This is a genomic window from Candidatus Laterigemmans baculatus (genome assembly GCF_010367455.1).
GTDB classification, from domain to species: domain Bacteria; phylum Planctomycetota; class Planctomycetia; order Pirellulales; family Pirellulaceae; genus Laterigemmans; species Laterigemmans baculatus.
Genome location: NZ_WRPR01000038.1, coordinates 1 through 57,671, shown reverse-complemented (window position 1 = coordinate 57,671; position 57,671 = coordinate 1). Strand labels below are relative to the sequence as shown.

47 protein-coding genes and 1 other RNA gene (1 of these 48 running past the window's edge) are annotated in these 57,671 nt (G+C 64.3%); 21 read left to right on the top strand and 27 right to left on the bottom strand.

Annotated features, from left to right (window positions below; translation table 11 throughout):
- The 6 genes from GNK13_RS08475 to GNK13_RS08450 all read right to left on the bottom strand — a co-directional run.
- Nucleotides 1-664, bottom strand: partial view of a DUF7133 domain-containing protein gene (locus GNK13_RS08475; RefSeq protein WP_390622503.1) — the 5' portion only. It extends 899 nt beyond the left edge of the window; only the first 664 of its 1,563 coding nucleotides appear in the window; it begins with the start codon at nt 662-664; its stop codon lies off the left edge, out of view.
- Entirely contained in the window at nt 658-3,162 is a 2,505-nt protein-coding gene (locus tag GNK13_RS08470) for a cytochrome c (protein ID WP_164102078.1), read from the bottom strand. Before GNK13_RS08470 ends, GNK13_RS08475 begins: the two co-directional genes overlap by 7 nt.
- Before the next feature lie 147 nt (nt 3,163-3,309).
- Nucleotides 3,310-4,830: a tripartite tricarboxylate transporter permease gene (locus GNK13_RS08465; RefSeq protein ID WP_164102077.1), complete on the bottom strand. Its 1,521-nt coding sequence runs from the start codon at nt 4,828-4,830 to the stop codon at nt 3,310-3,312.
- 1 nt (nt 4,831) lies between these two features.
- Complete coding sequence (locus tag GNK13_RS08460) at nt 4,832-6,160, bottom strand: tripartite tricarboxylate transporter substrate-binding protein (protein WP_164102076.1); 1,329 nt, start codon at nt 6,158-6,160, stop codon at nt 4,832-4,834.
- 4 nt (nt 6,161-6,164) lie between these two features.
- Nucleotides 6,165-6,845, bottom strand: coding sequence for a bifunctional 4-hydroxy-2-oxoglutarate aldolase/2-dehydro-3-deoxy-phosphogluconate aldolase (locus GNK13_RS08455; RefSeq protein ID WP_164102075.1), 681 nt, complete (start codon nt 6,843-6,845; stop codon nt 6,165-6,167).
- Nucleotides 6,842-7,942, bottom strand: a complete 1,101-nt coding sequence (locus tag GNK13_RS08450) for a 2-dehydro-3-deoxygalactonokinase (RefSeq protein ID WP_164102074.1) — start codon at nt 7,940-7,942, stop codon at nt 6,842-6,844. Before GNK13_RS08450 ends, GNK13_RS08455 begins: the two co-directional genes overlap by 4 nt.
- A 107-nt stretch (nt 7,943-8,049) precedes the next feature.
- Between GNK13_RS08450 and GNK13_RS08445 the strand changes: the two genes are divergently transcribed.
- On the top strand, nt 8,050-9,237 hold the full coding sequence (locus GNK13_RS08445) for a sialidase family protein (protein WP_164102073.1): 1,188 nt from the start codon (nt 8,050-8,052) through the stop codon (nt 9,235-9,237).
- 63 nt (nt 9,238-9,300) lie between these two features.
- On the opposite strand, the gene GNK13_RS08440 is transcribed toward GNK13_RS08445, so the two are convergent.
- The 8 genes from GNK13_RS08440 to GNK13_RS08405 all read right to left on the bottom strand — a co-directional run bounded on the left by GNK13_RS08440 (nt 9,301) and on the right by GNK13_RS08405 (nt 18,622).
- Nucleotides 9,301-10,530, bottom strand: coding sequence for a hypothetical protein (locus GNK13_RS08440; RefSeq protein ID WP_164102072.1), 1,230 nt, complete (start codon nt 10,528-10,530; stop codon nt 9,301-9,303).
- Between the two features lie 67 nt (nt 10,531-10,597).
- Nucleotides 10,598-11,278 (bottom strand): hypothetical protein, encoded by a 681-nt coding sequence (locus GNK13_RS08435; RefSeq protein ID WP_203545350.1) that lies wholly within the window; start codon nt 11,276-11,278, stop codon nt 10,598-10,600.
- 18 nt (nt 11,279-11,296) lie between these two features.
- The gene (locus GNK13_RS08430) at nt 11,297-12,262 is read right to left on the bottom strand and encodes a pilus assembly FimT family protein (RefSeq protein ID WP_164102070.1); all 966 of its coding nucleotides are present in this window, start codon (nt 12,260-12,262) and stop codon (nt 11,297-11,299) included.
- Entirely contained in the window at nt 12,259-12,759 is a 501-nt protein-coding gene (locus GNK13_RS08425; protein ID WP_164102069.1) for a GspH/FimT family pseudopilin, read from the bottom strand. The genes GNK13_RS08430 and GNK13_RS08425 overlap by 4 nt, the downstream gene beginning before the upstream one ends.
- Nucleotides 12,760-13,219: 460 nt before the next feature.
- Nucleotides 13,220-15,298 carry a transketolase gene (locus tag GNK13_RS08420; protein WP_164102068.1) on the bottom strand — a complete coding sequence of 693 codons (2,079 nt, stop codon included), beginning with the start codon at nt 15,296-15,298 and terminating at the stop codon, nt 13,220-13,222.
- Between the two features lie 91 nt (nt 15,299-15,389).
- The gene (locus GNK13_RS08415) at nt 15,390-16,490 is read right to left on the bottom strand and encodes a type III polyketide synthase (RefSeq protein ID WP_164102067.1); all 1,101 of its coding nucleotides are present in this window, start codon (nt 16,488-16,490) and stop codon (nt 15,390-15,392) included.
- A gap of 51 nt (nt 16,491-16,541) precedes the next feature.
- Nucleotides 16,542-17,894: an NAD(P)/FAD-dependent oxidoreductase gene (locus GNK13_RS08410; RefSeq protein ID WP_164102066.1), complete on the bottom strand. Its 1,353-nt coding sequence runs from the start codon at nt 17,892-17,894 to the stop codon at nt 16,542-16,544.
- Nucleotides 17,891-18,622: a methyltransferase domain-containing protein gene (locus tag GNK13_RS08405; protein WP_203545349.1), complete on the bottom strand. Its 732-nt coding sequence runs from the start codon at nt 18,620-18,622 to the stop codon at nt 17,891-17,893. Before GNK13_RS08405 ends, GNK13_RS08410 begins: the two co-directional genes overlap by 4 nt.
- A 332-nt stretch (nt 18,623-18,954) precedes the next feature.
- On the opposite strand from GNK13_RS08405, the gene GNK13_RS08400 reads away from it, so the two are divergent.
- Nucleotides 18,955-20,523: a hypothetical protein gene (locus GNK13_RS08400; protein ID WP_164102064.1), complete on the top strand. Its 1,569-nt coding sequence runs from the start codon at nt 18,955-18,957 to the stop codon at nt 20,521-20,523.
- Here GNK13_RS08400 and GNK13_RS08395 read toward each other — a convergent pair.
- The 3 genes from GNK13_RS08395 to GNK13_RS08385 all read right to left on the bottom strand — a co-directional run bounded on the left by GNK13_RS08395 (nt 20,513) and on the right by GNK13_RS08385 (nt 24,077).
- A complete protein-coding gene (locus tag GNK13_RS08395; protein ID WP_164102063.1) occupies nt 20,513-21,397 on the bottom strand; it encodes a hypothetical protein in 885 nt (294 codons plus the stop codon). The genes GNK13_RS08400 and GNK13_RS08395 overlap by 11 nt on opposite strands.
- A gap of 67 nt (nt 21,398-21,464) precedes the next feature.
- Nucleotides 21,465-23,357, bottom strand: a complete 1,893-nt coding sequence (locus GNK13_RS08390) for a DEAD/DEAH box helicase (protein WP_164102062.1) — start codon at nt 23,355-23,357, stop codon at nt 21,465-21,467.
- 195 nt (nt 23,358-23,552) lie between these two features.
- The gene (locus GNK13_RS08385) at nt 23,553-24,077 is read right to left on the bottom strand and encodes a hypothetical protein (RefSeq protein ID WP_164102061.1); all 525 of its coding nucleotides are present in this window, start codon (nt 24,075-24,077) and stop codon (nt 23,553-23,555) included.
- A 319-nt stretch (nt 24,078-24,396) separates the two neighbouring features.
- Between GNK13_RS08385 and GNK13_RS08380 the strand changes: the two genes are divergently transcribed.
- Entirely contained in the window at nt 24,397-24,852 is a 456-nt protein-coding gene (locus tag GNK13_RS08380) for a hypothetical protein (RefSeq protein ID WP_164102060.1), read from the top strand.
- Between the two features lie 157 nt (nt 24,853-25,009).
- On the opposite strand, the gene rnpB is transcribed toward GNK13_RS08380, so the two are convergent.
- An RNA gene (rnpB, locus tag GNK13_RS08375) (RNase P RNA component class A) lies at nt 25,010-25,437 on the bottom strand.
- A gap of 320 nt (nt 25,438-25,757) precedes the next feature.
- Between rnpB and GNK13_RS08370 the strand changes: the two genes are divergently transcribed.
- Nucleotides 25,758-27,233 carry a DUF1501 domain-containing protein gene (locus tag GNK13_RS08370; protein WP_164102059.1) on the top strand — a complete coding sequence of 492 codons (1,476 nt, stop codon included), beginning with the start codon at nt 25,758-25,760 and terminating at the stop codon, nt 27,231-27,233.
- Nucleotides 27,234-27,313: 80 nt separating this feature from the next.
- Nucleotides 27,314-28,546: a tetratricopeptide repeat protein gene (locus GNK13_RS08365; protein WP_235934965.1), complete on the top strand. Its 1,233-nt coding sequence runs from the start codon at nt 27,314-27,316 to the stop codon at nt 28,544-28,546.
- A 122-nt stretch (nt 28,547-28,668) separates the two neighbouring features.
- Here GNK13_RS08365 and GNK13_RS08360 read toward each other — a convergent pair whose 3' ends face one another.
- The gene (locus GNK13_RS08360) at nt 28,669-29,703 is read right to left on the bottom strand and encodes a ferrochelatase (protein ID WP_164102057.1); all 1,035 of its coding nucleotides are present in this window, start codon (nt 29,701-29,703) and stop codon (nt 28,669-28,671) included.
- Nucleotides 29,704-30,176: 473 nt separating this feature from the next.
- Here GNK13_RS08360 and GNK13_RS08355 point away from each other — a divergent pair, with 473 nt between their 5' ends.
- Together GNK13_RS08355 and GNK13_RS08350 are read left to right on the top strand one after the other, a co-directional pair.
- The gene (locus GNK13_RS08355) at nt 30,177-30,338 is read left to right on the top strand and encodes a hypothetical protein (RefSeq protein ID WP_164102056.1); all 162 of its coding nucleotides are present in this window, start codon (nt 30,177-30,179) and stop codon (nt 30,336-30,338) included.
- A 276-nt stretch (nt 30,339-30,614) separates the two neighbouring features.
- Nucleotides 30,615-31,472, top strand: coding sequence for a ParA family protein (locus GNK13_RS08350; RefSeq protein WP_164102055.1), 858 nt, complete (start codon nt 30,615-30,617; stop codon nt 31,470-31,472).
- 176 nt (nt 31,473-31,648) lie between these two features.
- Here the strand turns inward: GNK13_RS08350 and GNK13_RS08345 are convergent, their stop codons facing one another.
- Complete coding sequence (locus tag GNK13_RS08345) at nt 31,649-32,185, bottom strand: Uma2 family endonuclease (RefSeq protein ID WP_164102054.1); 537 nt, start codon at nt 32,183-32,185, stop codon at nt 31,649-31,651.
- Between the two features lie 384 nt (nt 32,186-32,569).
- Here GNK13_RS08345 and GNK13_RS08340 point away from each other — a divergent pair, with 384 nt between their 5' ends.
- The 4 genes from GNK13_RS08340 to GNK13_RS08325 all read left to right on the top strand — a co-directional run bounded on the left by GNK13_RS08340 (nt 32,570) and on the right by GNK13_RS08325 (nt 38,388).
- The gene (locus GNK13_RS08340) at nt 32,570-34,219 is read left to right on the top strand and encodes a hypothetical protein (RefSeq protein ID WP_164102053.1); all 1,650 of its coding nucleotides are present in this window, start codon (nt 32,570-32,572) and stop codon (nt 34,217-34,219) included.
- A 273-nt stretch (nt 34,220-34,492) separates the two neighbouring features.
- On the top strand, nt 34,493-35,044 hold the full coding sequence (locus tag GNK13_RS08335) for a hypothetical protein (protein WP_164102052.1): 552 nt from the start codon (nt 34,493-34,495) through the stop codon (nt 35,042-35,044).
- A gap of 296 nt (nt 35,045-35,340) precedes the next feature.
- Complete coding sequence (gene acs, locus GNK13_RS08330; protein ID WP_164102051.1) at nt 35,341-37,302, top strand: acetate--CoA ligase; 1,962 nt, start codon at nt 35,341-35,343, stop codon at nt 37,300-37,302.
- A 72-nt stretch (nt 37,303-37,374) separates the two neighbouring features.
- Nucleotides 37,375-38,388: a DUF3500 domain-containing protein gene (locus GNK13_RS08325; protein ID WP_164102050.1), complete on the top strand. Its 1,014-nt coding sequence runs from the start codon at nt 37,375-37,377 to the stop codon at nt 38,386-38,388.
- Nucleotides 38,389-38,571: 183 nt separating this feature from the next.
- Here the strand turns inward: GNK13_RS08325 and GNK13_RS08320 are convergent, their stop codons facing one another.
- Entirely contained in the window at nt 38,572-39,888 is a 1,317-nt protein-coding gene (locus GNK13_RS08320; protein WP_164102049.1) for a putative sugar nucleotidyl transferase, read from the bottom strand.
- A 304-nt stretch (nt 39,889-40,192) separates the two neighbouring features.
- Between GNK13_RS08320 and GNK13_RS08315 the strand changes: the two genes are divergently transcribed.
- Entirely contained in the window at nt 40,193-41,449 is a 1,257-nt protein-coding gene (locus tag GNK13_RS08315; RefSeq protein ID WP_164102048.1) for a hypothetical protein, read from the top strand.
- Here the strand turns inward: GNK13_RS08315 and GNK13_RS08310 are convergent.
- The 3 genes from GNK13_RS08310 to GNK13_RS08300 form a co-directional block, all read right to left on the bottom strand.
- On the bottom strand, nt 41,408-41,860 hold the full coding sequence (locus GNK13_RS08310; RefSeq protein ID WP_235934963.1) for a response regulator: 453 nt from the start codon (nt 41,858-41,860) through the stop codon (nt 41,408-41,410). The two genes, GNK13_RS08315 and GNK13_RS08310, sit on opposite strands and share 42 nt — an antisense overlap.
- A 12-nt stretch (nt 41,861-41,872) precedes the next feature.
- The gene (locus tag GNK13_RS08305; protein ID WP_164102047.1) at nt 41,873-42,352 is read right to left on the bottom strand and encodes a hypothetical protein; all 480 of its coding nucleotides are present in this window, start codon (nt 42,350-42,352) and stop codon (nt 41,873-41,875) included.
- Nucleotides 42,353-42,589: 237 nt separating this feature from the next.
- Nucleotides 42,590-43,501 carry a glycosyltransferase family 2 protein gene (locus GNK13_RS08300; RefSeq protein WP_235934961.1) on the bottom strand — a complete coding sequence of 304 codons (912 nt, stop codon included), beginning with the start codon at nt 43,499-43,501 and terminating at the stop codon, nt 42,590-42,592.
- 373 nt (nt 43,502-43,874) lie between these two features.
- On the opposite strand from GNK13_RS08300, the gene folK reads away from it, so the two are divergent.
- From folK to GNK13_RS08275, 5 genes are all read left to right on the top strand, one after another.
- On the top strand, nt 43,875-44,750 hold the full coding sequence (folK, locus tag GNK13_RS08295) for a 2-amino-4-hydroxy-6-hydroxymethyldihydropteridine diphosphokinase (RefSeq protein ID WP_164102046.1): 876 nt from the start codon (nt 43,875-43,877) through the stop codon (nt 44,748-44,750).
- A 27-nt stretch (nt 44,751-44,777) separates the two neighbouring features.
- Nucleotides 44,778-45,626, top strand: coding sequence for a pantoate--beta-alanine ligase (gene panC / locus GNK13_RS08290; protein ID WP_164102045.1), 849 nt, complete (start codon nt 44,778-44,780; stop codon nt 45,624-45,626).
- A 211-nt stretch (nt 45,627-45,837) separates the two neighbouring features.
- Complete coding sequence (locus GNK13_RS08285) at nt 45,838-47,169, top strand: prolipoprotein diacylglyceryl transferase family protein (RefSeq protein WP_164102044.1); 1,332 nt, start codon at nt 45,838-45,840, stop codon at nt 47,167-47,169.
- Nucleotides 47,170-47,442: 273 nt separating this feature from the next.
- Nucleotides 47,443-48,147 carry an RNA polymerase sigma factor gene (locus GNK13_RS08280; protein WP_203328991.1) on the top strand — a complete coding sequence of 235 codons (705 nt, stop codon included), beginning with the start codon at nt 47,443-47,445 and terminating at the stop codon, nt 48,145-48,147.
- Entirely contained in the window at nt 48,144-49,511 is a 1,368-nt protein-coding gene (locus GNK13_RS08275) for an anti-sigma factor (RefSeq protein ID WP_164102043.1), read from the top strand. Before GNK13_RS08280 ends, GNK13_RS08275 begins: the two co-directional genes overlap by 4 nt.
- Nucleotides 49,512-49,616: 105 nt before the next feature.
- On the opposite strand, the gene GNK13_RS08270 is transcribed toward GNK13_RS08275, so the two are convergent.
- The gene (locus tag GNK13_RS08270) at nt 49,617-50,528 is read right to left on the bottom strand and encodes a hypothetical protein (RefSeq protein ID WP_164102042.1); all 912 of its coding nucleotides are present in this window, start codon (nt 50,526-50,528) and stop codon (nt 49,617-49,619) included.
- Between the two features lie 479 nt (nt 50,529-51,007).
- On the opposite strand from GNK13_RS08270, the gene metF reads away from it, so the two are divergent.
- Entirely contained in the window at nt 51,008-51,880 is an 873-nt protein-coding gene (gene metF, locus GNK13_RS08265) for a methylenetetrahydrofolate reductase [NAD(P)H] (protein ID WP_164102041.1), read from the top strand.
- A 247-nt stretch (nt 51,881-52,127) separates the two neighbouring features.
- Here the strand turns inward: metF and GNK13_RS08260 are convergent, their stop codons facing one another.
- Nucleotides 52,128-53,711, bottom strand: a complete 1,584-nt coding sequence (locus GNK13_RS08260; RefSeq protein WP_164102040.1) for a sigma-70 family RNA polymerase sigma factor — start codon at nt 53,709-53,711, stop codon at nt 52,128-52,130.
- A gap of 546 nt (nt 53,712-54,257) precedes the next feature.
- Between GNK13_RS08260 and GNK13_RS08255 the strand changes: the two genes are divergently transcribed.
- On the top strand, nt 54,258-54,953 hold the full coding sequence (locus GNK13_RS08255; RefSeq protein ID WP_164102039.1) for a hypothetical protein: 696 nt from the start codon (nt 54,258-54,260) through the stop codon (nt 54,951-54,953).
- A 10-nt stretch (nt 54,954-54,963) separates the two neighbouring features.
- Here GNK13_RS08255 and GNK13_RS08250 read toward each other — a convergent pair whose 3' ends face one another.
- Nucleotides 54,964-55,800, bottom strand: coding sequence for a phytanoyl-CoA dioxygenase family protein (locus GNK13_RS08250; RefSeq protein WP_164102038.1), 837 nt, complete (start codon nt 55,798-55,800; stop codon nt 54,964-54,966).
- Between the two features lie 149 nt (nt 55,801-55,949).
- Between GNK13_RS08250 and GNK13_RS08245 the strand changes: the two genes are divergently transcribed.
- Nucleotides 55,950-56,453, top strand: a complete 504-nt coding sequence (locus tag GNK13_RS08245; RefSeq protein ID WP_164102037.1) for a HEAT repeat domain-containing protein — start codon at nt 55,950-55,952, stop codon at nt 56,451-56,453.
- A 72-nt stretch (nt 56,454-56,525) separates the two neighbouring features.
- Entirely contained in the window at nt 56,526-57,563 is a 1,038-nt protein-coding gene (locus GNK13_RS08240; protein ID WP_164102036.1) for an endonuclease/exonuclease/phosphatase family protein, read from the top strand.
- The last annotated feature ends 108 nt before the right edge of the window (nt 57,564-57,671 follow it).

Here is a 57,671-nt window from a genome sequence, read left to right as displayed (position 1 = left end):
GCATCCCGGCGGCGACCGGAACCAGCGTTCCTTCCGGCGTCACCTTCATGCCCCAGCCACGCCATCGGCCTTGGGAGACTCCGAGGGTGGGATCGGTGACGGTTCGCGTCAGCTGCTCTCCCTTTAGCCCGAGCCCGATGTTCAATGTCAGCCACAAGTTTCCTTCGCGATCCAGTTTTGGGCCGTAGGCGTACTCGTGATAGTGGCCGGTCACGCCCCAGCCCTTGGCAACCGTCCGATACTCGTCGGCGGTCCCATCGTGATCGCGATCGCGAATCCGCGTCAGCTCACTCCGCTGGACGGTGTAGAACGCATCGTCATGCCACAGCAGGCCGAGCGGCTCGTGCAATCCACTGGCGAACGGCTGATACTCCACGTTCTCGGGCGGGTCATCAAAAACACCTTTGAGAATCCAGATTTCTCCTTTGCGAATCGTCACCGCCACTCGGTCTTCGTCGAGCACCGCAATCCCGCTGACCTCCAACGCCAAATCATTCGGCGCCGGCTTCCAACTTGTATCTCTCGAATTTTGCAGCGTCTTGGAGGTTTGGATGGAAACGATCTCATAAAAATCCGCTTCCACCGGATCGCGTGCCAACCCCATGGAAGTCGTTACAAGCGACAGGGCGAAGGTCGCCACGAATGTTCCGATTCGACTTACCATTGATATTCCACCTCCAGACGCTCTCCGGCGCCGACACGGATTCGCCACTCACGCAGATCCCCGTGATCCTGCAGCTCGGGCGGCGTCGGGGTGCGTTGGACACCGCGACTCACCCTAACAGCCACTCCGCCCGGCTCGCTGCAACGCGTCTCGCTCGCCGTCAATGCACGGCCGGCGTGGACGCGAAACCAGAGTTGGCCGCTCGGCTCCTGTGCTTGAGCCTGCTTCGACACCTCCGCCTGTGTGTCTCGAGTCACCGCGCGGACTGCGACGACGCGTTTCAAGCCTTGGTCTGCGGTCGCCTCGATTCGGTCGTCAATTTCGAAGCTCGCGATCCGATAGCGGAACGTTGGCACGCCCGCGGCGTCGAACTCATAGCCGAGGAATTCGGGCGAGGCCGCATCGGGTTTTGGCCACGGCGCACCGGCATCGGGCAAGACGGCGAAGGGGAACCCGGGAGGCATCGAGACCAAATCCTCACCGAGCGGCTCCGCGGCGGGTGCGGACCGCACGAACCAAGTCCCATAAGCATCCAGGAAACGTCCCCGCCATGCCTCGGCAAGCCTTAGCGTTTCAGCGTCAAACGCATAGTGAACTTGCTCGGGGAATCCAACCGCGATCGCATGCGGCCCCGCCGTTTGCATGAAGGTGCGAATCAAGATTGGCCGACTCTCGGGAATTAGTTCAAACTGTTGCGAGCGGGCCTCTTCGATTTTGTCCGGCAGTCGGGCCGTTTTAAGATTTTTCAAATACATCCAGATCGCCGCGATCTGCGCATCCACATCCCCATCGAGGATGTCCGGATTCGTGCTCTTCCCTTCGTGAAAGAACGATGGCATTCGAGTGCGGTTTTTTAATGCCGCTGGGTTCCGCAGAAACGCGTGAAACCATTCAGGCTGGACGCGATCGGTCACGCCTAGCAGGTCGACTCCCACGGCGCCCATCAAACTCTCGCCTCGGAGCGGATGGCACTGGACGCACCCGGTGTCGAGCAGCCTCCTGCCCGCTTCCACGAGTCCCTCGGCGGCGGAGAGCTGGGGAACCTCCTGCGGCGGATCGGGGGCGTCGGCTTCGAGGAATGCCTGCGGCAAATGCTTGACGACCGCAGCGGGAAAGCGGGGCATGCGAGCCTGCATGTGGGGCCGCAGATCGCCTGAACCCGCAAACACTTTCGCCAACCAATCCCGCTTCAGCTTTCGCCCCACATGATCGAGCGGCGGCGGCAACCTCCCCTCGTCCCCCAGATCGGTATGGGCGACGGTTTCAAAGTAGCTTTGACGTTCCGGTCCGACACCGCCGAGCCCGTCCCGCTCGTGGCAGGCCAGGCAGTTCTGCTGTAGGAGAGTCAGTGGCAGCCGCTCGGCGTTCGTCTCAGATTCGCTTGCTTGGGAGGGTCCACTCGGCGTCACGCGGGGCGCATCTTGCAATGCGGACACCGCTGCGGCCATCGACTCAACCTGCAGGGCGTCGAGCGAAAACCGGGGCATTCCTGCGGTCGCTTCAGCCAGGCAGCTGCTTGCGGCGTCCGGCTGCAACGCTTCGAGCGGCCGCGCATGAGTCGCGGGCGGAGGATCGGCGGTGGCATGACAGTTGACGCAGGAGAGCGAGCCAAAGAGTTCGCGACCTTTCGCCACCAGAGCATCTTCGCTGGCCGCGGGCAGCTCGCCCGACGCGGGCAGCTCCCCCGACGCGGGGAGCGAATCTGCGAGAAGATAAGCCGCGATATCTGTCGCTTCGATCAGGTCCAGTTTGAGGTTCGGCATCCGTCCCCCAGCGCGGACCGATTCGGGATCGGCGAGAAACGCCATCAAGGACCGGTGGGTGTACTTTTCCGCGAGCTTGGGATGAGGCACCGACTGGACGGGGCGAACGGCTGCCGCGAGCCCCAGGTCCTCGATCTCTTCGGGATCGAGCGTCGCCAGCAGCTTGGCCATCGTCGAAGGCTGTCCGCCGCCTCCTCGGTAATCGGGATCGGGAGCATGGCAGGCGACACACCCGACTTGATGGTAGAGCTCCCGCCCTCGCTCGACGTTGCCTTTCATCCAGAACTCATGAGGCAAGGGTCGGGCACCGCTCGCCTTGAACTCGGGGTAAGCCCGTTGTTGGCTGGCGAGAAAAGCCGCCAAGGCATCGATCGCTTCGGCTCGCTCTGGACCATCGAGCGTCGCAAGCATGTCGGGCATCCGCGTCCCCGGCTTCACCCGCTGAGGGTTCGCCAAGAACTCTCGCACCCAAGCGGTCTGCAGCCGATTGCCCGCACCATCGAGCCGGGGACCGCCGCTGGGCTGGAGACTCGCCTCGGACGATCGATGGCAGGCGGTGCAGTTCAGTTCGGTCAGCAGCAGCCGGCCTGCCAGCACGGGCTCGATCTCCGCATGCCGGGCAAAGCGCTCGAAACCGGCAACGAACGCCGAGTCGGGCGTCTCCCCATGCAGCGGCCAGCCGACGACCAGGGCAGCGACCAGAGTCGCTCCCCCGACGATCCTCGGTAGGTTCATATCAGTCTCACGCGCGCAAGTGATCGAATCGTCAAAATGCCCTGAGCCGTCGGCGCTAGCCTCGGGCCCTGAGCCGTAGGCGCTAGCCTCGGGCCTCGCACGCACCTCCGGCTTTCCGCCCCAGCACCCGCGGCTAGCGCCGTCGGCTCAAGGTTTGGAAAACGAGTTTACACCAGGTCGATACCAGTGGGAGAAAATCCGCCAGCTCCAGAGGCCGAGGCAGAGCAGTGCGAGCACGACCGAGACCGGCCGGCTCACCAGCGCCAGCGGCGATCCATCGGCGGCGGTGACAGCCTGAATGAATCGCTCTTCGACGGCCCCTCCAAGCACGATACCGAGCACCACTGGACCGAGCGGGATCTGCCGGCGATCGAGAATCAATCCCAGCACACCGCAACCCAGCATCGTGTAGACGTCAAAATAACTGCCATTGATCGCGAACGCGCCGATCAGACAGAACAGCAAAATGATCGGCAGCAGCACTCGCTTGGGAATCCGCACGACGAGCCCACCGAGCCGAATCGCCAGCAGCCCAACGGGGATCAACATCAAGTTTGCCAGGATGAACATTAAATAGATGCTGTAGACGAGCGCTCCGTTGTTTTCATAGATCGTCGGACCGGGAGTGATATTTTTCATCAGCAGCACGCCGATCACCATCGCGGTCACCGAATCGCCGGGGATTCCGAATACCAGGGACGGAATCCAGGCTCCAGCCAGCGCCGCCGAATTGGCGGTCGCGGCGTCCGCCACGTCGGCGAGTTCCTGCTCCTCCAAGTCCTGGTCAGGACCTCTGCGGCTGGCGGCCAGCGAGACCCAGGCGGCGATGTCGGCTCCCGCTCCAGGCAGCGTCCCAATCGCCGCGCCGACGGCCCCCGAGCGGCCCACGCCGAGGAAGCGGCTTTTCAGCTTACGCCCCGCCACGGCCAAGGCTCCCCAGAGCGACGAGTCGCTGGCCGCCGGGGCTGCACCGGTCGCCGCTGCGGTTTCCCTGCCGCTCGAGAGAAGGTTTGCGAGAATCTCCGAGAGACCGAACAAGCCGATCATCGCTGGGATGAAATTGATTCCCTGATACAACTCGGGTTGACCGAAGGTGAATCGCGGCGAGGCATGCACAGCGCTCAGCCCCACGGTCGCCAACATCAGACCGACGAGAAGACCGAACAACGCTTTGAGGGCTGGGCCGCGTGTCACGACCACCGCCGAGCTGAGCCCCAGCAGATACAGCCAAAAATATTCCGCGACGCTGAACTCGGCCGCATATCCAGCCAAGCTGCGTCCTAGAAAAATTAGCACCACCGCTCCCAGCAATCCTCCCACCACGCTGTGGACCAAAGAAACGCAGAGCGCACTGCTGGCTCGGCCCCGCTGGGTCAGAGCGTACATTTGATCTGCGTAGGCGGCGCTGGCGGGCGTGCCGGGGATTCGCAACAGCGCAGTGGGCACATCGCCTGCAAAAATAGCGCAGGCCGTCATCGTGACGATCGCCGTGATCGACAACAGGTCGTCCATCCAAAATGTCATGGGGACGAATAACGCCACCGCCATCGTCGCCGTCAGACCGGGAACCGCGCCGATAAAAATCCCATACACCGCGCTCAGCAGACACACGATCCACACGCGGGGGTCGAGAAAAACTTGCTCGAGTGCGGTGAGTATCATTTCCATGTCACCACCCCAACCAACCCGCGGGCAAGGAGACCCGCATGAACCCCGCGAAAATCTGATAAACCACCGGTGGCACCAGCACGGACAGAAGAACCACACTCCGCAGCGGCGCCCCGAGCATGAGCAGATTGACGCCCAGCAGTACCGCGGCAATCAGGACGAAGCCGACTTGCTCGGCAACCAGCGCGTAGACGAGCACCGATCCGATCACCATTGCGACGCGGAAAATGCCCCTTGCGGTCGGCTGAGGCAGTTCGCTCGGACGCCTCCATCCGCCAGCGATTGCCAAGACGGCGAACACCACGGCCAACGCCCCCGCGACCAGGGTGGGAAACAGGTACGGACCAAACCGCTGCTGCTGAACCCCCTGAAATGCTTCGCTTTGAAGGACGACGCCATACTGATCGTCAGAATCGCGGAGCAGCGCCGCAAATCCCTCGGAATCGAGCGGCAAGGGAGCAAATCCCGATTGCTCGAGAAACTGCTGGTATTCCCGTCCCTGGACAATCTCGTTCAGCTCCGCGAGCAGCTTGTCGCGCCGTGCCGGCGGAACTCCGTTCGGCAGAGCCACGCCGCGCCAGCCGGTCAGCGTCCAATCGGAGCCTAACTCTCGCAGCGTCGGAACGTCCCCGTAGTCGGGCATCCGCTCCGAACCCATCACCGCTAAGCACCGGACCTTGCCAGCACTCAACAAGCTCTCCGCCTCGGGAATACTCGCACAGACCACATCGACGCCGCCGGCCAGCAATTCCTGCATCGCCGGTGCACTGCCACCGAGCGAGACCCAGATCACTTCGTCGGGCGCGATTCCCTCGGCATCCAGCCAGCCGGCGAACGCGACATGCCAAATGCTGCCGAACGCCGATCCCGAAGCTCGCATGCGTTGATCGCCGTCGCGAACGGCAGCGAGGACTTCCGCCGGCGTCTGATAGGGAGAATCGGCGGCAACGAATAGCGCGGCGGCGTCGCCATTGACACAAACCAAGGGATCAAAGTTGCGGTAGGTGATATTGGTCAAGCCGCGCCAATGGAGCAGATTCAACTCCGGCGTGATCACCGTAACCGTGTAACCATCGGGGCGCGCCTGGGCGCCGCGCGTGTGTCCGGTGACGCCGCCCCCTCCCGTGGCGTTGATCACGTTGACCGGAACTCCCAACCGCTGCTCCAGTTGGGCCGCCAGTTGCCGTGAGACGCGATCGGTCCCGCCCCCGGCAGCCCATGGACAGATCACTGTCAAGGGCCGCGCCGGATACGTCTGCTCGCGGTTGCAACCGGAACCGGCCGCAAGCAGCAGTACGGCGGTGAGCCAACGAAGCGACTTGCCGATCATGATGCTAGACCTTCATCGCCGGAGCGGCGTCCCCGAGCGTTGCGAGACTCTCTTCCCAGGCTTCGGCGAAACGACGCGCCTGCGCGGCGATCCAACTCCAGTCGGCCGCCATAACCCGCTGCTTGTCGAACAGCGGTCCGCCGATCCCAAAAGCGACAGCGCCAGCCCGGTGGTACTCGGCGAGATTCTCCACGCTGACGCCTCCGGTCGGCATCAGCGGAATCTGTGACAGCGGACCGCGAACGGCGCGGATGTAAGCGGGTCCAAGGATTTCCGCGGGAAAAACCTTCACCATCGTCGCTCCAGCTCGCCAGGCCGCGAGCGACTCGCTCGGCGTCATCGCCCCGGCGAACACCGGCAAGCCGGCGGAACGGCCAGCCGCGATGACTTCGGCATCGACCACGGGCGTGACGATGAACGTGGCTCCACTGCGAACGGCGAGTTCCACATCTTCCACGCTGCAGACGGTGCCCGCCCCGACGTTCGCCGCGTTGCCGAGCTCCGACTGCAGCCGCTCGATCTGTTCGGCCGCCTCGGCGGTGTTCAGCGTCACCTCGATCGTGGTCAATCCACCGTCGACCGCGGCGCGAGCCGCCTGGCTTGCTTGTGGTGCCGTGAAACCGCGGAGGATCCCGACCAGGGGAAGCCGCTGGAATCGATCCCAATCAAAACGATCTTGCATCATGCCCGGGTATCTTGAGGAGAAGCATTCGGTTGCAGATGGCGGAGGGCGACCATTTGCCCCAGCGCCGATAGCCGCTCCACGTCGCCCGGCGGAACCACCTCCACCCGCGAGAACCAGCCGAGCGAATCAAATGCGGCGCGATATCGCTCGCAAAGCGACGGCGAGGCACAGAGCACGATCCGCGCATTGCCCGGCCGCTGCTTAGCGAGCGAGCCAAGCTCACTGCCGATCAAAATCCCACTAAGAGTCGCCGCGCTCGCCGAGGGTGGGGTGCTGTGAAGCAGTTGCCGGACGCGGACCTGGAACAGTGCCGCGGTCAGGTCCAACTGGCGTGAGAGTTTCACGCCCTCGCGAAACGCAGCCCGATCGTCCTCCGAAATCGGCTCACACCCCTCGGCTCCACCCGACAATTCGGCGGCGGCTTTCAGCGGATGTCGAAGCGAGCTGGAGGAACCGAGCAGCTCGTACAGCTCGCCCGTCATATGCGTATGAAAATCGACGATTCGGCCAGCGGAGATCTCCACATGCTTGGAATGGGTCCCCGGCAGAATCACGAGGGTCTGATCGCGTCGCAGCAGGTCGGGGAGCAATATTCCCAAACCTAGCAGCTCGGTTTCTTCGCCCCGCATCACGTCACAGTCGCTGCGAACTCCCGAGCACAGATAGATCGGACGCGTCGCAGACGGCTCGCGCGAACCTTCATCGCTCGCGTCGAGCCGCCGCCAAACCAGATCGCGACCCTCGAGCGAGAACGGAAGCCGAGCATACGGCAGCTCGCACCACCCCAGCGACGAGCTGGCCATCCCGGAGATCAGCACCGGGGCATCGTTGATCCTCGCGTCGACGCCCGACCTGGCGTCGGCAGACGTTGCGAACTCATCCAGATGCTGCTGGAGCACGCGGGCGAACAGCTCGCCGCGGGTTTCGGCGGTCGACTGTGCGGCCAGTTTTGCTGCCCCTTGATCCGACGAGCGAGCGGCGACGATCCCACCGCTGCGGAGGTTGACCAGCCGCAACCGCAGCCGGCTGGTCCCCCAGTCGCAATTGAAAAAATAGTCGTTCATGAGCGCCGCCTTGGGATTCAGGGCGTTTGTCACCGCGCAACCTCCACCAGTGGCGGGTGTCCGAGTAATGTAACCGAGCGGTCTGCCTGTTACGATCGGAGCGTCGAATCTATCCGTTTCCACTCCGGAGTGCTTTCCATATGCGTCGCTTCGATCTGCCTTCCGCCGCTTGCGGATTCTTGCTGAACTGCTGCGTCCTACTCATCCCCGCCGCTGCTGCGGAATCGACCGACTCGATTGCACCCACGGCAGCGGCCGTGGCGCCGGAAGTCAATTTTGAGCCCGGTCCGGAATACGGCGACGACGTGCGGATGTTTCAGGGGATCTCGGGGCTCGAACGCTCTCCCGGCGGGCGATTGTGGGCGACCTGGTATGGCGGCGGCGTTACGGAAGATCGCCACAACTACGTCCTGCTCGTGAGCAGCGACGATAATGGAAAAACGTGGTCCGCTCCGACGCTGGTGATCGACCCGGATCGCGACGGTCCGGTGCGGGCGTTCGACCCCTGTCCCTGGATCGATCCGAGCGGCCGGCTCTGGTTGTTCTGGGCGCAGGCGACGAAAGGAGGCGGGGGTGATCCCTTCACGTTCGCGATCACGACCGAGAACCCCGACGACGCCGAGCCTCGCTGGTCCGCGCCGCGACGGATCCACGATGGCGTGATGATGTGCAAGCCAACCGCCACCAAGGACGGAAGCTGGCTGCTGCCGACCGCGATCTGGTACCGCGAAAACAGCTGCCGAGTGATCGCGTCGACCGATCAAGGCAAAACCTGGCGGCTGCGAGGCACGGCGAACATTCCCGATCCCAAAGACCGCAACTGCGACGAGCCGATGATTGTCGAGCGGAAGGATGGCTCGCTGTGGCAACTCGTCCGCACCCGCTACGGGATCGGCGAGAGCGTCTCGACCGACGATGGCAAAACCTGGTCGCCCGTCACACCTTCAGATATCGCTCATCCCGCGGCGCGGTTTTTTATCCGCCGGCTTCGCTCGGGCAACCTGCTGCTGGTCAAGCACGGTCCGCTCGACGAGCGCACCGGCCGCTCGCATTTGACTGCCTACCTTTCGGACGACGACGGCAAGTCATGGAAAGGAGGCTTATTGCTCGACGAACGGGCCGGCGTCTCCTATCCCGACGGAGCGGAATCGGAGGAAGGTGTGATTTTTCTGACCTATGATTTCGATCGCCGCGGAGAAAAGATCATCTACATGACGAGCTTCACCGAGGAAGATGTCCTGGCGAAAAAAGTCGTGACCGATGAAGCGCAAATGCGAGTCGTCATCAACCAAGCGACCGGCGAGAATCCAGCAGTGGCCGGCAAGTGAGAGCAAAGCCACAACACCCTCCCAGGGGGAGGGAGTTGTGCACACGGGCGCCGCCGAGCAATCTCAGTCGACAGGCACTTGCTGCCAACTTCTTCGCTGTATTTGATGGGGCAAAGTCGGACGGAATCCTGGCGGTGGGTCCTCGGAATGGACCGCGTTGTAATTGATGGTTACTTTCGCTTTTTTAGTCAAAGCACAATAACCATTGACGATTACCATCCCATCAAACTTCGCGGAATAGGCGACTCCGCTGTAGTTTTCATCATCGTCATCGCCAGTATTGGTGTATTTGGCGTCTTTATCAAAAATTAAATTCCCCGTGCAGTAGATAATTCCGGCGAGGATGGGCGGGTACGAGTCATCGCGGACGGCGTCGGTCGCGGCGCGGAAGGGGGTTCCGGAAGGATTGAAGTTGACGTTCTCAGCCGACTCACTCAAGTTCCCTTGAATCATCTGGCAGCGGATATCTCCTTGAACGAGCAGCGCTGGAAAATGGGGACGCGCCGGCTCCCAGTGCAACTGATCTTTCAACTCCACCCTGGATGCGTTCAGCACCACGATCGTGCCTACGATCCGGCTCTCTTTGATCTCGACACTTCCACCTCGTGCGTCGATGATATAGATTCCATGGGGATTGGTCGCCCCATTGGGATTGCTCGTTGGGCTGATCAACTGCTTTGCGATTTTCGTATCTCCCAACGGCGTCCCGTTCGCCAGATAGAAGCTGAAAACCTCATTTGGATCGGGGATTGCCCGGATTGCCGCTGGCGCCGTTGCCGACCCGCTGACAGTGCCGTTGATCGTCTGCGCTTCCACATCGGCGTAGACGGAACCGTTATAGATCGTTAGCGCAGCATTGGTGCACAGCGGGGCCCCGCGAACCGTCATCTCCGCATAATCCGATCCATCGCCGATCATGAGATTTCCGCGAGACAAGAAGCCGCACCCGAGCCACGTTTGATCGGGCCCGAGGGTTACCTGAAAAGCGGCCTGCGATTCTCCGCGGCGTCCGACACCCACTAACTGGCGTCCTCCACCTTGGATATCGCTGAGCCTCCAGGAGAACGTCCCGCCACTGATCACCGGTGGCGTGACGGGATAATCGGATCCCGCCACGTAGTCCGTCTTCCAATTCGGATTTTTGTTGAATTCAGTCAGCGCATGCTCAATCGCGCTCATCGCGAGGAGTCGTGCGTTGTAGCGATCGGAATGATGCGTCGCGGCGGCCAAATGCAGCCGAACGACATAGATGGCTGAGAAACCGATAATCGAAACGATCGAAGCGACCGCCAAGACGGAGACGTAAAGGGCACCGCGACGCCGCGAATCCGAACGTACAAGAGATCGCATACCCATCGAATTATGGTTCCCCGAGATCGTTCAGCAGGTGCCCGCCCGAATGCAATGCAACTCCCGCCCCCACCTGCAACTCGCTGGCGACGAAGCTCTGCACGGTGGTTTCGATGTCGGGCGATTGTTGCAACATGCCCCACGCCGAGCGGAGTGCGGTGAGCAGGGTCGTTCGTCCCTCTGGATCAGTCACGGTGACGGTGATCCTTTTAAGTCCTTCACTGGAGGACACTGTCTGGTCAGGCGCCGATCGTCTGACATAAACCACACTCACCTCGCGGATCCAGTTTTCGTATCCGACGAGCGGGGTCCCATCCTTGAGTTCAGGCGCGGAAGACCATCCATGGTAGTCGTTGATGTCGTCGTAGTTTGCTCGGACGGTGGTGGAGCCTCCACCGCCGATCAATCCGAGTAAACTTCCTTCATCTCCGTCGCCGCCCAAGAGCGGTGTGGTGTCGGGATCACTGTACGGCTGCTGCAGAATTTCCGCCATGAGCTGTTGGGCAAGGCTGTTGCGGTCGTGGATTCTCTGCGATGCTTGCCAACCGCGATAGACGCCCCCAACCGTGTTCACCGAAGCAACGAGCAAAATTCCAACCAGTAGCATTGACACGATGACTTCCACGAGACTCAGCCCCACGCGCCAGCTTTTGGAAGTCCCTACGGAGTCTCGGAACTGCGGCTTGTACATAGTGTCCGGAAATCTCGTTTAATTGGGTGAGTAGCTGGCAAAGATGGAACCTCGAGCCGGCACTCTCGAACCCGGCGATCCCCACGCTGGTAAGAATCCGGCCGCCGTGGAATCGCGGGATTGCAGATAGACATGAGAGAGAGAGTCCTCCTGAAACCGACATGCGACTTGGTTTGTGTCAGCGATCGATATAGCCAGGTAGTACGACCCAGGAAACAGGTCGACGGCGGGCGTAGGCAACTCATGCCAACCCGCCACGGAGACCTGTTGGACGGCGGTACTAGCGACGAGGCTGCGGGGCCTCCCAAACAAATCGACGTCATAGACGGCCATTCTTATGGCGGAGGTTCCGCGAGTAACGAGACAGGCAGAAATGCTGTTCAGCGTGCCACGCTTGAGCAGAGTGACTCGCATTCCAGCCGTTGATGGATAGCCCCAACCGAAGGACGCAAACTCCGTGTCATATCCGATTTGCGAATAGACTCCGCGATTTCCCCAGTTGTTCGGCGCAAGTGGTGCGAGGGATGCCCCGGGGAGCACGCGTTGCATATACGACAGCTGGAAATGCCGCACATCCTCGAGCACCGCGACTGGGAGGCTGCCATTTTCCGCGTAGTGCAGTTCTGCTTGAGGCAAGCCGGTCCAGGTGTAGCTCAGTGTCTCTTCGAGACCGTCGCCGTTCCGGTCGGGAACGCGAAACGAGACGGAGTCTGAGGTCCGCGAGAGAATCGATCTCGCCTGATGAAGATCGCTGAGCAAATCGTCCTGCGCCTCGGCGGCCCGAGAACGTGAGGCGGCGTTGTGGGTTCCGTCGAATGCACGGGTGGCGATCATCAGACACGACCCCAGCCCACCCATCAAGAATGTGGCTGCCGTCATACAGACCAACAATTCCACAAGCGTATGGCCGCCGCGCGACAATCTGGTCCGGCGCATCCGCGATGGTTGGATTGAGCGTCGAAGGGCCACATCCGCCGACTTCATGGCTGAACCTCCACGCTGCCGGTACGTCCCACGCGGATCGTCCGCTGCTGGCTGCCCACGCGAATAAACACGCTGCCGCTCGTGTCTAGACGCCCATAAATATCAAACGCGAGAACGGACGCGGTTCCCGTACTGCCGAATGCGACCGAGACGATATCGGCAGCAGGATCGGCCGCCGCGAGGGTGACCACGTAGGGAAGATTTGGCCGGTCAAGATGGCTCAAGCCCACGAGTTCGTAGCGGTCGGCGGCTGCGTCAAACTGGATCTCTTGGCTGGTTCCTCGAAGTCTGGCTTGCTGGCGCGCAAATCGGATATCCGCAGCAATGCGATTGGCCGTCGCGTCGGCTTGAAACGCCGTGATCAGCCGCCCGTAGCGAGGAAAGGCGATCGCTGCGAAGAGGCCGATGATGAACAACGTCAGCGTGAGATCGATCAGCGTGAATGCAGACCGTGACCGCCGAGCACGAGCGCGTCGCTTTCGATCATCAAGCGTCATCCCCATCGCTTCCCCCGCCGCTGGACTTCACCGGACCGAAGGGTACAGAGCACTTGCTGTCGGTCGGCTACTGAGAGCGTAGGTCGCGAAACGGGCGCGCGAGAAGTTTAGTCGCTATCAGAAAATCTTGAGCCGACGGCGCTAGCCGCGGATTGTCCACGCGCACAGAACGTCGCGAAATCAGGTGAGGAATCAGCCGCCACGCGCTAGGCTCTGTCAGAAAACTCCCTTTTGGCATTACCCCCTCCCCGCTCGTTCCTCGCGACCCTCCCGGGGGGAGGGTGTCATTACGGGTCTTCTGACAGAGCCTAGCTGGACAGCGCCACTTTGGATTGGTTCGAAGCAGGACGGCTCGCGGAAAAATCGTTTAACGGCAAGCCGAAGGCGACTGTGTTTTAAAAAGCAGTCGCCTTCGGCTTGCCGTTAAACGATTGCGCTACTTTCGCGGAGCGAAAGGCGACTAGGTGCCGGTCCAGCCGGGGGCATCGCTGGCGGGGAAGCTCTGTTCCGAGGCGATCTCAACTTCGTCTTTGCCGTCCCGCCGGAAATCGATCCGCGACTTCGACTTTCCACTACCGTCAGCGGAGGCGTCTTCCCGCGAACCTCGGAGCCAGCGGCGAGCCGCTTCGACAATCCGTGCAGCGGAAATTCCCGAACTCTCGAGCAACCGCTCGGGCGTGCCGCTGCGTGGTCGGCGGTCGACGGCGAGGCAGCGGATGGCGACCGTATTGTCGCTCAGCGCGTGGCAGACCGCTTCACCGAGCCCGCCTGCCGCATAATGGTCTTCGACCGTCAGAATCCGCCCGGTCTCGCGAGCGGCGGCTTCGAGCGTGGGGTGGTTGATCGGTTTGATGGAGTACAGGTCGATGACGCGGGCGCGAATTCCCTCATCGAGCAATTGGTCGGAGGCCTTCAGGGCCTCGTGCACCGTGATGCCTGCCGCGACGATCGTCATCTGGTCTTCATCGTTGGACCGCAGCACCTTGGCTCCGCCAATCGGGAACGGCTCCTCCGGGTTGTAGATCACCGGCGTCTTTCCGCGCGTCGTGCGGAGGTAGGCCAAGCCTTCATGGTCCGCCATCGCCGCGACCAAATGCTCGGTCGAGACCGCGTCGCACGGATAGAGCACGACGCTGTCGGCGACGGAGCGGAACAGGGCGATGTCTTCGAGCCCCATCTGCGAGGGCCCGTCTTCGCCGATCGAGACGCCGGCATGGGAGCCGATGAATTTTACGTTAGCGCCGCTGTGGGGGCTCATCCGGATCTGATCGAACGCGCGGCTGAAGAAGGCGGCGAACGTAGAGACGAAAGGCAGCTTGCCTCGCAAAGCCATTCCCACGGCGGTTCCCACCATGTTCTGCTCGGCGATGTACATCTCGAAGAACCGTTCGGGATGTTTCTTTTTCAGCTCTTCGCTGTGCGTGGAGTTGGAGACCTCGCCGTCGAGGGCAACCAGCTGCGGATAGAGCTCGCCCAGCCGTGCGAGCGCCTTACCGTAAGCGGCACGCGTGGCGACTTCCTCGCCGATTTTGTACTCGCTTCCCCAGCGAATCGACGCTCGCGGAGCCCCATCGTCGGTGGAGCGTCGGGGAGATTTTCCGGCAGAGGCGTTTGCAGCCCGACTCGTGGCGGCTTCGCTCTGCGAGGGGGATGCCAGCGTGCCTCGAATGCGTCGCTCGACTTTGCCCAGCTCGGCCAACGCTTTACCCAGCTCATCGTCGCCGAGCGCTTTGCCGTGCCGTCCATCCTGGTCCGCCAGAAACGAGACGCCATGTCCTTTTTCCGTGTGGGCGATCACCATCACCGGCCGCCCATCCGCAGCAGTTGCCTGCCGCAGCGCGTCGAGGATCTGGGCATGGTCATGCCCGTTTTCGATCATCACCGTTCGCCACCCGAACGGCTCGACCCGCTTTCGATACGCTTCGAGGTCATGGCCGTACATCGTCTCACCGCGCTGGCCGAGACGGTTGACGTCGAGGATCCCGATGAGATTATCGAGACCGTAGTGGGCCGCCAGCTGGATCGCTTCCCAGTTCGAACCCTCGGCCATCTCGCTATCGCCGAGCAGCACAAAGGTGCGGTAGTCGAGCGAATCGAGTTTCTTCGCAGCCAACGCCATCCCCAACCCGATCGAAAGCCCTTGGCCGAGCGAGCCGGTTGCCGCCTCGGCGTAGGAAAACCGAGAGGTGGGGTGCCCTTCCAAACGGCTGTCGAACTGCCGGTACGTCATCAGCTCCTCTTCACTCACTTCACCCGCAGCGGCCCAGAGGGCATACAGCAGCGGCGAAGCGTGCCCTTTGGAGAAAATCAAGCGGTCGTTGTTGGGGGCCTCCGGCTCGTGGGGGTCATACCGCAAGATCCCTCCAAAACACAGTGCGGTCATCAGCTCGACGGCCGACAAAGCCGAGGTGGGGTGGCCCGAGGCGGCCGCGTGGGTCGACTTCAGTACCCACACGCGGATCTGGCGGGCGAGTGCATCGAGCTCTTCGGGGCTCGCCTGCGGGGAAAGAATCAGGTCTTCAGAACGGCTGGCGCTCATCTGGAGAATCCCGGCGGTTGGCGTGACAAATCAGGGGGTGCCCATGGGGGGAGTGTCCGCCAAAAACCTGCAATCGGCATGCCCGTTGGGGTCAGCGGAGCAGGGCCACCTCAATCACCAGCCCGGGGCCGAAGCCGAGCATCAACCACGGACCGGGGATCCGCTCGCGGCGGAATTGCTCGAGGATGAACAGCAGCGTGGCGGAGGACATGTTGCCGTGCTCGGCGAGCACCTCGCGACTGATCCGCAGCGCCTCGCGGGGCAGTTCCAGCGCAGCCTCGACCGCCTGCAAAATTCGCGGCCCGCCCGGGTGGACTGCCCACCCACCGATCGACGCCAATTCGAATCCCTCGGCAGCCAACCACCGGCAGAGAAAGTCGCGGAGCTGATCTTCGATGATCGACGGCACGGTGGCGCTGAGGGTCATCTCAAAGCCATGGTTGCCGATCCGCCACGTCATCGCCTCCCGCGAGTCGGGAACCATCCGCGAGCCGGTTGCCGCAATTTCGAGTGGGGCAAGCTCGGGTGGGGAAAGATCAGAACCCGCGACGACCAAAGCGCTGCTGCCGTCGGCGAACAGGGCGTTGGAGACGACCCGATCGGTATCCCAGCCGTACTGGTAGTGCAGGCTGCACAGTTCGACCGCCACGACCAACACGACCGCGGAAGCGTCCGCTCGGCTGATCGCCCGCGCCACCCGCAATCCGTTGATCGCACCGTGGCAGCCCATGAAACCGACTTGCACCCGCTCGACGTCGAGCGACATCCCCAGCTCTTCGATCAGCGCCGCGTCGAAGCCTGGGGCGTAGAAACCGGTGCAAGTGACGGTGACGAGGTGAGTGACTCGCGACGCGGGGAGTTCCGCGTCGGCCAACGCCGCGGCGGCGCTGCGGATCGCCAGCGGCCCCGCTTCGCTCCCATACCGCTCCATCCGGTCGGCCGTGCTCGGCCCGCGGTCGTCGAGGCTTTCGGCGTGGGGATAGAACGACTGGTGGACTTCGCCGTCGGAGGGTCCCTCGAGCAACACGCTGCCGCGGCGACGCACGCGGGTCATCCGGTACAGGGCCGGCAGCAGTTCCACCCCCGCTTCGCTTTCGTGGACGAACCGCCGCGCCACGGTGGCCGAACTCGATTGGGAGATCTGGTAAGGGGGCACCGCGGTGCCAAGCCCGAGCAGCAAAGGGCGATTCACGCGAGACGGCTCTTAAGGTTCACGGGGAATGCGATTCAAGGGGAGTGCGGTTCAAGGGGAATGAGGGCGATTGAGCATTCGAACGACCGGAGCAGCCAACCAGGGAGCAACCGCCAGCGACTGAAACAGCATCCGCCGCGACCAGCGAGGCCGCAGCGCGGCGGTCAACAGCCGGCACGCGGTTCGCCGCCGCGAGAGCAGACGATTGTACTGGTAAGTGTACCGAACTCCGATTTCGGCAGCCGCTCGAGGTGATTTCCGGCTGGGGGTCGGCGTGCGACCGGTCGCGTGAGCCGGCTCAGGGGAGAGCGATTCACGGGCGAGCGATTCACGGGCGAGCGATTGACGGGCGAGCGATTGACGGGCGAGCGCTTCGGCGATCACGCGGGCGGCGAGCAACCCGGTTTGCATTCCCCATGCCATTCCTTCTCCGGTAAACGGCTCGACGTAGCCGGCCGCATCTCCGACGGCGACGATGCGACCGCGGCCCGGCTGGCGCTGGCGATGCAGCCGCGGCGTGCCCCGCCACGCAGCCGTTTCGATTCCCGCGACCGGAGGCATTCCGGCGGCCTGCAAAATTTCCGCCACCCGCTCGCCCGCCCCGCGTCTCCGCCCCGGGCCGCTCGGATCGTAAACAGCCGCGGCGATGTCGAGCCGCCCGTCCTCCAATCGCACCAGCCCTGCGTAGCCCGTGCCATCACACGCCATGTAGATCTTTCCCGGCACATATTCCGCTTCGGAAGCGACCAGCGTCGTTCCCAGTCCCACGGGTCCGGCCGGCGGCTGCCGCCACGGAAGGAGCGGTTCGAGCCCGCCGCCGCTCAACCCCGAGGCGACGACGACTGCCGCGGCGAAGACCGTTTCGGTTCCGGCCGAACTCTTAAGTTCCACCTCGACCGCCTCGTCGGTCGCGGTGCGAACGCGGGCGACGACTCCCGTGCGGACGACAGCTCCCGCGGCGCGAGCCCGCGACAGGAGGGCTGCATCGAGCGATTCTCGCGAGACTGCCCAGCCGCTCGGCAGCCGGACGCGGGCGACTCGCGGCCGTTTGCCAAGGCCAGCGATCTGCCCCTCCCAATGCGTCAGCGGCACCGCCGCCAATTCCTCGGGGAGATTTTTCAAGCCTGCCGCATCCAAGGCGGCGATCGCGGCGCCGTTGAGACAACACCCGCAGACTTTGCCTCGCGGAAAATCTTCGCGATCGACCAACAACACTCGCGGCCGCCTGCTGCTTTCGTCCCCCGCCCCGCGACGCTCGCCCAGCGCCGAGAGCGTCCGCGTGAGTTGCAGCGCGGCGATCGATCCAGCCGGCCCGCCGCCGATCACGACCACCCAGGGAGCGTCTTGCGAGGCAGTCGGCTCAAGCAGCGTCGTTCGCTCGGTGGTGGTGGGAAGGTGGTTCAACGGAGGTCGATCTCCGAGATGAAGCGACAAGGAAAAAGGGAGCTGACCGGGACTGCCATTCCCAAGGCGACTTCCGCCAACTCGGCAAACTCGCCGCGGGTGAGCGCCGCCCGGACGCTCAATGCTGCATCGCCGTGCACGATCGGGGAACGGCTGAGCAACCGCGAAGCCACCGAGACGGCCGCCAAATTCCACCGCGAGCGGACCAAATCGCAAATCAACAGCCGCCGCACGAGTCCGCCTGCCTCGGTCGCGTCTCGCATCGCGCGGAGCAGCCGCACGATATCCTCGTCCTCCAAATGGTGCAGGAACAACGAGCAGGTGACGACGTCGAAATCGTCCGGCAGGCAATCCTCCAGCGCGTTGGCAACCCACCAGTCCGCCGTCCACCCCTCGCCGCTCGAGCTGCAGCCGGCGACCGCGGCCCGCGCTCGTGCCGTGGCGATCGCTTGAGAGCTGACGTCGACGCCGGTCACCTCCAGCGGAATTCCTTCGAGTCGGCTTCGCAACAGCCAGTCGATCGGCAGGTCTCCCGAGCCGGTGGCGATGTCCAGCACGCGGAGCGGCCGCGGCGAGGCGAGGGCGATTTGGCGAAGCCGACGATACATCTGTCGGGAGACGCCGCTGAACCAGTTCAGCCGCGCCAGCCCGCGAAGCGCCGCGACATGCTCCTCCGCTCCCAGTTCGGGATCATCCATTGCCTCCGGTTCGATGCGCCGCTGCTGCATCAGCGGCACCCACCGAGCAGAGTCTGTCTTGATCTGTAGGAGGCACGAGGCACGGGCGACATCTCCGAGGCGAGCGGTGGATTCGGGGAGTGGGCCACCCTATTGAACCAGGCACGCGGCGGCAGCGGGAGTCGTGGTGTCTCGCGTCGATCACCGTCGTCGCACCGGCCGACGTCGTCTCAATCGAGTGCCCGCGACTTTTTCAATGACTGGGCGAGCGACGATCGGTTACGATGCGCGTTCGATTCTTCGAAGGCGTTTGGAGTTGATTTCCGCGCAGGGCTGCGTGTTTCCACTGCCCTGATAGGGCCTCAGTCTTAGGAGCTCTCGCCATGACCCGTGCCAGCCAGAGTCAGCGTGACGCGTACAACCGCCGCGCGTTTCTGCAAGAAGTCGGTCAAGGGATGCTGGTCGCCGGACTGGGGTCCACCCTCGCCTGCGACCTCGGGGTCTCGACGGCGCTGGCCGAAGAGGGCCTCGAGCGGCTCACGTTCGGTCCGCTCGAGCCGCTCGTCTCGCTGTTGCAGGAAACGCCGCCCGACCGCTTGCAGCCAATTCTGGTCAGCAAGCTCAGCGCAGGGGAGGTCGACTTGCAGCAACTGACCGCCGCCGGCTTGCTGGCCAACGCGCGGACTTTTGGCGGTGAGGATTACGTCGGCTTCCACACCTTCATGGCTCTCCCGCCAGCGCTGCAGATGGCTCTTGAACTCCCGGCAGCCGAGCGTCCGCTCCCGATCCTGAAAGTGTTGTATCGCAATTCCGCCCGCATCCAGGATTTTGGCGGCGGTGAGCGGGAGGTTTTGCAGCCGATCTCGGCCGCATCGAGCGGCGGTAACGGCAAGGAGCTCCGCGAGCTGGTCCGCAAGCTCCAAGCCGAGGAGGCCGAACGCCGGTTTGCGGCCGCCGTCAACGAGGGACCGGCCGAGCAAGCCTACGACCAGCTTCAGTTCACCGTGCAGGATGAAGTCGACGTGCACCGCGTCGTGCTCGCCTGGCGGGCCTGGGAAGCGCTCGACCTGACCGGGCAAGAGCAAGCTCACACGCTACTGCGGCAATCGCTGCGGTACTGCTTGAAGAATGAAGCGGAACGGCGTCAGCGAGGCTACGCCGAACCGGAGATCCGCCGCGTGCTGCCGAGGTTGCTCGACCAGTACCAGCTGACCAGCCTCCCGGCGAAACGTCGCAAAGTCGACGACGCTTGGCTGACGAGCATGGCCGAGACGATCTTTGCTTCGAGCCGCAGCGAAGCGGCCGACGCGGTCGCTGCGGCGCTGGCCGACGGAGTCGATCCCGAAGCGGTGGGGCAAGCGATGTCGCAAGCGGCCAACCTGTTGGTGCTGCACGATCCAGGACAGGAAAAAGCGAGCTCGGGAAGGCCGGCCGGCAGCGTCCACGGAGCGTCGACCGGCGTGCACGCCTCGGATGCCGCGAACGCTTGGCGGCACATCGCCCGCGTCAGCGGCCCCCGCAACACCATCGCCAGTCTGATCGTGGGCGCGTTCCATACCGCCGGCCAAAACAGCCGCGCGCTGCCCGGGCCCCTGCCCCATGCCGAGCATCTCGACCAGTTAGCCGGCGACAGCGATACCGGCTCGCTGCTCCGCAAAACCGATGAGGCGATCCGCGAGAACAACCAGCAGGGGGCCTGTGCTGCGATCCAGCGGTACGGCGAGCAGGGAGGCGATCCGCGCCCCGTGTTCGACCTGCTGCGGCGGTACGCGACGAGCGAGGACGGGGCCCTGCACGCCGAAAAGTACTTCCGCACGGTCAGCGAAGAATTCGCCACCGCCCGCCCCGCCTTCCGCTGGAGTTATCTGGTCGCCCTCGGTCGGGTCACGGCCAGCGAGTTTGGCTTTCCCGCCCCCGGGGCCGAGCAAGCCAGAGAACTGCTCAAAGCCTAAGCTTTTGCCGCTGTTCGGGAGTGAGTTCGGTGGCGGCGAGTTTGCCCGCCTCGATCGCTTCGCGGAGAGCGGCCTTGCGGGCGTCGCTTCGCAGCAGTCCTGCGATCGCCAGCTCGCGGTTCCGCCCAGCGAGATGCGACAGCGCCTCAACGAGCGGCTCGATCGCGTGCGGCGACTGCATGTCGGCTAATCCGCTGACCGCTCCCATCTGCAACTCATGCTCGACACCTTCACCGAGGTACTTGAGCAAGCTCTCACCAGCCTCGTCCCATTCGGTCGCGCCGAGCATCCGCAGCGCATCGTAGCGCGTCGGATTGCGGATTTGCGGATTGTCGGCCATCGCTGCGGCCAACTCCAGCGAGCGTTCCCAGCGGCGGATCAACTCGGCGTGCCCCTTCAAGAGTTCAGCGACGCGATCGCGCGGCCACGCTCCGACGTTGCTGGTCCCACCGACGACGCCTCCACCGATCACGACCGCTTGCCAGTCGTGCAGCGGAGCACCGTCGCGGGGCAACGAGAGTTCCAGAATCTTCCGCAGTTGAGCGGTCTCGTTGCGTTCTCCGGCGGCCACTGCAACGCGCCACAGGTAGGGAATCCGCTGGTACTCTTGCGGTGTCCCCGGCTCGATTCCGACCAGCATCGCAGCGAGCAGCTCATCGGCTAACTCCGGGTGCTCGGTGATGATCGCCTGGCGTTCCGCCGCAGGTCGCTCGGCGTCGAGGATCCGCGCCGCCAGGGCGGTGGGATCCGCGTCCTGTTCATCCGCCGCGTGAGCCGAGAGCGGTAGCGCAGCGAGGCAGAGGAGGGCGAACTTCCGCAGCACGGCGAAGGCCCGGAAGAAATCGGGACGCGATGGTTCAACAGCGGCGGTCAAAGTGCGGCTCCTAGGGTGCGGGCGACTGAGTCCGGAGTACTGAGTACTCCATCCGGAGCCGCCTATCTTAGCCGATCTTCTTACCGCTGCGGGTCTTCAGATTGAACAGGCTGAAGATCTCCTCACGGGTCAAACCTCCAGCCGCTTTGGGACCGTCGGCATCGGAGAAAATCGCATCGAACATCTGTCGCTTCATGTCCAGCACATCGGCGATCCGCTGCTCGATCGTGTTCATCGCCAGCATCCGCGTGACGGTCACTGGTCCCGCGGCGCCGATCCGGTGGGCACGGTTGATCGCTTGATCTTCGATTGCCGGATTCCACCAGCGGTCGAACAGAAAGACATACTGGCAGAACTGCAGATTCAGCCCCACGCTCCCCGCGCCATAGCTCATCAGGATCATGCTGCACTCCGGATCGTTCTTAAAGCGATCGATCACGCCGTCGCGTTTCTTGTGCGGAATCCGCCCGTGATACTCGACCGGGTTGAAGCGTTCGAGCGCCGGCCGCATTTGATCGATACTGTTGACCCACTGGCTGAATACAATTGCTTTGTGACCACTCGCCGCGATCTCTTCCATGTCGGCGACCAAGCGTTCGAGTTTGCTGCTGGCGCCGGTGACCGGATCGAAGTTGCAGATCTGTTTTAACCGCAGCACGAGTTCAAAGACGTGTTGGATCGTCAGCTCTTGCTCCATCTCCTGGAGATCGACGACACCCTCTTTCTCCGCTTTCTCATAAGTCGCCCACTGCTCGGGGGTGAGATCCAGATCGGCATCGCGATACATTTTTGGCGGCATATCATCGAGGACCATATCTTTGGTCCGCCGCAAAATATAATCTCCCGCCGCTTGGGCGATCGTGCGGAGATTCATATCGGGAGTGAGATAACCTGGCGACAAAAACTCAAAGATCCCCACCAGATCCTCGGGGCTGTTTTCGACCGGAGTTCCGGTCAGCGCCCAGGAGCGAGTTCTGGGAATCGCGCGAGCGATTTCGCTGGTCGTGCTATTGCGGTTCTTAATCCGCTGGGCTTCGTCGAGCGCGACTAAATCGAAGTGCAAACCGCCTTCGAGGATCAGTTCCCGGTCGCGCATCAACAGTTCGTAGTTAGCGATCTTCACCGGGGCGGCTGGATTCCGCCACAACCACTCGCGGCGGTTGGCATCCCCTTCGATGATCGCGACCGGAACCTCCGGAGCCCAGACGCGGAGCTCGCGCTGCCAGTTGGTCACCAGCGGTTTGGGGCAGACCAACAGAATGCTGCTGACTTCGCCGCTGAACAGCAGCATCCGCATCGTGCTGATCGCCTGCATCGTCTTGCCCAACCCCATCTCGTCGGCCAGGACCGCGGCGTAGCGGGGAAAGAGAAAGGCAATCCCATCGAACTGATACGGGAACGGCTCGAAGGGAAAGGTCAGTTCGCCGCTGCCGACCAACTGTTCCAGCGGCGGCTGGAGCAAGTAGTACAAACGGTCCTGCAGTTTGACGATGTCGCGTGGCGGCCGCAGCCGCGTCAGTTTCTTGCGAACCGCTTGCCGTGCGGCGGCCTGCTCCGCGGCCCGCGCCGGGTCGCACTCGGCGGTTGCCTCTCCAGTGCGAGCGTGTTCTCCGTCCGACCGTTCGTTGTCATCCTTTTTCTTTCGCAGCCCCCATGCCGGCGACTCGGGAAACTGAAAGCCGGTCGTTTTGACGGGGATGTCGCGGAGCCGCACCGGAATCGCCCGGAATTCGGGGAGTGCGACCTCGAGCGTCTCGACGTCGACCCGCAGCGCCCGATCCTCGCCGGCGAACCAAGAAGGCCCCGCCACGATCTCCAGCGGCGGGCTGGCTTCGCCGGCGAGCGATGGTTCGCTGGCAGCCCGTTCCGCAACTTGGACGCCGGGGACGGAGTCGCCGTCGGTCGCCGCGATCGGCTTGGGGCGGCGGGTGAAGTGCGTCGCGGTGCGGAGGAAGTCCATCGCCGGGGCTCGCCTGGAGGAGGGGCTGGTGGAGGGAATAGATAACGTCAGCATTGACCAGCAGTTGGCTACCTAGTCGTTTAACGGCAAGCCGAAGGCGACTGTGTTTTAAAAAGCAGTCGCCTTCGGCTTGCCGTTAAACGATTTTTCCGCGAGCCGTCTTGCTCCGAACCAATCCGAAGTGGCGCCGTCCGGCTAGGCGGCTCGTGCCGTGGCTCCTTGCTGGGCTTCGCGGATGGCTTCGCGAATCCGCGTGAAGGGCTCGTCGAAGTCGGGCAGGTCCGCCATCTGCTCGAGCGATTGGCGGACGCGGGTGGCGAACCGCGCCTCGATCCGCAGCGCATGTTTGGGGTGCTCGGCTGCGATCGTCGGCACGTGCGTCTCGAGCCGGCCGGCTGGGTCGCCGACCAGGGCGACCGGGGTGTCGAGGTGATCGGCCAGCCGGAGCGCCTCGGGCTGGTCGCTGCAGATCAACAGCGGCTGCACCCGCGCCTGCTTGATCAAAATTCCGCCGATCCGCTCGCCAATCAGGTGCGCCCGCAGGGTGGAGCCGTAGAGGATCTCGTGCGCCCGCGTCGGCCGGACCGGCAACGTGCAGTGAAACTCCAGCGGGCGGCCCCCGTGGTTCAGCACCAAATATCCCCCGGTCCACCCGAGCGTGTCCGATTGCTCGACGGTGTAGAAGCCGATCGATAATTCCGATTGGGACGTCTGCGCCATGCGTCTCCGGTGCCTTGTCGGTCGAGGTACCGCTTGGGGGGGAAATCTGACCGGGGATCGGTCAACCCGGTCAGTTTCGGTCCGTGGAGACGGTCGACTTTAGCGGTCCTGCCGGTTGTCCTCCGGGCGGCCGTTGGCACCGCCCCGGAGGAGCGCCCGGCGGGAGCGATCTTGACGCTGCGGGGACCGTGACGGTTGGGCGAAACGGGCAAGAAGGGAAGTCCAGATTAAGCGCTCGACATCCAAAATTTGCGGTGGTTATACTCGGACGAATCAGTCGCTCATCTCTCATTCGTTCCTTCGCTCTGAGTAGCCCGCTATGTCGAATGACCCCGGCCAAGTCTCACCGGTTTTTCGTATCGACGTCTCGGCCGACTCGGCCACTTCGGATTCTGCGGCGGCGAGCAACGCCACCGTCATCGCTTTGCTTCGCGAGCTGGTTGCCGGTCAAGAACGCCAAAATCAGTTGCTGGAAAGTTTGGCGGAGAGCACCGCCGCGCTGCAGAAGCAGCGGATGAGTGAATTGCAGCAGTGGAAAGACGCTAATCCGAGGCTCGCGCGTTCGTGCCGGCGAGCGGCCGAGACGCTCAGCCGCGTGCAAACGCAGTTTCTCGAGACGATGACCGACGAGATCACCGACAACGAAGAGTGCCTGCTCGACGGCGAGTTCATGCTCAACGAGTTCGTCGACCGGTTTGGGCCGCGGATGGCCCACCTCAACGGGGTCCTGCAAGTCCTCGCCCAGCTCGGCAGCGGCGTTCCCGCGAATCACTGAGCCATCAGCCGCCGGCCGCTAGCCTGGATTAATCATCAGCCGCCACGCGCTAGCGTCCGGTTTTTACAGCGTTTTTGGAAACCGGACGCTAGCGCGTGGCGGCTGATTATGTGAGAATTGACGCAGTGAACGTTGGGGTGTTGCCGAAAACTCGCTCGGGGCGAGCGGGGCTGGTAAGCCGGGTTCTGTAACCCGCGGCAGCGAAAATGGATTCACTGCCGCAAGCGGCAATCATTTATCTAGGGCAGCGATTGCCCGCTGCCTCGTGCGACCTACCCGGGAGTCGAGCGAGACGGACCGCCTCATCCTCCCTGTTTGGTCTTGCACCGGGTGGGGTTTACCGAGCCGATCGAGTCACCCCGACCGCTGGTGCGCTCTTACCGCACCGTTTCACCCTTACCACGCATCTCGAGAAGCGATCGGTTCCCGGCGAGCGGAAACCGGGCTTCGAGACCGTTCGGCGGTCTGCTCTCTGTTGCACTTTCCCTAGCCTCGCGGCTGGTCGGCGTTACCGACCACCCTGTCCTGTGGTGCCCGGACTTTCCTCCCGTCCCGCTGGCGCCAAGCGACGCGCCGCCCCGAACGGACACGCTGTCCGTCAGAGCTGCGCCGCGGCGCCGCGAGCCGAGCGATTGCCCTACCCCCTCGCCCCGAGCGAGTCTGCACAATTGTATCGGATTCGGTAGCGGTGGCCGAGGCCGGCCGATTTGGCGATAATAAAAAGCCCCTTTCACTCGTACTCGTACTCGTACTCGTACTCGTACTCGCTTCAGCGGACGCGAGGCGTTTTGCGGGTCCGCACGATTCGAGTACGAGTACGAGTACCGCTTCGCTGAGTACGAGTACGACTACCACTACGAAATACTCCTCGCGTTTGATGCCTCTTACGCTGATTCAAACTGCTCATGCCTCACCGACCGCCGCATCACGCCGACGCCCTTCGCCGTTCGCAGACGCTCCGTCGCCGCTGGTTCTTTGAGCAGTGCGGTGTCGGGCTCGGGAGCATCGCGCTCGCGCAGTTGCTGGGCAATCCGTCCTCGGCCCGCGCCGCCGCAGCGGCGATCGGGGACGCGTCTCAGGAACGGCGGCGGCAGGGTCCGCTGGCTCCCAAGCAGCCGCATCACGAACCCAAAGCCAAGCGAGTCATCTTCCTGTTCATGGCTGGAGCACCGAGCCATCTGGAGATGTTCGACTACAAACCGAAGTTGGCCGAGCTCGATGGCCAAGCGCCGCCGGAGTCGCTTCTCAAGGGTTATCGGGCGGCGTTCATCGATCCCTCGAACACGCTGCTCGGCCCCAAATACAAGTTTGCGCGGCACGGCCAGTGCGGTGCGGAGCTGAGCGAGTTGTTGCCGCATACCGCGCGGGTTGTCGATCAACTGGCGATCGTGCGGTCGATGCGGACCGATGCGTTCAACCACGCGCCGGCGCAGATCTTCATGAACACGGGGTCGCAGATTTTCGGCCGCCCGAGCTTCGGTGCCTGGACGACTTACGGGCTGGGGTGTGAAACCGAACAGCTCCCCGCATTCGTCGTGCTGCAGTCGGGCGACAAGGGTCCTTCGGGAGGCAATAGCAACTGGGGAAGCGGGTTTCTGCCGACTGTCTATGCCGGCACACCGTTCCGCAGCAGCGGCGATCCGGTGATGTATCTCTCGAACCCGGCGGGGATCGATCGTGCCGCCCAGCGCGATTCATTGGACGCGATCAACGCCCTCAACCGACGACAACTGGAGCTCACCGGCGATCCGGAAATCGCCACACGGATCAGCAACCTGGAGATGGCGTATCAGATGCAGGAGGCGGCGCCGGAGCTGATGGAGCTGAGCGGCGAAACGGCCGAGACGCTGGCGATGTACGGCGCGAAACCGGGAGAGGCCTCGTTCGCGAACAACTGCTTGCTGGCCCGACGACTGGTCGAAAACGGCGTGCGGTTCGTCCAGCTGTTCCACGAAGCGTGGGACCAGCACGGAAATTTGACCAAGGCGATCAAGCGCAACTGCGAGAACACCGACCAAGCCTGCGCAGCCCTCGTGACGGACCTCGAGCGGCGGGGGCTGCTCGAAGACACGCTGGTGATCTGGGGAGGTGAATTCGGGCGGACGCCGATGGTCCAAGGAGGCAACGATGGCCGCGATCACCATCCTAACGCCTTCACGATGTGGATGGCCGGCGGCGGGATCCGTCCGGGGATCAGCTACGGTGCGACCGACGAACTGGGGTTCAACGTGGTGGAGAACGAGGTCCACGTGCACGATCTCCACGCGACGCTACTGCACCTGCTCGGCTTCGACCACACGCAGCTGACCTACCGCTTCCAGGGGCGCGACTTCCGCTTGACCGACGTCCACGGGCGAGTCGTCCACGATCTGCTCGCCTAGCCGCACGGCGCTCTCTTCCCTCTCCCTTCCTTTGCGTTCCCAGATCCTTCGAACCGGTACGAGTCGCTGTGCAGGACGACGTGACTGATTTAGACGAGTTGGAAACCGAGAGCGGCGATGCGGACTCGCCTCTCGAACTGCTGAGCGGCAAGCGGGTGGCGTTCGTGGGCAAGCTCGGCGGCGTCTCGCGTCGCGAAGCGATGGTGCTGGTCCGCCAGCAGGGTGCGGTCGCCGTCGAATCGCACGACAGCGACGTCGATCTGGTCGTGATCGGCGCGGAGGAGTCACCGCTGGCCGAAGCCGAATTGCTCGGCGAGCGGTGGCGGAGCCAAGCCGCCCGCGGCGAGTTGGAGGTGATCCACGAAACCGACTTCTGGCAACGCCTGGGGATGGTCGAAGCGGAGCAGGCGATTCGGCGGCTGCACACGCCGGCCATGCTCGCGCATCTGCTGGGTGTGCCGGTTGGGGTGATTCGCCGGTGGCATCGCCGCGGGTTGATCGTCCCCGCCCGGACCGTGCACAAACTTCCCTACTTCGACTTTACCGAAGTGGCGACCGCGCGGCGGCTGGCCGAGTTGGTCGCCGCCGGTGCCAGCCCCGAAGCGATCGAGCGACGGCTGGATGAGCTGTCGGCGGTCCTTCCCGATGTCGAGCGGCCGCTCGCCCAGCTCTCGGTGCTGATCGAGGGCAAGCAGATTCTGCTCCGCCAGGGAGAGGGGCTGATCGAACCGGGAGGACAACTGCGGATCGATTTTGACGCGCTCAACGAATCGCCGCTGGGGCTCTCCCACGAACCGCCGCCGCCCGTCGTGTCGATCGAATCGCGCGTGAGCACCGCGTTTCCGATCGAGCAAGAACCACAGCCCGACGAGGATCCGCTCCTCCAGCACGCCTATGCCGCCGAAGACCAGGGCGAACTGGAGATCGCCGTCGACTGCTACCACGCGATTCTCGGCCGCGATGGAGCTCGGGCCGACATCTGCTTCCAGTTGGCCGAGCTGCTCTACCGCATCGGCCAAATCGATGCGGCCCGCGAGCGCTACTACATGGCGATCGAGCTCGATGAAACCTTTGTCGAAGCCCGCGCCAGCTTGGGGAGTGTGTTGGCCGAGACCGGACATCCGGAGCTGGCTGTCGCCGCTTTCGAAGGCGCTTTGCGATTGCACGACGAGTACCCCGACGTGCACTACAACCTGGCTCGCACGCTCGATGAACTCGGCCGCAGCGAGGAAGCCGAGCAGCACTGGCAGCAGTTCCTCAAACTGAGTCCCGACAGCCCCTGGGCCGACGAAGCGAGAGAGCGACTGGGCTGAGGGGGGGGCAAGGTCCGAATCAGCCGCCACGCGCTAGCGTCCGGTTGTCACGGCGTTTTTTAGAAACCGGGGGCTAGCGCCCGGCGGCTGATGAATAATCCGGCCTATCGCCCGGCGGCGGATCAGCGACTCGGTCGCTGGGGTGTGTACAGGCAGCAGTTGGTCGGGCAGACATCGTGCCACGCGGGGAGTTCTCCGAGCGCCGGCCGCTGGCCGGTCGGGTCCAGCCGCTCGAGGACCAGGCTGCCGATCATCCGCACGAACTCGGGATGCGTCCCCACCGCGCCGGCTCGCCGCATCGGCAGGCCGAGCTCGCGGCAGAGCGTCGCGGCTTCCTCATCGAGATCGTACAGCACTTCCATGTGGTCGCTGACGAAGCCAATCGGCACGATCACGAGCGCCTTGAGCTGGCCTTCGGCGTGCCCCTGGCGAATCGCATCGCACACGTCGGGTTCGAGCCAGGGTTGCTGCGGCGGTCCGCTGCGGCTTTGGAAAACCAACCGCCAGGGTCCAGCCTCGACGCCATCGGCGACCAACCGGCAGCTCTCGCGAAGCTGCATTTCGTAGTCACAGTTGGCGGCCATCGCCATCGGAATGCTGTGGGCGGTGAACAGAATCGTGACCTGCTCGGGGGAGACGCCTTCGAGCTCGGCCAGCGCGGTCCGCACCCGCTCTCGGCTCGCTTCGATGAACCCGGGGTGGTTGAACCCGAAGCGAACCTTCTCGACGACCGGAGCCCCCTCCCCAACTTCCTCCTGAGCGGCGGCAATGTTCTCGCGGTACTGCCGGCAGCCGCTGTAGCTGCTGAACATGTTGGTGAAAAAGGCGAGTGCACGACGTCGGCCATCGTCGCGCATCTGCCGCAGCGTCTCGGGCAACGTCGGATGCCAATTCCGGTTGCCCCAGTAGATCGGCAATTCGATTCCGCTGCGGTCGAACTCGCCGCGGATCGCCTCGATCAACTCTCGGTTCTGCTGATTGATCGGGCTGACCCCGCCAAAGCTCTGGTAGTGCTCGGCGACCTCCATCATCCGCTCGCGGGGCACGTTCTTGCCCCGCAGAACGTTCTCCAAAAAGGGGATCACCTCGTCCGGGCCTTCGGGTCCGCCAAAGGAGACGAGCAGGAACGAATCGTAGGGGGCGGTGGCGTCGGACACGGCGTTTCGGATCGGCGTGGGAGTGAAGTCGGTTCGTCAGGCGAAGTATTATCCACCACAATCGCCCGCAAGGGCAGCCGGTCAATCACCCGCGAGGCTGCGGCGCGGGGCTCCACCGCCAGCCCCGACGATCGGCAGAAGCGTTACGACCGGAATTTTCAAGAAAGCTTCAAGATTGGCTTCACCTCCGGCGGGCAGCCGCCCGATGGTTACCGATACGCAGGGGGAAGTTCTCCGGACAACTCGCCAGATCCGACTTGGCACCGCCCCTGCTTGTGAACTATTCACGCCGCGTCGCCATTCGAGGAACCCACTGTATGGATGCGCCGAAGTTGAAATTGTTTTCACCCTCTGCTGAAAACCGTTCGCCTCAAGGCGCTCCGTCCACCCCCCAGGGCGTCTCTAGCTCGCCTGCGACCAGCCAGACGGATCCACAGAGCAGCGATCCGCAACCGCGCCCGGAACAACCGACGATGCCGGTCGCGATCCGCGATCTGGTTCCGTTGCTCGTCGACGCGTTTCAGACCGATCGGACGTGGCTGAAGGATTTTGAGCGCGAGAGCATTCAGGTCACTCCCGATCTGTACGATGTGTTGCTCGCCTACCAGCAACTCCGCCGCTGCGACGCCGCATAGCCGGTCTCCGGTCTCCGGTCTCCGGTCTCCGGTCTCCGGTCTCCGGAATTTGAAATCTCAGATTGCGAGAGCAGCGAGCAGGATTCGAGTACGAGTACCGCTTCGCTGAGTACGAGTACGAGTACGAGTACGGTGGATGGTCACCGCTCGCCACGGGTTGGCAGGCGAACAATGATCGATCTGGATTCGCCCCTGGCGGTTTTGGTACTTCTCGGGCCGAAGGCAAGTCCCGATGGGCGGGGCTCAATCTGGTACCAGCCAACGGGCGAAAATCTGATGCGGTCGATCGCGGTTATCAACCAGAAGGGTGGCGTCGGAAAGACGACCTCGGCAGTCAATCTCTCGGCGGCCTTGGCCGAAGCGGGGCGGAAGGTTTGTTTGATCGACCTCGACCCGCAAGCCCATGCCTCGCTGCACCTCGGGTTGTCGGTGATCGACGAGCGGAGCATGTACGAGGTGCTCTGCGGGCGGGCTTCGATTGCCGATGCGCGGCAGCAACACAGCGAGAATTTGGCGATCGTCCCCTCAAACCTCGATCTGGCAGCGGCCGAGATGGAGTTGGCCGGTGAAGTCGGCCGCGAGATGATTCTCCGCGACAAGTTGGCCGTCGATGGCAACGACTACGATTATCTGATTCTCGATTGCCCTCCGTCGCTCGGCGTTTTGACGGTCAATGCGCTCGTCGCGGTCGAGGAAGTCTTCCTGCCGCTGCAGCCTCATTTCCTCGCCCTGCATGGACTCAGCAAGCTGCTGCGAACGGTCGAGATCGTTTCGCGACGGATGAACAACCGGCTGCGGATCTCTGGCACGATGCTCTGCATGTACGACTCGACGACCCGCTTGGCGGCCGAAGTCAGCAGCGACGTCGACGATTTCTTCCGCTCCAACCAGACCCTCGAAGGGGTCATGAACGGGGCCAAATTTTTCGAGACGCGAATCCGCCGCAACGTGCGACTGGCCGAGGCTCCGAGCTTCGGTCAATCGATCTTCGAATACGCTCCGCAGAGCAACGGTGCGGACGACTACCGCGCGCTGGCCGAAGAGGTGCTGCATCAGGAACTGGGGCACGAAGCTCCGGGCGAGTCGAGCGGCGAAGCGTCGCTGCCCGCCGCACCGCAGCGGATGGCCGCCTGAGAGTCGATTACTTTTGAGCCGACGGCGCTAGCCGCGGGTTCCGTCGCGCTGCCGAATGGATCGCGCCCGCGAGTAATCGCCCCCGCGATGCATCGCTTGCCCATGACGCGGACCGGACTGGGCCCGAGGCTAGCGCCTACGGCTCAAGGGAGGGAGTCGCGAAAGGCGACCAGCGTCTATCGCAGGACTCGGTCCTTGGCGAGGGTGATCCGGCAGCCCGACGCTAAGCGGCACTCGAGCCGCTCGGCCGAGTCGAGCGGCTCATACGCCGCTTCGCCCTGCTGCAAGAGCTCGATCGAGTTCGTCTCGGGGTCGACCAGCATGTAGAACTCGACGCCGTGCTGGTGATAGAGCTGCCGCTTGGTCACTTGATCCCGCAACTGAGTCGACGGCGAAAGCACTTCCACGACCAGCTCCGGCGGCTTCTCCAAGTGCCGCTCTGGCTGAGGTCCGCAGACGAGCATCACGTCGGGGCGGACGACCGTATCGGAGCTGACGATCCAATCAAGGCCCGCATAGGCTCGGCAGTCGCATCCCTCCCGCTCCACGCAGGCCATCAACTCATACACCAGGTTGGCCACGATCCGCTCGTGTCGACCGAAGGGAGAGGGCGTCATGGCGATCGCCACTCCGTCGATCAGCTCCCAATCTCCCTGCCACTGCAGGTAGTCCTCCACCGTGTAGTGCGGAACGTAACGGGGTGCCGAGGACATCGCGGTGCGCTACATGCGGAAGAGGGGACATTCGGGTCAGTATGGGGCGTGACCGTCTCGGATTATAGCGACCAGCGGAAACTGTTCCGACTGCGGGGTCCGACGCGATGCCGCCGGTTCCGCTCGGCGTGTGGGCTGTAGCCCCCGCCTTGAGCAAAAATTTCTTCGTACAGCGGTTTCTCACGCTGCTCGTTCGCTCCGGCGGTCGATTCCCAATCGCAGAAGAAGGCATGCGAGCCTGGACTGGCTCGTAGCGAACGGATTCGAACCTCTTGGGAATGGAAGCCCGCCCTCAGGTTCCCACGTCGTCACTCTCTACGGTCTGTTGCTGTAACGGAATACCGTCGAAGGAAGCGACGCACAAATCAGAAAAGGAGTTGAGCAGTGAGAACCAATATCCTCCGCAGCGTCGCCCTGTCGCTCGGATTTTGCACCTGCGGCGTCGCCCAGGCGCAATACGGCGGGTATGCTCCCCAGCCTACCTACCGCCCGGCAGATCCACCCGCCTATGCGGCCAGCGCTGCAGCGGTGCACCCAAGCTTGCGAGCGGCCGCCCAGTCGCAATCCATCCAGCCGCAGGGGGCCCAAGTTCCGGCCCCGAGCCGCGATCCCTACCGCCTGCCCGCTCCGCAGAGCGCCCCGTACCGGTTGACCTCTGCGGGTGCCCAAGCGGGAGCCCCGCCCGAGGCTCTGCCGGCTCCGGTCGGCTCGGGCACCCAACACGCAACCCCGGGCACCCTCCGCGGCGTTCCCACGCCCGCCGAAGGAACGTATCCGCCGGCTCCGGTCCAGCCCTATCCCAACCACGGCCACTCCTCGGCGGTGGGCGAAGTCTATCACGAAGCGGCAGCGGCTCCCTGGGTCGGTTCCGGCCCCCTGCATGCCAATGGCCACCTGCATGCCGGTGACTCGCTCCACGGGGGGGGTCTGTTCCATCGCGGCGGGCACGGGCTCGGCGGGCACGGCTTCGGGAGACATGGGCTCGGGGGACACGGCTTCGGGGGGCACGGGCTCGGGGGGCATCACGGCGACGCGCTCGACGTGGCCGGACCGATCAAGAGCTGGTTTGCCGGCGGCAGCTTGCTGTTCCTCGATTTCCAGGACGAAGGCAGTCTGCCGCTGGTGATTGAAGACGGCATGCCTCCGGTGACGCTGCTCGACGCGGACGACGTGTCGCCGAGCAGCGACGTCGGCTTCGAAACCTTCATCGGCCGCTACTTTGGCTGTGGAAAGTACGCCGCCACGGCGAGCTACTTCCACTTCAACCCGGACGAGGAAGAGCGGATCATCAACCCGATGATGCCGGTCGAGGCGATCCACATGCCGCTCGACAACGCGGCCGCCTACCGAGTTCGCCGGGACATCGACATCCACGGCCTGGAGTTCAACTTCATCAGCTTCGGGATCGGCGGAGCCTCGCGAGGCGGGATCGTCGGCGACTGTGGCAGCTGTGGTGTCGCCGGATGCGGCGGGATGTGCCGCCCGATGATTCCGGCCTGCGACAACCGCTTCCAGTGGCAGTTCTCGCACGGTTTGCGGTGGCTGCAGTTCCGCGACTCGATGCAGTTGGCGGCGAGCATGGCGGCCAACGGCTACGACGCGGGCGACGACGACTACTTCTACGACGTGGAAACGCAGAACGATCTGCTCGGTTACCAGCTCGGCAGCCGCGCCGACTACTGCATCAGCCGGCGAGTGAATCTGTATGCCGGCGGCAAGTTCGGGATCTACGGCAACCACGTCGACTACGACTACGGCTGGATTGATACCAGCATGCCCGCCGACAACTTCCGCGTCGGCGACGACGACACGGTTCTGGCGACGCTCGGCGAACTCGACCTGGGGATCGGCGTGCGGCTGACCGATTGCTGGAGCGTGACCGGCGGCTATCGGCTGATCGGGGCGACCAACGTCGCCACCTCAGTGACCGCCATCACCGCTGATCCGGAGGGGCTCGAAGACGGCGTCTTGGTTTCGGCCAACGACAGCCTGCTGATCCACGGCGGATACCTCGGCGTCCAGTACAACTGGTAACCGATCCCGCTCGATGACTCGGCTGTGACGCTTGCTGTAGCTTGTCGCGACCGAGAAGCGTGAGCCCCGACCGGGGGAGTGAAGTCGCCGACTTCGCCCCTCGGCCGGGGCTTTTCGTATTCGCCCACGCTGCCAGAGCTCTGGGGAGGCTCGGCCCCGGCTCGGCTTGACCCGGCTCGGCTCGGCTTGACCCGGCTCGGCTGGGCAACTAATCGTGGATTTCAGGCGCTTCTGTTTCTCCTCTCGAATGGCTTCTGCCGACGGAGGCTCGCAATGCCTGAAGACTCTCCAGCCCAGCCGAAACGCTCGGCGCTCGACCGGTTCCTCGCGGGAATTTCGGAGTCCATCTTTTTCGGCCGGCTCGGCGTGGCTGACATCCAATTGGTCGATTACATCAGCGATATGCTGCTCCGCTTCGTCCGCATGGATGGGATCCACCGGGTCCGCCGGAGCACCGGCCAGCCGGCGACCGAGGTCTATCAGATGTTGCTCGAAGGGCAGCAGCGGATCGGCCTGGCCCGTCGCGAAGTCCACCGCCACATCGGCGACTTCACGCTCTTTTGGAGCGGCGTCTATCCGGAAAGTTTGCGGAGTCCGCACAACCGGAACTCGGTCGACGCGGTTTTGGATTATTGTCGGCAGGGCAAGCAGTCGTACCGGATCGCCGCCGAGATCGAAGGGGGCGAAGGGCGGCCGTCGAGCGAGCTCCTCGAGCGGCTGAGCGATCAGTTCGATCTGTGCGCGTACGGATTGCGAGAGGTCCGCCGGGCCTGGGAAGAGCGTGACGGGGAGGATCCCCACGACCGACGGCTGCTGACATCCTGAGCTGCAGACGCCAGCCTCGGGCGAGCCCGAACGATTCATCAGCCGCCGGGCGCTAGCCCCCGGTTCCCGAGAACGCCGTGATAACCGGATGCTAGCGCGTGGCGGCTGATTTGACAAACGGTTCCGTGACGGCCCGACAAGCTCCTCCGGGGCCCGACCAGCTCTTCCGGGGGGTGCAGGAGCCGATTCTGCCCTTCGTTGACGTTTTAGACTCTGGATTCTTACAATCCGCACGTACATGCGTCCTCATTCAGCGCAGGGCACGCGCCCGCAATTAGCGAAGGGAACCCCTAAATATGTCGCAGACCTCCAGCGGCCACCTCGACCACGTCCTCAACGAAGAACGTCTCTTCCCCCCCTCGGCCGAGTTCACCCAGCAAGCGGTGATCGGTTCCCGAGAGCAGTACGAGGACCTCTACCGCCGCGCGGCTGAGACCCCGGATGAATTCTGGGGGGCGGAAGCTCGAGAGCACCTGCATTGGTTCCAGCCGTTCGAGCAGGTCTGCAACTGGAACACCCCGCATGTCGAATGGTTTGTCGGCGGCAAGACCAACGCCAGCTACAACTGCCTCGATCTGCAGATCGCTTCGGGACACGGCGACCGGGTGGCCCTGATCTGGGAAGGGGAGCCGGGCGAACAGCGGAAGCTGACCTACAACGACCTGCACCGCGAAGTCTGCCGGGCCGCCGGAGCGCTTCGCCAATTGGGGATCACCCAAGGGGACGTGGTCAGCATCTACATGCCGATGACCCCCGAGTTGGTGGTCTCGATGCTCGCCTGTGCTCGCATCGGCGCGATCCACTCGGTGATCTTCGCCGGCTTCAGCTCCGAAGCGATCGCCGACCGCAACAACGACGCACAAGCCAAACTGGTCATCACGGCCAACGGGCTGTACCGCCGCGGCAAAATCCTCCCGCTGAAGGAAACGGTCGACGAGGCTCTGGAGAAATCGCCCTCGGTCAAAAACTGCCTGGTGCTTCGCCGCATCGCCGATCAACCGACTCCGATGACCGAGGGCCGCGACCTGTGGTGGGACGAGCTGGTCGAAACCCAGTCGGACGACATGCCGGCCGAACCGCTCGACAGCGAAACGCCGCTGTTCATCCTCTACACCTCGGGCAGCACGGGAAAACCGAAGGGCATCCTGCACACCACGGCCGGATACAACCTGTGGGCCAAGCGAACGTTCCAGTGGGTGTTTGACCATCGCCCGAACGACGTCTACTGGTGCACCGCCGATTGCGGCTGGATCACCGGCCATAGCTATGTGGTCTACGGACCTCTGGCTGCCGGGGCGACGTGCTTGATCTACGAGGGAGCTCCCAACCAGCCGGGTCCGGACCGCTTTTGGGATATCGTCGAACGCCACGGCGTGACGATCCTCTACACCGCTCCGACTGCCGTGCGAGCGTTCATCAGCTGGGGTGACGAACACGTCGACAAGCACGACCTGAGCACGCTCCGCTTGCTCGGCTCGGTCGGCGAAGGGATCAACCCCAAGGCCTGGATGTGGTACCGCGAGAAGATCGGCGGCGGGCGGTGTCCGATCGTCGACACCTGGTGGCAAACCGAAACGGGCGGAATCATGATGAGCCCGCTGCCGGGGATTACCGCCACCAAGCCGGGTTCCTGCACCCAGCCGCTACCCGGCGTGATTCCCAAGGTCGTCGACGAGTCGGGCCACGAAATGGGCGTCGATGAAGGGGGCATGCTGTGCATCGCCCAGCCCTGGCCGGGAATGCTTCGCGGCATCTGGGGCGATGAACAGCGGTACGTCGAACAGTACTGGTCGACCGTTCCCGGAATGTACCTGACGGGCGACAACGCCCGCTGCGACAAGGACGGGTACTACTGGATCATGGGTCGCATCGACGACGTGATCAACGTCGCCGGACACCGCTTGAGCACGATCGAAGTCGAGAGTGCTCTGGTCAGCCATCCCTCGGTCTGCGAAGCGGCGGTCGTCGGACGGCCCCACGAGATCAAGGGGCAAGGGATCGCGGCGTTCGTTACGATCCGCGACGCCGAGCCGGACGAGAAGCTCCGCGATGCGCTGCGGCAGCACGTTCGCAAGGAGATCGGCGCTCTCGCCCAGCCCGACGACGTTCGCTTCACGGCCAGCCTGCCGAAGACTCGCAGCGGCAAGATCATGCGGCGGCTGCTCCGCGATATCGCCGCGGGCGAAGAGACCTCCGGCGATACCTCGACGCTCGAGGACTACTCGGTGATCGCCAAACTTCGCAACGACGAAGAATAGTGGCAAGCGAGGTCGCGGCTGCGTTACGCTAGGGGTCCGGGCACTTTCTCCACTCCTACAGGAACGACCGCGATGCAATCGAATCACCAGGTGGATCGGCGAGCATTCTTGGGTGCGGTGGCGGCTGGTACGGTCGCCGCCGGTAGCATGGCAACGGGCCTCGGTCCCCGTTTGCTCGCGGCCGAGCCGGCGCAACCGACTGCCGAGTCGCTGGTCAAAGAGCTCTACAAGACGCTCGATGAGCAACAGCGGAAGGCGATCTGTTTCGACTGGAATCATCAGGATCCCAAGCGGGGATTGCTCCGCACCTTCGTCGCCAACAACTGGAACATCACGCCGCACGAAATCATCGGTGACTTCTACAGCGATGAGCAGCGTGAGCGGATCCAGGCGATCTTCGAAGCGATGATTGATGCCGACTGGCACGAGCGGTACTACCAACAGCTCGAGGATGACGCCGGCGGGTTCGGGCACGAACAATCGATCGCGATCTTCGGTGATCCCGAGAGCGACAAGTTCGAGATGGTGATGACCGGTCGCCACATGACGCTGCGGTGCGATGGCAACTCCACCGACCACGTCGCTTTCGGCGGGCCGATCTTCTACGGACACGCTCCCGAATTCAACGAAGGGGCGAACCACACGGGGAACGTTTTCTGGGATCAGGCTCTCGCCGCCAACGGGCTCTACAAAATGCTCGGAGGCAAACAGCGGGAGTCGGCCCTGATCGCCACGACGCCTCGTGAGCAAGCGGTCGGCTTCCGCGGCAAGAAACAGCCGATCCCGGGAATCCCGGTCAGCGAGCTGAGCAAAGACCAGCGGGAACACGTCCAGCTGGTGTTACAAAAATTGCTCGATCCGTACCGCAAGAGCGACCGGGACGAGGTCATCCAGTGCCTCAAAACCCAGGGCGGAATCGACGCTTGCCATCTGGCCTTCTATCAAGACCACGACATCGGCAAGGATGGCGTCTGGGATAACTGGCGACTCGAGGGCCCGTCGTTCGTGTGGCACTTCCGCGGCGCCCCGCACGTCCACGTGTGGGTCAACGTCGCCGACTCCCCCGACGTTCCGCTGAACGCGTAGTCCCGCTCGGAAGGTGGCGCACCACCATCACCCTCCCCCCGGGAGGGTCGCGAGGAACGAGCGGGGAGGGCGATCGGCTCTAGAGTCAAAGCTGATTCCTGCAGCGGGAGGTCACTCGAAGAAAACCCTCCCCGGCCCTGAGAGGCCGACCCTCCCGGGGGGAGGGTGCCTTTGTGATAGCGATCACAAGGCTCCTAGCTGGCCTTCGCGCTCGTGTTCGGTCAGCTGGTGCATGTCGCGAATCAGCTGTTGATCGCACTCCCGCTGCTCGACATTGCGGCGGGCGAACATCCGTTGCTGCGTGGCGATCATCACTTCCGGCGGGAGTTCGGCGGTCTGGCCAAACAGTCGAGCGTAGTTCACGAAGCTCGGCACGTTGCTGGTTACGAACCCGTAGAGCATCCCGCAGACGCCGACTACTTTGCCGGTGAAGATTCCGGTGTTGATCGCCGTCTTGGTGTAATCCCCCATGATGCACCCCATGAACTGCATCTCGGTGGCGATCCGCTGCGAACCATACTGCATGTTGATCGCGCCGTAGGTGTTCTTCAGGTCGCTGTTGCAGGTGCCGGCGCCGAGGTTGATCCAGCTGCCCAGGTAGCTGTGCCCCAGAAAGCCGTGGTGCTGCTTGTTCGAGTAAGGTTCGATCACCGAGGCTTCGACCTCGCCACCAATCTTGACCGTGTGCCCGAGGCTGACCGCGTCTTTTAGCGCCGCGTGTTCGATGACCCGCGTCCGCGGTCCCGCGTAGACCGGCCCCGACAGATAACAGAACGGCCCGACCCGGACGGTCTCGTCGAGCAGAATCGGACCGTGCGAGGTGTCGATCACCGGGTAGTCGCCGAGCGTCGCTCCGGCAGCTACAAACACGCCGTCCTGCAGTTCGCGGTACTGGCCGCTGGCCAACCGCGCCTCCAGGCTCTCGTTCATGAGCCTCAGGTTCTCGGCGACGATCCTGTGCGGCCAGTCGAACAGTGGCAACTCCGCTTCGATCCGGGGAAGCTCGGCCGCAGCCGCCAAGAGCCGCGCCACTTCTCGACGCGGCTCTCCGCCCCCCTCGACTCGATCCGCCGCCGAACGACTCCATTCGGCCGCAGACGGCGCTGCCGGGGGATCCGATTCCGTGGCGGGATCCCGTTTCGTGGGAGGGGCAGCGAGGTAGGCCGCCGCAACGTGCCCCCCGTGATAGATCACTCCCGGGGCTCGGGCCGCAAGCATCTTCCGCAGCACTTCGGCAACCGCGCGACTAGGAACGACCCGCGCATTGACCGCCAGCAGAGGGGCATCGGCGAGCATCGTTTCGGTCGCCGCTTCGACTCCGAAATCGAGCGTCTGCAGGGTCCGCAGATGGGGGCGAACCAGACCGGCCAGCGGCAGGTCGAGCGTGCGGAGCCAATCGATCAAACGATAGCTGGCACATGTGATCGCGTACGCCGGGCGTGCGGTTATAACCGGGCTGAGAGCGGCCACCGCCTCATCTTCGAAGACCACCAACTTCATGAGAAACCCGCCAAAGGGGGAGGAATAAGATCGGCAGTGAACCATACTGGAGCAGCTAGGAATCGCAAAGCGGCATCCGGTTCTTTTGCCTGATGCGTACGACGCGTCGCAATCGTTACCGATTTCCGCCGGCCGCGGTGGTCTCACGATCGCCCCGGCGGCTTTCCATGCCAGACTTGAAGTAGTTTTCCCCGACCGTCCCCCCCCGCAGCCATTCACGAAGAAGCGAAATTCGCGAAGGACCGATTCCCTCCGCCCCGCCACGCTCGACGAACGGACATTCTCGACGCACCGCAATTTTCGGATGATCCGAGATCTCATGCAGCACCGCTTGCTCCTCCCCGCTCTCGCCTGCAGCCTCGCCTCGCTCACCCCCACCGCAGCAATCAATGCTGCGACTAACGCTGCGGCCAATGCTGCGGCCGTACCCGCTCACGCTCCGCCAGACACGGTGGCCGGTGCGGCCCTGGACGCTCCGAACGAAGTGCAGGCTCTGGCGAGCGATTCGTATCGCCGCCGCGAGGTGGCCCGCCAGCGTCTGCTCGCCGGAGGCCGAGCGGCCGAGGCGGCGCTCGCCGCCGGTCTCGCCTCGGCGGACCTGGAGGTCCGTGCGGCCAGCCGCGAGTTGCTGCTGAGCTTGGCCGAAACCGAGCAGGAGCGACAGATCGCGCGGCTGCTTTCCGGTCCCAAGTCCCCCGAGGCGGTCGAACTCCCCGGCTGGAAGCGATTCAGCGAAGCGGTCGGAGAAGCACCGCAGCACCGGGCCCTGTTCGTTCGGATTGTCCGCACGCACGCCGCGTCGCTCGCGTGGCTCGACCAACTCGACTCGGGAACCGCCGGCAGCGATCAAGACACGCTGCTCTCGGAGATGAATTCCTTCCTGCCGATCGAGATCGCCGGGCTCAGCCAGGGCGATCCCGACCAGTGGGGTTTGCTCCTGCTGGCCGCTTCGCAGCCGGAGCTGCGGGCCGCCCCGGTGCTGTCGTCGCGATTGCGGGGCAGCCTGCTCAATCCAGCGGTCGGCGAACGCCTGCTCGCCTCACCCCACCAGGCGACGCTGCGGCAGCTGATCGCCCACTGGCTGGAGGTTTCGAGCCAGCAGTACATCAACGAATCGATGCTCAAAATTTCGCTCGCCTACGAGTGCGGCGACGTGGCAACGCGGCTCGCGATGCAGACAATGGAATCTCGGCAAGCCACGCCGGCGAGTCTCGTGGCGGCGATGACCCTGCTGGCGAGGCTCGAACCGGAACTGGCCCGACGCGAGCTGCCCCGAGCGGTGAACGACGTCCGCGTGTGGCACATCGTCGTCACTCGCCGCGGTCCGATCCGCAGCCAGGTCGGCGACGTCGCGCTGGCCCTGCTGCTGTATCTCGACGACCGCGATCCCCGCGAAGTAGGCTTTGACAGCTTGCAAGCCGATCCCCAAACCATCTACCGCGACTACAGCCTCGGATTCGACGACGAGTCGCGGCGTCGCCAAGCTCACGAGCGGGCCGAGCGTCTGCTCGAGCTCGACTCAGTTGCCCGCGGCGACGACGTTCTCGCCGAAGACGAGTAACCGTTTGTGCTCGCGGATCACCCGCAAGAACTTTTCCTCGTCCACCGGCTTCGGAATGTAGTCGTCGATCGACAAGGACTCGCAGGAGCGTCGATCGGCTTCATCGTCCGAAGCGGTCAGCACGACGACTGGCACCTGGCCCACCGTCGGCAGTTCGCGGATCCCCCGCAGGACATCGATCCCGTCGCCATCGGGCAGGAGCAGGTCGAGCAACACCAGATCGGGCCGCGGGGCCCGCGCAAACACCGCCTCGCGGCGCACGAACATCAGGGCCTCCCCGGCGGTTCGAACCAGCGTCAGACGGTGATGAATGCCGCACCGCCGCAGCGCGTGGATCGTGACGCGAGCATCGAGCAGCCCATCTTCGACGAGCAGTATTTCCATCGGTTTTACTGCCGATCCATACAACATCTGCCTTCCCTCCTAGTACGCGCGACGGGGCTCGAAGTAGGCCCGTTCGATCAATTCCGCTTCGAGCCGCTCGTGCTGAATGAGCCGAGCATCGAAGCGCTCGGTGTCCTGAATCAACTGCCGGACGTTGTCGCAAGCGAAGCCGCGGTACTGCAGCTCCTCGGCCTGCTCGCAGAGACTGCTCAGTTCGAGGTACAGCCCGCAGTGCTGGTTCCTCGCCTTCTCAGCCATCTCGGCGAGCGTCTCGGAACTCGATTGCGCGCCCTCGATATACCCGTACGATTCCTCGAGCGCAAACTGAAACGCAAGACAATCTCGCAGCTCGTCGAGCAACCGGACCAAGCGTCGGGCCGTCTGCGCCGGAACGTCGTCCGAGTGGTACGTCGCACGGAGGGCATGGACTGCGTGGGCAAGGTCGGGATGCGAGTCCTTAATCTCCTGCAGGAACGCTGCGTTGACCCCCAATGTCTTCGTAGCCGTAGGGACCATCATGACAAGTAGCCTCCGTGATAGGACGAGACAAGTCGTATGGTTCAGCGTAAGCGTCAAGAAATCGCCCGGTCAATCAGATTTTCCCGGCCTCAAACGCTCGCTCCGCCAACCACGCCATAAAGAGGGCAAAACGACCCGGCAGTGGAGCGAAAACATCCGTAGATGTTTTTCGCTCCCCCGCCGCCTAGGCTTGCAATCGCCCCCGATCCACCCGGCGCCGATTCACCCGGCACCCGCTCACCGCCGTAGCAATCCGTAGTAGAAGATGCACCACAGGGCGCTGACCCCGTCCCGCCAGCCGATCTTTTTGCCCTCGTCGTACCAGCGATGGTGGTAGCGAATCCGTCGCTGGGCAAAGCGAGCGCGGGACCGTGCGAGCCGCGCGGTCAGCTCGATCTCGATTCCAAACCGGTTCTCGCGCAGCTCCCCGGCGACCTGCTCGACGACCTCGCGGCGAACCATCTTGTAGCAGGTCTCCACGTCGCTCAGCCGCAGGCCGATGGCGATGTTCGCCAGCGTCGTGATCAGCCCGTTGACTTGCTCGTGCCACCACGGCGAAATCTGTCGATCGGTGTGACCGTAGCGGGTTCCGTAGACCACGTCGGCTTCGCCCGCCACGATCGGCTGCAGGAGGTAGCGGAGATCGTCGGGGTTGTATTCGAGGTCGGCATCTTGCACGACGACCACCTCTCCGCTGGCCGCCCGCAACCCGCTGCGGATCGCCGCTCCCTTGCCCAGGTTGTGCGGGTGGCGGATCACGACGACATCGGTGGCTTGCTCGGCGAGGGCGATGATCCGCTCGCCCGTCCCGTCGTTGCTCCCGTCGTCGACCAGGATCATCTCCAGCGGCAGACCGGTACGGCGCAACCGCTCGACGACCTGATCGACCGTCGCCGCTTCGTTGAAGACCGGCACGATCACCGTCAGGCGGAAGTTGTCGGGGAGGGCGAAAATCCCCAGCCGTTCGGCGGTGGCTCGACCCAGGTTCTGTTCGACGCGGGCGACATATTCCCGACTCCAAGTGACGGCCGGTTCCCGCGCGTCGAGCGACACGTCGACCCCGAGTCCCCACCCCGACGGATCGCCGGTCGGCTGCGAATCGTTCAAATAACGCACCCCGTTGCTTGACAAGTTTTCCAGAGTCGACACAATCACGCCCCTCGAGAGCAATCGCGATTCGGTCGCGGAGCTTGAAGTAGCGAAAGAACAGCAAAGCAGCGAACAGAATAACTGAGCGAGGCCTTTTCTCGAACCCTAACCGCGGCGACTCTTCGAGGCTCTGCGTGGGAACCGTTCGGCACCTCCCTTCCCTTCGATCCTTCTGTCCGCTCCTCTTCTAACTCCCCTTTCGCGGTATCCTCTTGGAAGTGAGTTTCACCACCCTTTCGTTATGCTACTGGCTGCGCCCCGCCGCGCAGTCCCATCGCTCAGGAGACGGCATCGACGGATAGCAAGCCGACGGTCAGGACCCATGGACCGTGGAACGGAGTCCCTCCTTTTTTTCTTCCCACCCAGCACCTCGATGCCGCACTGCCTGATCAGCTTCGGATCAAATCTCGGGGATCGCTTTCGCAGGATCGCCGAAGCAGCCAGGCAGATCGCCCGTGATCCGGCGGTGACGAGCTTCATCGCCAGCCGCTTGTTCGAGACTCCCGCGATCGGAGGCCCCCGCGGCCAAGAGCCGTTTCTCAATGGGGTCGCCCGAATCGAAACGACCGCGACGGCCCGCGGCGTCTTGGAACTGCTACATCGCGTGGAGACGACGCTCGGCCGCGAGCGGGCGGTCCGCTGGGATGCTCGCTCGATCGATCTCGATGTCGTGCTCTACGGCGATCTGCTGGGCAACTCGGCCACGCTGCTGGTTCCCCACCCCCGCTATACGGCGCGGCGGTTCGTGCTGATCCCAGCGGCCGAAGTCGCTGGTGAGTGGCGGGACCCCAGGTTTGGCTGGACGATTTCCGAACTGGCCGACCACGTCAGCGCGGGCGTTCCCTCGATCGCCCTGGTCGGCGGCGAGCGACAACTCCGCGACGAACTGTGCCACGACCTCACCCGCCGCTTCTCGATCCTCACCTTCACCGACGCTCGAGAAGCGATCACCCTCGACCGTCCCCGCCCTTGGGTTTCCTCTTTCACACCGCCGCTCCCGGCCAAAGATTCTCCGCAAGCCCGCGCGGTCGAGACCCCGCGGTTGGTCGCCCACCTGCAGTGGACGACGCCCGAAAGCCGCTGGCCGGCGACACACCAGATCTGGCAGAGTGGTCGCGAGTGGCCCGAGTACCGGCTGGAGGTCGACTCGCCCGAGTGGGCCGTCTCGGAACTGGCTTCCGCCCTCGACTCGCTCGGCTGTCCGCTGCACTGCGTCACCGAGGACGGCCGCTGGTACGAGACGCGGTAAGGCATCTTCCGAAAAGGGTTCTCCCCGATGCAGATTCTGAAAACCAAAGACGAGGCCCGCCGCTGGGTCCGACACCAAGCCGCGATGGACCGAACCAGTGGGCTGGTGCCGACTATGGGAGCGCTCCACGAAGGTCACTACAGCCTCGTGCGGCACAGCCTGCAGAGGTGTGACTCGACGATCGCGACGATCTTTGTCAATCCCACCCAGTTCGCCCCCCACGAAGACCTCAGCCGCTATCCGCGCCCCCTCGAGGAAGATCTGGCGGGGCTCGCCGAGTGTGGTGCCGATGCCGTGTTCGTCCCCGAAGAGGGAACGATGTACGCCCCCGGGCATTCGACGTTCATCGAGCCGCCGGCCGTCGCCAGGCCGCTCGAAGGGGCTTGCCGCGAAGGCCATTTTCGCGGAGTCGCCACCGTCGTCCTCAAACTGATGCACATCCTGCCGACCACCCACGCGTTCTTCGGCCAAAAAGATTTTCAGCAAGCGGCGGTGATTTCCGCGATGGTCCGCGATCTCGATATGGACGTCGAGGTCGAAGCCTTGCCGACCGTCCGCGAGCCGGATGGACTAGCCCTCAGCTCGCGAAATCGCTACCTGTCAAGCGAACAGCGGAGCCGCGCATTGGGGCTGTCCCGGGCTCTTCGCGATGCCGCCGACGCGGTGGCCGCTGGAGAAATCGAATCCGCAGCGATCGAACAGCGGATGCACCGCGTACTGACCGAAGCGGGGGTCGATGCGATCGAATACGCGGTGATCGCCGATCGCCGCACGCTCGAGCGACTCCCCCGGATCGATCGCCCCGCCGTCGCCCTGATCGCCGCGAGAGTGGGCACGACGCGGCTGATCGACAACCAACTGTTTGATGCAACGTAGCCACTTCCAATCGTACTCGTACTCGTACTCGTACTCGCAACCGCCCCACCGCCTAACGCCCAAACCTGCCTTTCCCATTTCGGCCTCGCCCCGCCCCCGCTCGATTCGAGTACGAGTACGAGTACCGCTTCGCTGAGTACGAGTACGAGTACGAGGAGGAGGAGGAGGAGTCGGAGGAAGGGCAGGCCGCCAATTAGAAATACCCGCCACGATGCAACGCACGCTGTTTTTCATCCCGCATTCGCTGTTCGGGATCCCCTTATTCGGCTTCGGGTGGATGCTGGGGCTGCTGGCAGCGGCGTTTGTCGTGTGGATGTTGGTCGTATGGCGGAACGCTCGCCGCGGTGGCCCCACGATGGGTGAAGAACTGCGGCAGAACGGAGCTCTTTGGGGAATCGCCGCTGCGGTGATCGCGGTGGTTCTCCCGGCGGTGGAGATCGACTCCTACGGCGGGCCTCCGGCAGGGATCGCGGTCCGCGGCTATGGCGTCCTGCTGCTCCTCGGTGTCGCCTCGGCCGTGGGGCTGGCGCTGCTGCGAGCGCGGCGGGCGGGGATCGCGGCCGATGACATTTTCGGGCTCGCCTTGTGGCTGTTCATCGGTGGCATCGGCGGTGCTCGACTGTTTTACATCGTCGAGTATCGCGAGAATTTTATGGAAGACGGCTTCGCGGCCACGCTCCGGCAAATGCTCGACTTCACCCGCGGCGGGCTCGTCGTCTACGGCTCGATCATCGGCGGCACTGCGGCGATGGTGCTGTATTGCCTCCGCCGCTCGATCTCGCCGCTGCGCATGGGAGACGTGATCATTCCCTGCCTGTTTCTCGGCCTGTTCTTCGGACGCATCGGCTGCCTCATGAACGGCTGCTGCTACGGCGGACGGTGCGAGGAAGGGCCGCTCGCGCTGCACTTCCCGCCGGGCAGCCCCGTCTATTCGAGGCAGCTGACCGAGGGAGAGCTGCTGGGAATCACGACCGATCCACCCCTGCGCGAAGAACGTGGCAAGGAGGACGAAGCTGCGGCCACCGACCGGCGGATCGTGGCGGTGACGCCGGGCAGCCCGGCCGAAGCCCGGGGCATTCGCGTCGGCAGCACGCTCCGCAGCATTCGGCTCGCTCCGCCTCCTCTAGAGCAGATCGATCCGGCGACTCCGATCGACGACTCGAGCCAGCTCGGCGTCGTGGCCGTCGTCGACGATCAGCCGATTCGGTGGACCGCCGGCGAGCTTCCCGAGCGGGCGCTGCCGGTCCTCCCGGCGCAGATCATCAGCAGCCTGACGGGCCTGATCGGCTGCATTCTGCTGCTGGGTATCTCCCACACGACGACGCTCCGCGATGGCGTTCTGATGGCGATCGGCTTCATCGGCTACGCCATCGTTCGCTTCGTGCTGGAGATCGTGCGGAGCGATGAGCCGGGACAATTCGGCACCGCCCTGACGATCTCCCAGTGGGTCAGCCTGCTGGTGATGGCGCTGTCGACCCTCCTGATCTTCTATATTTATAAGAGCCGGCCCAACCGCCCGCTGGCCCCGGCCACGAAACCCTGAACCCAGCCGCGGACCGCGCAGCCGTTGTGCTGGCACCTTGTTTCATCAGCCGCCACGCGCTAGCGTCCGGTTTTTGTTTTAATCAGCCGCCACGCGCTAGCGTCCGGTTCTTGTTTTAATCAGCCGCCACGCGCTAGCGTCCGGTTCCCACGGCGCTTCGGGGAACCGGGGGCTAGCGCCCGGCGGCTGATGAATAATCCGGGCTAGCGCGTGGCGGCTGATGGATGATCCGGACGAAGCGAAGAACACCACGCCGGGAACCGAGCCGGAGAATTGAGCGTCCAGTCTTTCAGCAGCGATGAATCGCCGAGCCGCGACGGCCAATCCGTCGGTGGCGGGCCTCCCGGTCGCGATGCGACGGTCGACGACGGCGAGCTGATTCGCCTGGCCCGCGAGGGCGAAGCGGCCGCGTTCGACGCGCTCGTCCGCCGCCATGCCGATCGCCTGCTGCGGATGGTTCGCAACTTGACCGGGACCCTCGAGGACGCCGAAGACGTGACCCAAGAGACACTCGCGGCGGCCTACTTCAAACTCGACTCGTTCGCCGGTCGCAGTTCGTTCTTCACGTGGCTCTACCGCATCGCCCTGAACAAGAGCATCTCGCGGCGTCGCAAGCGGCGGATTGAATCGACCCATCGCGGCCAGCCACTCTGCGACGCGGCGGCAGTCGATCACAGCGACTCCAAGACCGACGGAAACCTCGAGCGGCTGGTCCGCGACGAGCAACTCGAGCGGCTGCGGACCGCGATCGCCCAGCTCGACCCCGAACGGCAACAGGTGCTCGTGCTCCGCGACGTCGACGCCCGCGACTACGGCGAAATCGCCGAGATCCTCAACATCCCCAAAGGGACCGTCCGCAGCCGACTGCACCGGGCTCGGTGCGACCTCCGCCGATTGCTCGAAGCGGACTCGGCCGGCGATGCGATCGCTGACGACGCGCCGAGCGCACACCTCTCGGTTGAAGGAGGGGAACAGTGAATACGGAGTTCGATGAATCGCTGCTGACCGCCTACCTCGACGACGAGTTGACGGCGGAAGAACGAGCCCTCGTCGAACGGCAACTCGCCGAACACGAGGAACACCGCGAGACGCTCCGCAAGCTCGGCGAACTGCGGACTCGCCTGGCGACACTGCCGCGTGAATCGTTCTCGTCCGATCCCGTCATGGAGGTCCGCCGCCGCATCACCGCTGCCCAGGCCGACGCTCCCGCCGCCCCCGGAGACACCGCGCGGCTCGAACGGTCGCGCCCCGGCTGGCACCTCTGGCTCCCCTTGGCGCTGGCCGCCAGCGGACTGGCGATGCTCTCGTTCGCTTCGCTCCGCCAGAGCGACGACGTGGCTCGGCTGGACTCGCTCGGTCCCCAGCCCGCAGCGAGCGAAGCAGCGCCAGATGCCGAGGCGATGCTCGGAGCCGAGACGCGTCTTAGCGAACCGCCGCTGCGCCGCAGCCAAGCGTACTTTGCCGAAGACCGCCAAGACGCGGAGACCATGCGGGCCCCAGAGACCATGCGGGCCCCAGAGACCATGCGAGCTCCAGAGACCATGCGGGCCCCAGAGACCATGCGGGCCCCAGAGACCATGCGAGCCGCTGGCGGCATGCGGGGCACTGGCGGCATGGGAGGCGCTAGCCGCACGGAAGGCCTCGAAGCGATGGGAATGGGAGGCGCAGGGCCGGGCCGCGAGCCGCAGGCCCCTCTTCCCGCCAATACGCAGCTGTTCCAGCTGTCCCAAGCCGACGAGCGTCTCCGCCTACAACCGCTCGAAGCGCCAGCCAGCGCGGAAGCGGCCAGTGGGGAAGCGGCCAGTGGGGAAGCGGCCAGTGGGGAAGCGGCCAGTGGCAAGCGGGCCAGCGGCGAAGCCAAAGCTGCAGAGGATGAGCGGGAGAGGAAGTTGGCCGAGGCACTCGTGGAGCCGAGTTCCGCGCGGCGACTGGCCGCGGCTCCGCGGATCGTCTTCGAGGTCCCCGCGGGAGAGATCGAGCCGCTCCTCCGCTGGATCGGTGGTGGCGAGAATGACAGCCAGCTTTCCTGGAGCCGCGACAATGCGGCGCCCCGGTTTGCACAGGATGCCCTGGGGGCGCGCGTGCCTCCGGTGGCCGTCCTGGTCGAGGCGTCTCCGCAGCGGCTCACCAGCCTGCTGCAGTCGCTCGACGAGCGGATCGGCCAGGGCCGCCAAGAACTCGGCTCGCAACCCGCCGAGCCCGAGTTCCGAGGCCTCACCCGCACGCCCCCCTCACCCGCGGCCCCCCCCTCACCCGCAGCACCCGCCGAAGAAGCGATCGAAGAAGTCGTCGTCATCGTGCTCCTCCCGATCGAGCCCTCGCCAAACGCCGCAGACGAGTAACGACTCTTCACCCTTCACCCTTCACCCTTCACCCTTCACCCTTCACCCTTCACCCTTCACCCTTCACCCTTCACCCTTCACCCTTCACCCTTCACCCTTCACCTTTCACCCTTCCTTCCTGGCCTTTGCGTCTTTCTTGCCGCGATTGCTCCGCGACTGCTCGCCCGGTTTGCGGCCCCGCACCCGGCCGCGCTCCGGCGGGACGAAGCGGGGATTGATCGGCAGCAGCAGCTTGCTGATACAGAGCTTGTTGATGCTGACGTTCAGCGGCTTGGCCTCCTCGACCAGCACCGCTCGCAGACTCCGCGGCATGCGGATCGTGATCATCGTCTGCGGCTCGACCGCATCGATCTTCTCGAGGTCCGAAGCGCGGAGCGCGGTCAGCATCGTGTGGATCTCGGCGAACTCGGAGGTCTCCTCGAAGAAGGCCATCTCCTCGGCCGTCGGGAACAGCTTGAACACCGCTCCCTCGACCCCCAGGATCGCGCGGTAGAACGAGACCCAGTAGCCGGTTTGATTGAACGCCTCCTGAGCCAACCGCATCGCCTCGGCCGGCCGCGCTTCGAGCGGGAGCGAGACGTCGATCGGCGGGAGGCGAACCTCGTGGACTCCCTTGCCGCCATTCCCTTCGCGGAATTCATCGCCCCCCGATTCGGCTTCGACAACTTGGCCCCCCGAAACCCGCAGCGCGTGGGTCGAGCGGGAGGCATCGCCCGCCTGCCCCTCACCGCTGGCGACCTGCCCCTCACCGCTGGCGACCTGCCCCTCACCGCTAGCGACCTGCCCCTCGCCGCTGGCGGCCTGCCCCTCACCGCTGGCGACCGTTCGGTTCGCTGCGGCCGGAGCCGCGAGCGGGGCGCGCGGGGTCCGGCCGAGGATTGCGGAGGGGGAGGTCGGTGATGCGGCGGTCGATTCCGGGCGGGCGGGGACGCCAGCAGGAGCGGGAACCTCGCCGGAAGCGGGGACATCGGTGGGAGCGTCAGCGGGGGCGTCGGAACCAGAATTCGAGTGGGGCATCGTTGCCGAGTCCTTTCGATCGATCTAGCGGAAGGGGACCAAGGCGCCGCCTCTCCCGGGCCGAGCGTTGACGGTCCGACGCATCGGAAGCTCGGGGAGGCGAAACACGGCCAATCCTTTCCGCCCCGGCAAACCTCGATGCGCAACCCATTGCAAGCAAAAGGACTTACGGCCGATGCACAAAACGCGCGCAGGCCCCCAGCGAGCCTGCGCAAATCCGCGACACAGCCGGCGTGCCTAAAAATTAAGCACAAGCGAGTGTCCGAAGTCCCAGGTGTCCACCTTTGCTAGCAATGTTTTTTTTCGAGAACGCGAATTTTTTTGCTAGCGTTGTGGGGCGGCTCGCGGACGGGGGCGGCGAGCCGGCGCGGGAACGGTCTCGGCAGCGAGGGTCGGTTTCGGGCATACTGGGATCCGGGCGTTCGCCCCCACTCCCTGACTCCGCTCCTCACTTCGCTCCCTTTCGTCCCCGCACACCGATGCCGCTCTCCGACGCTTACCAGCCCCCTCGCCGCGGGCTCTCGTTCGAGCTCTTTCCTCCGAAGCAGGCCGCCGACATGGAGGCTCTGGAGGTGACCGTCCAGAAGCTGCTCCGCTACCAGCCCGAGTTCTTCACCTGCACCTACGGCGCGGGCGGGTCGAGTCGCGACCGGACGCTGGAGGTGATCGAGCGGGTCCAGCGGGTGACCGGGCTGAGCGTCGCTTCGCACCTGACCTGCGTCGGAGCGACGGTCGAAGAACTCCGCGAGTACTTGCGGGAGGCAGTGGCCCGGGGAGTCGACACGATCGTCGCTTTGCGTGGCGACCCGCCGAAGGGAGAGCAGTCGTTCCAGGCGGTCGAAGGGGGGCTGCGGTACGCCAACGAATTGGTGGAGCTGATTCGCGACGAGCACCCGTCGATGGGGATCGCGGTGGCCGGTTACCCCGAGGTGCACCAGGAAGCACCGGACGCCGAAACCGACCTGCGGAACTTGAGGCGCAAAGTCGACGCCGGAGCGGACGTCGTGATCACCCAGCTGTTCTACAACAACGCAGACTTCTTCCGCTTCCGCGATGCGGCGCGGGCGGCCGGAATCGGGGTGCCGATCATTCCCGGCTTGCTGCCGATCACGAACCTGGCCCAGGCCCGCAAGATCGCCTCGATGTGCAAGGCCAGTCTCCCGGAGACGCTGGTCGCGCGGCTCAGCGAGCACGATTCGCCCGAGTGGCAATTCGAGGTCGGCGTGGAGCACGCCCGCAACCAGATGCTCGAACTGATCGAAGACGGCGTCGAAGGGCTGCACCTGTATGTGCTGAACCGCAGCCAGGCGGCCGAGAAGATGCTCGAGGGACTCGAGACGGCGAGCGTCTAGACGTTCCTCCCTTGAGCCGTCGGCGCTAGCCTCGGGCCTCGAAACGTTCCTCCCTTGAGCCGTCGGCGCTAGCCTCGGGCCTCGCGACTGTCGGTTTTCCGCTGCAGAACCCGCGGCTAGCGCCGTCGGCTCAGGGCCTGCAAACCGAGCTCAACGCCTGCGGACCAAACGAGAAACCTCCAAACCGCCGGCCCGTGGTTTGTCCCACGCACGGACCGGCGGTCTGGGAGGAGAGAATCGCTTCGGCTCAGACGTTCTCGCTGGCCGCGGTCGAATCGCCGACCATCAGTTCGGCACCATCGAGGAAGCTGACCAGGGATTTGGCGCGATACGGTTGCTGAAGTTTCCGCACCGCCTTGCTCTCGATCTGCCGCACCCGCTCGCGGGTGACTTGGAAAATCCGCCCGACTTCTTCGAGCGTGTAGGTGTAGCCATCGGCCAGCCCATAGCGGAGCCGCAGGATCTCACGCTCGCGGTAGTTGAGCGTCTGCATGGCTCGATCGATTTGCGATTTGAGCGCCTCGCGATTGGCTTCCATCAGCGGGTCGTCGTCGCGATGGTCTTCGAGGAACTCGCCGAAGACACTCTCCTCGTGGTCGCCGATCGGCTGATCGAGCGAGAGCGGCTGGCGGCTCATCTTGAGGATCACGCGAGCGTCATCGAGCGACAGCCCGGCGCGAGCGGCGATCTCTTCGGCCGTCGGTTCGCGGCCGTAGATCTGCACCAGGTCGCGGGTGATCTGGCGAACCTTGTTCATCGTGTCGATCATGTGCACTGGGACGCGGATCGTGCGGCTTTGATCGGCGATCGCCCGGGTGATCGCTTGGCGAATCCACCACGTCGCGTAGGTGCTGAACTTGTACCCGCGAGCGTGCTCGAATTTGTCGACCGCCCGCATCAGCCCGGTGTTGCCCTCCTGGATCAGGTCGAGGAACGACAGCCCGCGGTTGCGATACTTTTTGGCGATCGAAACGACCAGTCGCAGGTTGCCGGCCGAGAGCACGCGTTTGGCCGCATCGTAGACGTCGCGAAGTTCGGCCGTTCGCCGCACCCGGCGGTCGAGCGTCCGCGGCGTCTCGAAGGTCAGCCGCATCAGGTAACGGAGCTCGCTGCGGAGTTGGTCGGCAGCGGGCATCCCGGGGCTGCGGAGCAGCTCCGGATCACGAAGCAACCGGCGGATCTCGCTCATCCGCCGCGAAATCTCTTCGACCCGTTCGAATAGCGGTTGCAGCTTGGTTGTCCGCAGGTCCATCTCCTCGACCAGCCGGACCGCCTTGTTGCGGCGGCGGACGAGTTCCCGCCAGGCGGCCCGCCGCTCTCGCATCGGGAGCCGGCGATTGATCGCTCGCACGTAGTCGCTGCGATTCTGCCGCAGCAGATGCTGGAGGGTGCTGACGTTCGGCCCGATCCGCTTCATGATCGCCTTTTTCGCCGAGGCGTTGGTCACGCTGACCTCGATCGTGCGATCGAGCCGCAGCTGACCGTCGCGGACCTGCTCGAGCAACTTGCAGGCGGCCTGGAGCATGAAGTCGGTGGCCATCATCATGTGCCGATACGACTCGCGAGTCGCTTCGATCGTCTTGGCGGCCGCCACTTCCTGGTCGCGGCTGAGCAGCGGGATCTGGCCCATCTGCATCAAGTACATCCGCACCGGATCGTCGGTCGTGTCGAGGGTGACTTCCTCGTCACCAAATTCATCTTCCTCATCGACAGAGAGCTCGAGGCGATTATCATCACCCTCGACGGCTCGCTTTTGCCGCTTCACTCGCTCCTCGTCAGCTCCAAAAGCGTCGTCGTGAATCGACGAGCTGCTCGGATACTTTTTAGCCATGCTTCTCCCCTCTCGGCATGTGTTCGATTCTCAAAGTTGCGTGGGACAAATGGGGGGTTGAAGCGAGCGGGATACCGCGGATCGTCCCGAGGCTCCGAAGCGTTTTCGCAAGTCCTTTACTGTGAAAGACTTAATCCCAAACAAACGATTTCCTCCGCGACGGCACGGGGAGTCAGCTGATGCTTTCACGCCTCATCCGGTGTGGCCCTGGAGAAGCGTCTGTTGAGGAAACGCTCTCGGCACGCCGTTTGAACTCGCCGCGGGAAGGGGGCTGCCGAAAACCGCCGTTCCAGTGGAGACGGCGTTGCAGGTCCCCTATACTGACGCGTTGAAGGGCGATTCGTTCCTCATCGCTCATGGACCTACCTGCCTTTACGCAGCCCACCCTGTTTGCGATCGCTGCTTCGCGCAGCGGCCTAGCGACCCTGCTGTAGCTGGCAGCCCTGTGTGGCAACCGGCTTTTCGCAGCGGACGAGCGCGCGGGGGATTTGGATTGGCTGGCACCGAGGAACCCCTTCCCCTGCCTACAGTCTTTCGAGCCGCGTTATGTTCAGGCACTCTCTGGTTACGGCCCTCCTCGCGGTGGCGCTGCAGATGCTCGCCGCGTCCTCGGCAACGCGGGCGGTCGAGCCCCGCAACGGGCAGCGCGTGGCCCAGCTGCCGGTGGTCGAGACGATCGTCCAGAACTACGCTTCGCCGGGCAGCGAGATCTCGCTGGTTCCGGTCGAAGGGGGCGGGAGCGAAGCGATCCGCAGCAAGCGGGCGTTCCGCATCCGGACCCTCAAACCGCTCCGCAGCGTCTGGGAGGTTCAGCTCTGCGACGTCACCTCCGCCCCGGTCCGCCGCGGTCAACCGGCGCTGCTCGGGTTTTGGGCCCGAACGGTCGACGTTCCCGGTCGCCCCGAGGGGCTCGGGAAAGTGGCGGTCTATTTCCAGCGCGCCTCGGAACCGTGGGACAAGTCGTTTTTGATCAAGCGGGAAGTCCCCCGCCAATGGACGCGGTACCAGTACCCGTTCCGCGTCCACGAGATGTTCGGCAAGGCCGAAGCACACATCTGCCTCGGGTTCGGTTTCGATCCCCAGACGGTCGAAGTCACCGGCGTTCAGGTCCACACCTTCGCCAGCGACGTCGACCTCGAGACGCTGCCCCGCCTCCCCCCCGAAAACCCGCCTGCTGAAAATTCGCCCGCCGAAACCCCGCCTACTGCGACGCCTGCGGCCGAGAGCGTCAGCGCCCCCTGAGGCCGGGTGCTCACATGTTCGTCGGCCGCCGCACTCCCGGCCATGCTTCGGCGTCGGCGCGGCCGGCGACGAGGCGTCCCTTCTGGTTCCAATTGAGATGGGCGCGGACATCGGCCGAGCAGTACCGCAGGGTCAACCCACAGCGGCGCCGCGAACTCTGGTTCGGAGGCGAGCCGTGCAGCAGCAGATCGCTGTGGATCGAGCACTCGCCGGCGCGGACCGGCGTCCGCTCGATCCGTCCGTACTGCTCGGGATCGCGGACCGTCTGGTTGAGGACATTCCCTCCATCGGCCGCGCTCGCTTCGTAGGGAATCAGACCATAGCGGTGGGATCCGGCGACGACTTCCATGCACCCGTTCGCTTCGTCGGCATCGTCGATCGCCAGCCACACCGTGACCGTCTTGGTCGGCGTCAGCGGCCAATAGCTACAGTCCTGGTGCCAGTCGACGCGTTTGCCGTCGCCCGGCAGTTTGCAAAAGAAGTGCGACCCCCAGCCGATCACGTCCTCGCCGAGCAAATCGCTGACGATCGCCACGATCCGGGGATCGGCCAGCAGGTCGTAGATCCGAGCATGCTTGAGGTGCGCGCTGCTGATCGAGTAGCTGTCGCGGCCGGAGGCGAGGGTCTCGGCCAGCAGGGCGTCGAAATATTCGCGGAGCGAGTCGGCTTCGTCGCGGGGCAAAAAGCTCAAGGGGCTGAGGTACCCGTCGCTGTTCCACCGCTCGACTTGTTCGGCCGAGAGCGTTCGCGGGGCGGGATTGACCGTGGGCACAAAGCCGATTTGGCGGTCGAGCTTCGCGATTTCTTCAGCGTCGGGAATGATGGCGAAGTCGGTTTGCTGTTGCACGGCGAGCTCAGATTCTGGTACGGGAATGAAACCTGTGCGGCAGGCGAGAAGCCGGTTGAAATTATAACCGCATGCTACCGTGGGGATCCCCGCGCCGCCGGCCGCTGGCGTTCCACTTTTTATTGCAGCCGAAGGATCGGCCAAGAGCCATGGATCGCATTCCCGACCGCCATCAGTTCACCGCCCCGCAGAGCACCGACCGACGGGCCGCAGTCGAATTCGCTGCCCACCAGCCGGAGCAGTGCAGCCGGCTCGCTGTCCCCCTAGTCCACGCCACCGGAGACGCGGACGACTCGGTAGCGATGCTCGCCGCCGAAGCCCTTGAGATGCTCGGTCCCCCGCCGGCCGCAGCGCTACCGGAATTGGTGGCGGTGCTCGACGCGGCGGAGGACGGCGAAGTGGTCTACTGGGCCGTGACCCTGATCGGCCGCTTGGGGCCGCGAGGAGCCGCGGCCACCGAGTCGCTGACCCGCACCTTGAGCGAGTCGCCTTACCTGCCCGTCCGCGAGCGAGCCGCTTGGGCGCTGGCCCGGATCGGGACCGCAGCCGCGTCGGCCGCCGCCGCCCTGCGAGCGGCCGCCGATGGCGGACCGCCTCGGCTGACGCGACTGGCAACGCAGGCGCTGGAGTCGGTTCGCGGAATGGCGGCCTGAGTTTTCCGCGGTAGCGACGCGACTCCGCCCGCGACAGATCCAACCGCTCGACATCCGGCAAGGAGGCCAGGGATGCGGCTACCACTGACACGACTCTTCGGCCCCTCGGTCACGCTACTCGGCCTGCTCGCGCTGAGCTATCTTGGTCTCACCGGTCGGCTCGATCTCTCCAAGCTCGCCGGAAACCTCACCAGCTCGGCTCCCGAAGCGCTCGTCGGCCCCACCGCTCCGCCGTCGAACAAGCCAGAGAACCTGATCACGATCGCGACCTTCAACATCCAAGTCTTTGGCGAAGCGAAGACCCAAAAGCCGGAGGTGATGGCCGATCTGGCCAAGATCTGCAAGCTGTTCGATGTGGTCGCGATCCAGGAAGTCCGCTCCCCCGATGCCCGCCCGGTCGAGCGGCTGGTCGGTCTGATCAATGCCGACGGCTCGCGGTACGCCTCGACGATCAGCCGTCCGATCTTTCGCCAAGCGTCAATCACGCACCGCGAGCAGTACGCCTTCGTCTACGACACCACACGGATCCGCCTCGATCCCGAACGGGTCTATGTGATGAACGACGAGGAGGACCGGATGCATCGCGAGCCGATGGTCGCCTCGTTCACCGCGATTCCCACCGGCGCCGATGGCCGCCGGCCCTTTACCTTCACACTGATCAACGCCCACACCGATCCGGATGAAGTCACGCCGGGAGCCGCCGGCGACAACGAGCTCGACGTGCTCGCCGACGTCTATATCAACGTCCGCAACTGGGAGTACTCGCGGCACGGCGAAGACGACTTCATCCTGCTCGGCGATCTCAACGCACCCAGTGACAAGTTGTATGGACTCGCCAAGATTCCCGGACTGACCTCGGTCGCCGGTCCTTATCCGACGAACACGGTGGGGACCAAAACGCTCGACCACGTGCTGGTCGACCTCGAGACGACCGGCGAGTTCACCCGCAAGGCGGGCGTGGTCGATTACGTCAAGGACCTCAAGCTGAGCCCCGAACAGGCGGCGCTGATCAGCGACCATCGACCGGTCTGGGCCCAGTTCAGCAGCTTCGAAGTTCCCGCCTACAGCGGCCCCATCGCCGCAGCCCCCGCAACCGGAGAAGCACGGTAAGTATCCGGTTTCCGGTTTCCGGTTTCCGGTTTCCGGTTTCCGGTTCCCGGCTCCCGGCTCCCGGCTCCCGGCTCCCGGCTCCCGGCTCCCGGCTCCCGGCTCCCGGCT

What these genes read in the sequence shown, in the direction of transcription:
- GNK13_RS08470 (WP_164102078.1), bottom strand. Translation starts at nt 3,162, where the DNA reads ATGAACCTACCGAGGATCGTCGGGGGAGCGACTCTGGTCGCTGCCCTG.
- GNK13_RS08465 (WP_164102077.1), bottom strand. Translation starts at nt 4,830, where the DNA reads ATGGAAATGATACTCACCGCACTCGAGCAAGTTTTTCTCGACCCCCGC.
- GNK13_RS08460 (WP_164102076.1), bottom strand. Translation starts at nt 6,160, where the DNA reads ATGATCGGCAAGTCGCTTCGTTGGCTCACCGCCGTACTGCTGCTTGCG.
- GNK13_RS08455 (WP_164102075.1), bottom strand. Translation starts at nt 6,845, where the DNA reads ATGATGCAAGATCGTTTTGATTGGGATCGATTCCAGCGGCTTCCCCTG.
- GNK13_RS08445 (WP_164102073.1), top strand. Translation starts at nt 8,050, where the DNA reads ATGCGTCGCTTCGATCTGCCTTCCGCCGCTTGCGGATTCTTGCTGAAC.
- GNK13_RS08435 (WP_203545350.1), bottom strand. Translation starts at nt 11,278, where the DNA reads ATGTACAAGCCGCAGTTCCGAGACTCCGTAGGGACTTCCAAAAGCTGG.
- GNK13_RS08430 (WP_164102070.1), bottom strand. Translation starts at nt 12,262, where the DNA reads ATGAAGTCGGCGGATGTGGCCCTTCGACGCTCAATCCAACCATCGCGG.
- GNK13_RS08425 (WP_164102069.1), bottom strand. Translation starts at nt 12,759, where the DNA reads ATGACGCTTGATGATCGAAAGCGACGCGCTCGTGCTCGGCGGTCACGG.
- GNK13_RS08420 (WP_164102068.1), bottom strand. Translation starts at nt 15,298, where the DNA reads ATGAGCGCCAGCCGTTCTGAAGACCTGATTCTTTCCCCGCAGGCGAGC.
- GNK13_RS08405 (WP_203545349.1), bottom strand. Translation starts at nt 18,622, where the DNA reads ATGCAGCAGCGGCGCATCGAACCGGAGGCAATGGATGATCCCGAACTG.
- GNK13_RS08400 (WP_164102064.1), top strand. Translation starts at nt 18,955, where the DNA reads ATGACCCGTGCCAGCCAGAGTCAGCGTGACGCGTACAACCGCCGCGCG.
- GNK13_RS08390 (WP_164102062.1), bottom strand. Translation starts at nt 23,357, where the DNA reads ATGGACTTCCTCCGCACCGCGACGCACTTCACCCGCCGCCCCAAGCCG.
- GNK13_RS08385 (WP_164102061.1), bottom strand. Translation starts at nt 24,077, where the DNA reads ATGGCGCAGACGTCCCAATCGGAATTATCGATCGGCTTCTACACCGTC.
- GNK13_RS08380 (WP_164102060.1), top strand. Translation starts at nt 24,397, where the DNA reads ATGTCGAATGACCCCGGCCAAGTCTCACCGGTTTTTCGTATCGACGTC.
- GNK13_RS08370 (WP_164102059.1), top strand. Translation starts at nt 25,758, where the DNA reads ATGCCTCACCGACCGCCGCATCACGCCGACGCCCTTCGCCGTTCGCAG.
- GNK13_RS08355 (WP_164102056.1), top strand. Translation starts at nt 30,177, where the DNA reads ATGCCGGTCGCGATCCGCGATCTGGTTCCGTTGCTCGTCGACGCGTTT.
- GNK13_RS08350 (WP_164102055.1), top strand. Translation starts at nt 30,615, where the DNA reads ATGCGGTCGATCGCGGTTATCAACCAGAAGGGTGGCGTCGGAAAGACG.
- GNK13_RS08345 (WP_164102054.1), bottom strand. Translation starts at nt 32,185, where the DNA reads ATGTCCTCGGCACCCCGTTACGTTCCGCACTACACGGTGGAGGACTAC.
- GNK13_RS08335 (WP_164102052.1), top strand. Translation starts at nt 34,493, where the DNA reads ATGCCTGAAGACTCTCCAGCCCAGCCGAAACGCTCGGCGCTCGACCGG.
- acs (WP_164102051.1), top strand. Translation starts at nt 35,341, where the DNA reads ATGTCGCAGACCTCCAGCGGCCACCTCGACCACGTCCTCAACGAAGAA.
- GNK13_RS08325 (WP_164102050.1), top strand. Translation starts at nt 37,375, where the DNA reads ATGCAATCGAATCACCAGGTGGATCGGCGAGCATTCTTGGGTGCGGTG.
- GNK13_RS08320 (WP_164102049.1), bottom strand. Translation starts at nt 39,888, where the DNA reads ATGAAGTTGGTGGTCTTCGAAGATGAGGCGGTGGCCGCTCTCAGCCCG.
- GNK13_RS08315 (WP_164102048.1), top strand. Translation starts at nt 40,193, where the DNA reads ATGATCCGAGATCTCATGCAGCACCGCTTGCTCCTCCCCGCTCTCGCC.
- GNK13_RS08310 (WP_235934963.1), bottom strand. Translation starts at nt 41,860, where the DNA reads ATGTTGTATGGATCGGCAGTAAAACCGATGGAAATACTGCTCGTCGAA.
- GNK13_RS08305 (WP_164102047.1), bottom strand. Translation starts at nt 42,352, where the DNA reads ATGATGGTCCCTACGGCTACGAAGACATTGGGGGTCAACGCAGCGTTC.
- folK (WP_164102046.1), top strand. Translation starts at nt 43,875, where the DNA reads ATGCCGCACTGCCTGATCAGCTTCGGATCAAATCTCGGGGATCGCTTT.
- panC (WP_164102045.1), top strand. Translation starts at nt 44,778, where the DNA reads ATGCAGATTCTGAAAACCAAAGACGAGGCCCGCCGCTGGGTCCGACAC.
- GNK13_RS08285 (WP_164102044.1), top strand. Translation starts at nt 45,838, where the DNA reads ATGCAACGCACGCTGTTTTTCATCCCGCATTCGCTGTTCGGGATCCCC.
- GNK13_RS08270 (WP_164102042.1), bottom strand. Translation starts at nt 50,528, where the DNA reads ATGCCCCACTCGAATTCTGGTTCCGACGCCCCCGCTGACGCTCCCACC.
- metF (WP_164102041.1), top strand. Translation starts at nt 51,008, where the DNA reads ATGCCGCTCTCCGACGCTTACCAGCCCCCTCGCCGCGGGCTCTCGTTC.
- GNK13_RS08260 (WP_164102040.1), bottom strand. Translation starts at nt 53,711, where the DNA reads ATGGCTAAAAAGTATCCGAGCAGCTCGTCGATTCACGACGACGCTTTT.
- GNK13_RS08255 (WP_164102039.1), top strand. Translation starts at nt 54,258, where the DNA reads ATGTTCAGGCACTCTCTGGTTACGGCCCTCCTCGCGGTGGCGCTGCAG.
- GNK13_RS08245 (WP_164102037.1), top strand. Translation starts at nt 55,950, where the DNA reads ATGGATCGCATTCCCGACCGCCATCAGTTCACCGCCCCGCAGAGCACC.
- GNK13_RS08240 (WP_164102036.1), top strand. Translation starts at nt 56,526, where the DNA reads ATGCGGCTACCACTGACACGACTCTTCGGCCCCTCGGTCACGCTACTC.